59 protein-coding genes and 3 tRNA genes (2 of these 62 running past the window's edge) are annotated in these 56,921 nt (G+C 39.2%); 35 read left to right on the top strand and 27 right to left on the bottom strand.

Going from position 1 to position 56,921, the window contains the following annotated elements:
* Together hflK and hflC are read left to right on the top strand one after the other, a co-directional pair.
* Positions 1–102, top strand: partial view of an FtsH protease activity modulator HflK gene (gene hflK, locus L4F93_RS02080; protein WP_250350897.1) — the 3' portion only. It extends 1,119 nt beyond the left edge of the window; 102 of the gene's 1,221 nt are visible here — the last part of the coding sequence; its start codon lies beyond the left edge, outside the window; the stop codon is at positions 100–102.
* On the top strand, positions 102–989 hold the full coding sequence (hflC, locus tag L4F93_RS02075; RefSeq protein WP_250350896.1) for a protease modulator HflC: 888 nt from the start codon (positions 102–104) through the stop codon (positions 987–989). The genes hflK and hflC overlap by 1 nt, the downstream gene beginning before the upstream one ends.
* A gap of 62 nt (positions 990–1,051) precedes the next feature.
* Here the strand turns inward: hflC and yjgA are convergent, their stop codons facing one another.
* Positions 1,052–1,585, bottom strand: coding sequence for a ribosome biogenesis factor YjgA (gene yjgA, locus L4F93_RS02070; protein WP_250350895.1), 534 nt, complete (start codon positions 1,583–1,585; stop codon positions 1,052–1,054).
* A 119-nt stretch (positions 1,586–1,704) separates the two neighbouring features.
* On the opposite strand from yjgA, the gene pmbA reads away from it, so the two are divergent.
* Together pmbA and hpt are read left to right on the top strand one after the other, a co-directional pair.
* A complete protein-coding gene (gene pmbA / locus L4F93_RS02065; protein ID WP_250350894.1) occupies positions 1,705–3,054 on the top strand; it encodes a metalloprotease PmbA in 1,350 nt (449 codons plus the stop codon).
* Positions 3,055–3,297: 243 nt separating this feature from the next.
* Positions 3,298–3,840: a hypoxanthine phosphoribosyltransferase gene (gene hpt, locus L4F93_RS02060; RefSeq protein WP_250350893.1), complete on the top strand. Its 543-nt coding sequence runs from the start codon at positions 3,298–3,300 to the stop codon at positions 3,838–3,840.
* Positions 3,841–3,903: 63 nt separating this feature from the next.
* Here the strand turns inward: hpt and L4F93_RS02055 are convergent, their stop codons facing one another.
* Positions 3,904–4,209, bottom strand: a complete 306-nt coding sequence (locus tag L4F93_RS02055; protein WP_250351602.1) for a DUF5339 domain-containing protein — start codon at positions 4,207–4,209, stop codon at positions 3,904–3,906.
* Between the two features lie 427 nt (positions 4,210–4,636).
* Between L4F93_RS02055 and L4F93_RS02050 the strand changes: the two genes are divergently transcribed.
* The 18 genes from L4F93_RS02050 to recC all read left to right on the top strand — a co-directional run bounded on the left by L4F93_RS02050 (position 4,637) and on the right by recC (position 18,944).
* Entirely contained in the window at positions 4,637–6,202 is a 1,566-nt protein-coding gene (locus tag L4F93_RS02050; RefSeq protein ID WP_250350892.1) for a cytochrome ubiquinol oxidase subunit I, read from the top strand.
* Between the two features lie 14 nt (positions 6,203–6,216).
* Positions 6,217–7,353 carry a cytochrome d ubiquinol oxidase subunit II gene (gene cydB / locus L4F93_RS02045; protein ID WP_250350891.1) on the top strand — a complete coding sequence of 379 codons (1,137 nt, stop codon included), beginning with the start codon at positions 6,217–6,219 and terminating at the stop codon, positions 7,351–7,353.
* Between the two features lie 11 nt (positions 7,354–7,364).
* Positions 7,365–7,463: a cytochrome bd oxidase small subunit, CydX/CbdX family gene (locus L4F93_RS02040; protein WP_103853713.1), complete on the top strand. Its 99-nt coding sequence runs from the start codon at positions 7,365–7,367 to the stop codon at positions 7,461–7,463.
* A 4-nt stretch (positions 7,464–7,467) separates the two neighbouring features.
* Positions 7,468–7,770, top strand: a complete 303-nt coding sequence (ybgE, locus tag L4F93_RS02035) for a cyd operon protein YbgE (RefSeq protein ID WP_250350890.1) — start codon at positions 7,468–7,470, stop codon at positions 7,768–7,770.
* A 169-nt stretch (positions 7,771–7,939) separates the two neighbouring features.
* Positions 7,940–8,338, top strand: a complete 399-nt coding sequence (gene ybgC / locus L4F93_RS02030; RefSeq protein ID WP_250350889.1) for a tol-pal system-associated acyl-CoA thioesterase — start codon at positions 7,940–7,942, stop codon at positions 8,336–8,338.
* Between the two features lie 44 nt (positions 8,339–8,382).
* Positions 8,383–9,066: a protein TolQ gene (tolQ, locus tag L4F93_RS02025; RefSeq protein WP_250350888.1), complete on the top strand. Its 684-nt coding sequence runs from the start codon at positions 8,383–8,385 to the stop codon at positions 9,064–9,066.
* A 49-nt stretch (positions 9,067–9,115) separates the two neighbouring features.
* Positions 9,116–9,538, top strand: a complete 423-nt coding sequence (gene tolR / locus L4F93_RS02020) for a colicin uptake protein TolR (protein ID WP_250351601.1) — start codon at positions 9,116–9,118, stop codon at positions 9,536–9,538.
* A 16-nt stretch (positions 9,539–9,554) separates the two neighbouring features.
* On the top strand, positions 9,555–10,769 hold the full coding sequence (gene tolA / locus L4F93_RS02015; RefSeq protein ID WP_250350887.1) for a cell envelope integrity protein TolA: 1,215 nt from the start codon (positions 9,555–9,557) through the stop codon (positions 10,767–10,769).
* A gap of 39 nt (positions 10,770–10,808) precedes the next feature.
* Positions 10,809–12,116: a Tol-Pal system beta propeller repeat protein TolB gene (tolB, locus tag L4F93_RS02010; RefSeq protein WP_250350886.1), complete on the top strand. Its 1,308-nt coding sequence runs from the start codon at positions 10,809–10,811 to the stop codon at positions 12,114–12,116.
* 10 nt (positions 12,117–12,126) lie between these two features.
* Entirely contained in the window at positions 12,127–12,588 is a 462-nt protein-coding gene (gene pal / locus L4F93_RS02005) for a peptidoglycan-associated lipoprotein Pal (protein ID WP_250350885.1), read from the top strand.
* 181 nt (positions 12,589–12,769) lie between these two features.
* Positions 12,770–12,845, top strand: a tRNA-Lys gene (locus L4F93_RS02000).
* 28 nt (positions 12,846–12,873) lie between these two features.
* Positions 12,874–12,949 (top strand) — tRNA-Lys (locus L4F93_RS01995).
* 28 nt (positions 12,950–12,977) lie between these two features.
* Positions 12,978–13,053 (top strand) — tRNA-Lys (locus L4F93_RS01990).
* A 267-nt stretch (positions 13,054–13,320) separates the two neighbouring features.
* Positions 13,321–13,845 (top strand): prepilin-type N-terminal cleavage/methylation domain-containing protein, encoded by a 525-nt coding sequence (locus L4F93_RS01985; protein ID WP_250350884.1) that lies wholly within the window; start codon positions 13,321–13,323, stop codon positions 13,843–13,845.
* Positions 13,846–14,568 (top strand): PulJ/GspJ family protein, encoded by a 723-nt coding sequence (locus tag L4F93_RS01980; protein WP_250350883.1) that lies wholly within the window; start codon positions 13,846–13,848, stop codon positions 14,566–14,568.
* Complete coding sequence (locus L4F93_RS01975) at positions 14,565–15,242, top strand: DUF2572 family protein (RefSeq protein ID WP_250350882.1); 678 nt, start codon at positions 14,565–14,567, stop codon at positions 15,240–15,242. The genes L4F93_RS01980 and L4F93_RS01975 overlap by 4 nt, the downstream gene beginning before the upstream one ends.
* On the top strand, positions 15,223–15,528 hold the full coding sequence (locus L4F93_RS01970) for a DUF5374 domain-containing protein (protein ID WP_250350881.1): 306 nt from the start codon (positions 15,223–15,225) through the stop codon (positions 15,526–15,528). The genes L4F93_RS01975 and L4F93_RS01970 overlap by 20 nt, the downstream gene beginning before the upstream one ends.
* Before the next feature lie 11 nt (positions 15,529–15,539).
* Complete coding sequence (gene recC, locus L4F93_RS01965) at positions 15,540–18,944, top strand: exodeoxyribonuclease V subunit gamma (protein WP_250350880.1); 3,405 nt, start codon at positions 15,540–15,542, stop codon at positions 18,942–18,944.
* Between the two features lie 34 nt (positions 18,945–18,978).
* Here the strand turns inward: recC and L4F93_RS01960 are convergent, their stop codons facing one another.
* The 5 genes from L4F93_RS01960 to ulaG form a co-directional block, all read right to left on the bottom strand.
* Complete coding sequence (locus tag L4F93_RS01960) at positions 18,979–19,797, bottom strand: pyridoxal phosphatase (protein ID WP_250350879.1); 819 nt, start codon at positions 19,795–19,797, stop codon at positions 18,979–18,981.
* Between the two features lie 27 nt (positions 19,798–19,824).
* The gene (araD, locus tag L4F93_RS01955) at positions 19,825–20,520 is read right to left on the bottom strand and encodes an L-ribulose-5-phosphate 4-epimerase (RefSeq protein ID WP_250350878.1); all 696 of its coding nucleotides are present in this window, start codon (positions 20,518–20,520) and stop codon (positions 19,825–19,827) included.
* The gene (locus tag L4F93_RS01950) at positions 20,514–21,374 is read right to left on the bottom strand and encodes an L-ribulose-5-phosphate 3-epimerase (RefSeq protein WP_250350877.1); all 861 of its coding nucleotides are present in this window, start codon (positions 21,372–21,374) and stop codon (positions 20,514–20,516) included. The genes araD and L4F93_RS01950 overlap by 7 nt, the downstream gene beginning before the upstream one ends.
* A gap of 38 nt (positions 21,375–21,412) precedes the next feature.
* Positions 21,413–22,159 carry an HTH-type transcriptional regulator UlaR gene (gene ulaR, locus L4F93_RS01945; protein ID WP_250350876.1) on the bottom strand — a complete coding sequence of 249 codons (747 nt, stop codon included), beginning with the start codon at positions 22,157–22,159 and terminating at the stop codon, positions 21,413–21,415.
* A 253-nt stretch (positions 22,160–22,412) separates the two neighbouring features.
* Positions 22,413–23,504 carry an L-ascorbate 6-phosphate lactonase gene (gene ulaG / locus L4F93_RS01940; protein WP_250350875.1) on the bottom strand — a complete coding sequence of 364 codons (1,092 nt, stop codon included), beginning with the start codon at positions 23,502–23,504 and terminating at the stop codon, positions 22,413–22,415.
* A gap of 332 nt (positions 23,505–23,836) precedes the next feature.
* Between ulaG and L4F93_RS01935 the strand changes: the two genes are divergently transcribed.
* The 3 genes from L4F93_RS01935 to L4F93_RS01925 are packed head-to-tail and all read left to right on the top strand — an operon-like array spanning position 23,837 to position 26,846.
* Positions 23,837–25,615: a PTS ascorbate-specific subunit IIBC gene (locus L4F93_RS01935; protein WP_250350874.1), complete on the top strand. Its 1,779-nt coding sequence runs from the start codon at positions 23,837–23,839 to the stop codon at positions 25,613–25,615.
* Between the two features lie 57 nt (positions 25,616–25,672).
* Complete coding sequence (locus L4F93_RS01930; protein WP_250350873.1) at positions 25,673–26,146, top strand: PTS sugar transporter subunit IIA; 474 nt, start codon at positions 25,673–25,675, stop codon at positions 26,144–26,146.
* A 22-nt stretch (positions 26,147–26,168) separates the two neighbouring features.
* On the top strand, positions 26,169–26,846 hold the full coding sequence (locus L4F93_RS01925) for a 3-keto-L-gulonate-6-phosphate decarboxylase UlaD (protein WP_250350872.1): 678 nt from the start codon (positions 26,169–26,171) through the stop codon (positions 26,844–26,846).
* A 269-nt stretch (positions 26,847–27,115) separates the two neighbouring features.
* Here L4F93_RS01925 and hemB read toward each other — a convergent pair whose 3' ends face one another.
* From hemB to L4F93_RS01875, 10 genes are all read right to left on the bottom strand, one after another.
* Positions 27,116–28,138 carry a porphobilinogen synthase gene (gene hemB / locus L4F93_RS01920; protein WP_250350871.1) on the bottom strand — a complete coding sequence of 341 codons (1,023 nt, stop codon included), beginning with the start codon at positions 28,136–28,138 and terminating at the stop codon, positions 27,116–27,118.
* A 37-nt stretch (positions 28,139–28,175) separates the two neighbouring features.
* Positions 28,176–28,943 (bottom strand): twin-arginine translocase subunit TatC, encoded by a 768-nt coding sequence (gene tatC, locus L4F93_RS01915; protein WP_250350870.1) that lies wholly within the window; start codon positions 28,941–28,943, stop codon positions 28,176–28,178.
* A 9-nt stretch (positions 28,944–28,952) separates the two neighbouring features.
* Positions 28,953–29,492: a Sec-independent protein translocase protein TatB gene (gene tatB, locus L4F93_RS01910; protein ID WP_250350869.1), complete on the bottom strand. Its 540-nt coding sequence runs from the start codon at positions 29,490–29,492 to the stop codon at positions 28,953–28,955.
* A 3-nt stretch (positions 29,493–29,495) separates the two neighbouring features.
* Complete coding sequence (tatA, locus tag L4F93_RS01905; protein WP_250350868.1) at positions 29,496–29,723, bottom strand: Sec-independent protein translocase subunit TatA; 228 nt, start codon at positions 29,721–29,723, stop codon at positions 29,496–29,498.
* 130 nt (positions 29,724–29,853) lie between these two features.
* On the bottom strand, positions 29,854–31,491 hold the full coding sequence (ubiB, locus tag L4F93_RS01900) for a ubiquinone biosynthesis regulatory protein kinase UbiB (RefSeq protein ID WP_250350867.1): 1,638 nt from the start codon (positions 31,489–31,491) through the stop codon (positions 29,854–29,856).
* Positions 31,492–31,495: 4 nt separating this feature from the next.
* Entirely contained in the window at positions 31,496–32,125 is a 630-nt protein-coding gene (locus tag L4F93_RS01895) for a ubiquinone biosynthesis accessory factor UbiJ (RefSeq protein ID WP_250350866.1), read from the bottom strand.
* Between the two features lie 12 nt (positions 32,126–32,137).
* The gene (gene ubiE, locus L4F93_RS01890) at positions 32,138–32,971 is read right to left on the bottom strand and encodes a bifunctional demethylmenaquinone methyltransferase/2-methoxy-6-polyprenyl-1,4-benzoquinol methylase UbiE (protein ID WP_250350865.1); all 834 of its coding nucleotides are present in this window, start codon (positions 32,969–32,971) and stop codon (positions 32,138–32,140) included.
* A 135-nt stretch (positions 32,972–33,106) separates the two neighbouring features.
* On the bottom strand, positions 33,107–34,492 hold the full coding sequence (locus L4F93_RS01885; protein ID WP_250350864.1) for a DASS family sodium-coupled anion symporter: 1,386 nt from the start codon (positions 34,490–34,492) through the stop codon (positions 33,107–33,109).
* Positions 34,493–34,721: 229 nt separating this feature from the next.
* The gene (gene rraA / locus L4F93_RS01880; protein WP_250350863.1) at positions 34,722–35,222 is read right to left on the bottom strand and encodes a ribonuclease E activity regulator RraA; all 501 of its coding nucleotides are present in this window, start codon (positions 35,220–35,222) and stop codon (positions 34,722–34,724) included.
* 50 nt (positions 35,223–35,272) lie between these two features.
* On the bottom strand, positions 35,273–36,178 hold the full coding sequence (locus L4F93_RS01875) for a 1,4-dihydroxy-2-naphthoate polyprenyltransferase (protein WP_250351600.1): 906 nt from the start codon (positions 36,176–36,178) through the stop codon (positions 35,273–35,275).
* 102 nt (positions 36,179–36,280) lie between these two features.
* Between L4F93_RS01875 and tsaA the strand changes: the two genes are divergently transcribed.
* Positions 36,281–37,000: a tRNA (N6-threonylcarbamoyladenosine(37)-N6)-methyltransferase TrmO gene (tsaA, locus tag L4F93_RS01870; protein WP_250350862.1), complete on the top strand. Its 720-nt coding sequence runs from the start codon at positions 36,281–36,283 to the stop codon at positions 36,998–37,000.
* A 54-nt stretch (positions 37,001–37,054) separates the two neighbouring features.
* Here the strand turns inward: tsaA and L4F93_RS01865 are convergent, their stop codons facing one another.
* The gene (locus tag L4F93_RS01865) at positions 37,055–37,792 is read right to left on the bottom strand and encodes an MIP/aquaporin family protein (RefSeq protein ID WP_250350861.1); all 738 of its coding nucleotides are present in this window, start codon (positions 37,790–37,792) and stop codon (positions 37,055–37,057) included.
* Positions 37,793–38,191: 399 nt separating this feature from the next.
* Between L4F93_RS01865 and glpK the strand changes: the two genes are divergently transcribed.
* Positions 38,192–39,700, top strand: a complete 1,509-nt coding sequence (gene glpK / locus L4F93_RS01860) for a glycerol kinase GlpK (protein WP_250350860.1) — start codon at positions 38,192–38,194, stop codon at positions 39,698–39,700.
* Between the two features lie 164 nt (positions 39,701–39,864).
* Complete coding sequence (locus L4F93_RS01855; protein ID WP_250350859.1) at positions 39,865–42,336, top strand: autotransporter outer membrane beta-barrel domain-containing protein; 2,472 nt, start codon at positions 39,865–39,867, stop codon at positions 42,334–42,336.
* A 120-nt stretch (positions 42,337–42,456) separates the two neighbouring features.
* On the opposite strand, the gene L4F93_RS01850 is transcribed toward L4F93_RS01855, so the two are convergent.
* The 4 genes from L4F93_RS01850 to rpe form a co-directional block, all read right to left on the bottom strand.
* Positions 42,457–43,089: a hypothetical protein gene (locus L4F93_RS01850; RefSeq protein WP_250350858.1), complete on the bottom strand. Its 633-nt coding sequence runs from the start codon at positions 43,087–43,089 to the stop codon at positions 42,457–42,459.
* Positions 43,090–43,218: 129 nt separating this feature from the next.
* Entirely contained in the window at positions 43,219–44,220 is a 1,002-nt protein-coding gene (gene trpS / locus L4F93_RS01845) for a tryptophan--tRNA ligase (RefSeq protein WP_250350857.1), read from the bottom strand.
* Between the two features lie 23 nt (positions 44,221–44,243).
* Positions 44,244–44,918 (bottom strand): phosphoglycolate phosphatase, encoded by a 675-nt coding sequence (locus tag L4F93_RS01840; protein ID WP_250350856.1) that lies wholly within the window; start codon positions 44,916–44,918, stop codon positions 44,244–44,246.
* Positions 44,918–45,592 carry a ribulose-phosphate 3-epimerase gene (gene rpe / locus L4F93_RS01835; protein WP_250350855.1) on the bottom strand — a complete coding sequence of 225 codons (675 nt, stop codon included), beginning with the start codon at positions 45,590–45,592 and terminating at the stop codon, positions 44,918–44,920. The genes L4F93_RS01840 and rpe overlap by 1 nt, the downstream gene beginning before the upstream one ends.
* Positions 45,593–45,735: 143 nt before the next feature.
* Here rpe and L4F93_RS01830 point away from each other — a divergent pair, with 143 nt between their 5' ends.
* On the top strand, positions 45,736–46,347 hold the full coding sequence (locus L4F93_RS01830) for a LysE/ArgO family amino acid transporter (RefSeq protein WP_250350854.1): 612 nt from the start codon (positions 45,736–45,738) through the stop codon (positions 46,345–46,347).
* 53 nt (positions 46,348–46,400) lie between these two features.
* On the opposite strand, the gene L4F93_RS01825 is transcribed toward L4F93_RS01830, so the two are convergent.
* The 3 genes from L4F93_RS01825 to L4F93_RS01815 form a co-directional block, all read right to left on the bottom strand.
* Positions 46,401–46,790 (bottom strand): RidA family protein, encoded by a 390-nt coding sequence (locus L4F93_RS01825; RefSeq protein ID WP_250350853.1) that lies wholly within the window; start codon positions 46,788–46,790, stop codon positions 46,401–46,403.
* A 181-nt stretch (positions 46,791–46,971) separates the two neighbouring features.
* Positions 46,972–47,562 (bottom strand): aminotransferase class IV family protein, encoded by a 591-nt coding sequence (locus L4F93_RS01820; protein WP_250350852.1) that lies wholly within the window; start codon positions 47,560–47,562, stop codon positions 46,972–46,974.
* Positions 47,562–48,557 carry an aminodeoxychorismate synthase component I gene (locus tag L4F93_RS01815; RefSeq protein ID WP_250350851.1) on the bottom strand — a complete coding sequence of 332 codons (996 nt, stop codon included), beginning with the start codon at positions 48,555–48,557 and terminating at the stop codon, positions 47,562–47,564. Before L4F93_RS01815 ends, L4F93_RS01820 begins: the two co-directional genes overlap by 1 nt.
* A 56-nt stretch (positions 48,558–48,613) precedes the next feature.
* Here L4F93_RS01815 and L4F93_RS01810 point away from each other — a divergent pair, with 56 nt between their 5' ends.
* Both L4F93_RS01810 and L4F93_RS01805 read left to right on the top strand, forming a co-directional pair.
* On the top strand, positions 48,614–49,183 hold the full coding sequence (locus L4F93_RS01810) for an anthranilate synthase component II (protein ID WP_250350850.1): 570 nt from the start codon (positions 48,614–48,616) through the stop codon (positions 49,181–49,183).
* 119 nt (positions 49,184–49,302) lie between these two features.
* On the top strand, positions 49,303–49,782 hold the full coding sequence (locus L4F93_RS01805) for a Dps family protein (RefSeq protein ID WP_250350849.1): 480 nt from the start codon (positions 49,303–49,305) through the stop codon (positions 49,780–49,782).
* 108 nt (positions 49,783–49,890) lie between these two features.
* On the opposite strand, the gene adhE is transcribed toward L4F93_RS01805, so the two are convergent.
* Positions 49,891–52,515, bottom strand: a complete 2,625-nt coding sequence (adhE, locus tag L4F93_RS01800; protein WP_250350848.1) for a bifunctional acetaldehyde-CoA/alcohol dehydrogenase — start codon at positions 52,513–52,515, stop codon at positions 49,891–49,893.
* Between the two features lie 293 nt (positions 52,516–52,808).
* Here adhE and L4F93_RS01795 point away from each other — a divergent pair, with 293 nt between their 5' ends.
* Positions 52,809–53,543, top strand: coding sequence for a hypothetical protein (locus L4F93_RS01795; protein WP_250350847.1), 735 nt, complete (start codon positions 52,809–52,811; stop codon positions 53,541–53,543).
* A gap of 197 nt (positions 53,544–53,740) precedes the next feature.
* Entirely contained in the window at positions 53,741–54,460 is a 720-nt protein-coding gene (locus tag L4F93_RS01790) for a pirin family protein (RefSeq protein ID WP_250350846.1), read from the top strand.
* A 109-nt stretch (positions 54,461–54,569) separates the two neighbouring features.
* On the opposite strand, the gene ypfJ is transcribed toward L4F93_RS01790, so the two are convergent.
* Positions 54,570–55,403, bottom strand: a complete 834-nt coding sequence (gene ypfJ / locus L4F93_RS01785; RefSeq protein WP_250350845.1) for a KPN_02809 family neutral zinc metallopeptidase — start codon at positions 55,401–55,403, stop codon at positions 54,570–54,572.
* A gap of 190 nt (positions 55,404–55,593) precedes the next feature.
* On the opposite strand from ypfJ, the gene lysM reads away from it, so the two are divergent.
* Together lysM and tig are read left to right on the top strand one after the other, a co-directional pair.
* The gene (gene lysM, locus L4F93_RS01780; RefSeq protein ID WP_250350844.1) at positions 55,594–56,037 is read left to right on the top strand and encodes a peptidoglycan-binding protein LysM; all 444 of its coding nucleotides are present in this window, start codon (positions 55,594–55,596) and stop codon (positions 56,035–56,037) included.
* 197 nt (positions 56,038–56,234) lie between these two features.
* On the top strand, positions 56,235–56,921 hold the 5' portion of the coding sequence (gene tig, locus L4F93_RS01775; RefSeq protein ID WP_250350843.1) for a trigger factor. 612 nt of this gene lie beyond the right edge of the window; only the first 687 of its 1,299 coding nucleotides appear in the window; it begins with the start codon at positions 56,235–56,237; its stop codon lies beyond the right edge, outside the window.

The following is a 56,921-nucleotide window of genomic DNA, read 5'->3' as shown; positions in this document are numbered from 1 at the left end:
AGTGCGGTGAAAAATCAGGAAATTTATTCCGATACTCGCCGTTTTTCCAACAGTGAGAACGATCAACAATCATCTGAAAACCGCCAAGGGAGATTTAACTAATGCGTAAGATTTTAACCCCTGTTTTACTGGTATTGCTCGCGGTGATTTATTCTAGCCTTGTGATTGTTGATGAAGGCACGCGTGGTATTATGTTGCGTTTCGGCAAGGTTCATCGTGATTCAGACAATAAAGTGGTTGTCTATGAACCGGGTTTACATTTCAAAATCCCCTTTATTGATTCAATGAAAGTGTTAGATGCCCGCATTCGCACCCTTGATGGTGCGCCAGATCGCTTTGTTACCGTTGAGAAAAAAGATCTTTTAGTGGATTCTTATGTGAAATGGCGAATCAGTGATTTCGGCCGTTTCTTCACAGCAACAGGTGGCGGGGATTATACACAAGCCTCTAATTTACTACGCCGTAAAGTGAATGACCGTTTACGTTCTGAAGTGGGTTCACGCACCATTAAAGACATTGTATCAGGCACACGCGGCGAATTAATGGTTGGCGCACGCAAAGCCTTGAATACAGGGCAAGATAGCACCTCAGAATTAGGTATCGAAGTAGTAGATGTGCGGGTAAAACAAATCAATCTACCTGATGAAGTGTCTTCCTCAATTTACCAACGTATGCGTGCGGAGCGTGATGCAGTGGCTCGTGAGCATCGTTCACAAGGTAAAGAAAAAGCTGCCTTTATTCAGGCTGATGTAGATCGTAAAGTTACCGTTATTTTAGCCACAGCCAATAAAACAGCACAAGAATTACGAGGCAATGGCGATGCGACAGCCGCTAAATTATATGCTGATGCTTTCGCACAAGAACCTGAATTTTACAGCTTTGTGCGTAGTATGAAAGCCTACGAAAAAAGTTTTGCAGAATCAAACAATATGCTGATTCTCAAACCAGACAGCGACTTCTTCCGCTTTATGCAAGCGCCGAAGAAATAGGTAAGTAACATCCGAAACTAAAATGGCACATTAACGTGCCATTTTTATTGAGATATTCGAAATTATTCCTCAATCGCTAATTCTTTTAAGTATTGAAAGAGTTCACGATAGGCTTTTGGTGGTTTGTTTTGTGCTTTTTCTTTTTGGGCTGTACGGATTAAGTTACGCAAATGCTGGCGATCTGCATTAGGATAATCATTCAGTAAGTCGCCTAATACCTCATCCCCTTTGATGATAAGTTCATCACGCAATAATTCTAATTTGTGCAGTAAGGCTTGTTGATGGTTGTGCTTATTTTCTATTTTATCCAACGCTTCTTGAATAGCCGTGGTATCAATCTGGCGTAGCAGTTTGCCAATATATTGTAATTGGCGACGCTTGGCTTCTTTTTGTAAACGTTGGGCAAGTTCAATCGCATCAAGAATATTTTCTTCCAGTGGTATTTTTTCCAAGTTTGTTTTAGTCAGATTAACTAATTTTTCACCAAGCTGTTTTAACGCTTCTGCGTCGCGTTTTATTTCACTTTTACTTACCCAAATAATCTCTTCTTGTTCGTCATCTTCCCAATCAAATTGTTCTTTCTTACGTTTTGCCATAAGGGTTTCCTAAATCGAAATGCATTAAATAGCCGTTAGTGTAGCATAATTTTGTCTAAATTAGCGAGATAAGGGAAAATGGGATAAAATACGGCAAATTTTGATAAGAGGTTAAAAAAATGCAACAAAATTCCACCGCACTTTTAAAACAGCAAGAGCAAGAATTACGCGAGGCTGTAAGTTATGCCATTGATATTGCAACAAAAGCTGGGGCTAGTGCTGAAGTTGCTGTGACCAAAGTGAATGGGCTTTCTGTTTCCACGCGTTTGCAAGAAATTGAAAATGTGGAATTTAATAATGATGGCGCATTGGGCATTTCGGTTTATTTAGGACAACAAAAAGGCAATGCTTCCACTTCGGATTTAAGCCCTGTGGCAATAAAAAATGCCGTGGAGGCAGCACTTGCCATTGCGAAATATACCTCACCTGATGATTGTGCCGGTTTGGCTGATCGCGATTTAATGGCGTTTGAGGCACCAGATTTATCTCTTTATCATCCTGCTGAAATTGATGTGGATCAGGCGGCTGCGTTAGCGTTACAGGTGGAAAAAACGGCGTTAGATTATGATGAACGCATTGTAAATAGTGAAGGCGCTGCTTTTAATTCTCATACAGGTGTGCGAGTTTATGGTAATAGTTATGGAATGTTACAAAGCTATTTGTCTAGCCGTTATTCCCTTTCTTGTTCAATGATCGCCGTTAACAATGATCAGCTTGAGCGTGATTACGAATATACGGTTTCGCGTTACCCCGATAAATTAGAAAATCCCGCTTGGGTGGGTGAAAATGCGGCGAAAAAAGCCTTATCGCGCCTCAATCCGCAAAAAATTGCGACTCAAGAAGTGCCAGTGATCTTTCTAAATGATGTCGCCACAGGGCTGATTAGCCATTTAACGGCGGCGATTAGTGGTGGCAGTTTATATCGCAAAGCGAGCTTTTTGTTAGATGCTTTAGGAAAACCTATTTTGCCAGATTGGTTTCACATTAGTGAGCGCCCACATTTAATCGGTAAATTGGCCTCCTCTCCTTTTGATAGTGAGGGGGTGCGAACCCGAGATAGGGAAATCATTGAGCAAGGTATTTTGCAAACTTATTTATTAACCAGTTACAGTGGACGAAAACTTGGTATGCAAAGTACAGGACACGCTGGCGGTATTCATAATTGGCAAGTAACTCCGAATTTGCAAGGTGGTTTACCTGCACTCTTGAAAGAAATGGGAACAGGTTTACTTGTTACGGATTTAATGGGGCAAGGGGTAAATTTAGTCACGGGTGATTACTCTCGTGGCGCATCAGGTTTTTGGGTTGAAAAGGGGGAAATTCAGTATCCTGTGGCAGAAATTACTATTGCTGGCTTGCTCCCTGAAATGTTTAAGCAAATTATCGCAGTGGCAGATGATGTGGAACACCGCTCTAATATTCAAACAGGGTCGATTTTGTTAGAAAGAATGAAAGTATCAGGAAATTAATTTACAAATGAGAATTATTCCTATTGACATTGTTTTTTAGTTTGTTAAAATGCCTCTGTTTGTTAAGTATTGTTATTAAAAATGATCATTCATTTTTAAGATGCTCCAAACAAGTAGAGTAGAAAGTAAATTCGTTAGGGTATTTAAAAGGCTGAGACTTATATCTCGGCCTTTTTTTTGCTACAATTTAGCCGTTTTTAACTCGATCATTTGTGCCATTGGGGGCTTAAAGGTAAATTAATAATGAAAAAACACTATGTAGATGTGATGATTTCGGAACAAGATGTGCGTACTAGAATTGGTGAATTGGGGCGCGAGATTACTCAATATTACCATCAGCAACAAGTGGAAAAGTTGATTGTGGTTGGTTTGCTACGTGGCTCATTTATGTTTATGGCTGATTTGGTACGTGAAATTGATTTACCTGTGGAAGTAGAATTTATGACCACGACAAGCTATGGTAGTGGAATGACAACCAATCACGATGTGAAAATTAGCAAGGATCTTGATGGCGATATTCGTAACGAACAGGTTCTCGTTGTAGAAGATATTATTGATACCGGTTACACCCTGCAAAAAGTGCGTGAAATGCTAAAACTGCGTGATCCTGCGTCATTACGTATCTGTACGCTATTGGATAAACCTTCACGCCGTGAAGTGGAAGTGCCAGTAGATTGGGTGGGGTTCACTATTCCTGATGAGTTTGTTGTGGGCTATGGCATTGATTATGCACAACGTTATCGGAATTTGGGCTATATTGGCAAAGTGGTTTTGCAGGAAGAATAAACGGCTATCTGAGATAACATAAAAGGCTTGTTTTGTAACAAGCCTTTTTAATTATTAATGTTATTAAAGTGTATTTTGTTGTTTAGAGGCAAGTCTCGCTAGTGCCGCATCACAACTTTTCATTTGGGTTGCAAGTTCCATTTCAAGGATCTGCTTTTTACTTTGATTTAGTTTACTCTTAATTTTATTCAACTGAGTGTGTGTACCCGGTTGTTTTTCCGCTTCAGCAATGAGGTTTTCTGTTTCTTTGAAGAGTTTAGCGCATTGCTGAGGGAGGATATTTTTTTCTGTTTGTTGTGGCGCTGCTGAAATTGAAACGCTCATCAATGCGGTTACAGCCAGTGTTGCTACCAACATCATTCCCTTCATTATTTTCATTAAAACTCCCTTATTTTCAAATCTGTAAACATATAATAAAAAATGAGCTTTGCGAAAGTTAGCAAAATCTGGGAGTAAAGTCTAGTTATTCATCGTTTTTTATTCTATTTTGCGAGGCAACGCACAATTCTTGTTGTAAAAATGTTAAGAGAAACTATAATTTGAACCCTGTCAAAAAAACGCATACTTTCTATGGGTTTATTTTTGATGTAAATCTAAAAAATGTGATCGGTGTTACATTATTTGCTATTTTTTATCCACACTTTTAGTAGTAGAATACATACCGATCTTGAGTTATCTGGATAGTTAATGTTGAAGATAATTCAATTAATTGAGCTTAAGGGCAATCCTTTAAGAAATTGGGGTGGTTACAAAGTAATCATTAATGAAGAACTTGTAGCATTTACAAGGAGTTGAGATGTTAGACGTTGTTGAACTCTCTAGATTGCAGTTTGCTTTAACTGCGTTATATCACTTTTTGTTTGTGCCATTAACGTTAGGTTTATCTTTTGTTCTGGTAATAATGGAAACCTTATACGTGGCAACAGGCAAAGAAGTTTACAAAGATATGACAAAATTCTGGGGTAAGTTATTTGGTATTAACTTTGCTCTTGGGGTAACAACTGGTATTACAATGGAATTCCAGTTTGGGACTAACTGGTCATATTATTCCCACTATGTAGGCGACATTTTTGGTGCGCCATTGGCAATTGAAGCACTCTTAGCCTTCTTCTTAGAATCCACGTTTGTCGGATTATTTTTCTTTGGTTGGGATCGTTTATCAAAAGGTAAGCATTTACTTGCAACTTACTGTGTTGCCTTTGGGTCTAACCTCTCTGCAATGTGGATCTTAGTAGCAAATGGTTGGATGCAATCTCCTATTGGTTCAGAATTTAATTTTGAAACAATGCGAATGGAAATGACCAGCTTTATGGAACTTTGGTTGAACCCTGTTGCACAAAGTAAATTCTTACATACTTTATCAGCTGGCTATGTATCTGGTGCATTCTTTGTGTTAGCTATTAGTGCCTATTACATCTTAAAAGGTCGTGATATTGGCTTTGCGAAGCGTTCTTTCTCTGTCGCATCGGTATTCGGTATGATTGCCGTTGTGTCGGTGTTAATTATGGGTGATGAATCTGGTTATGAAATTGGTCAAAAACAACCAATGAAATTAGCTGCGATGGAAGGGGAATGGCATACTGAACCGGCTCCAGCAAGTTGGAATGCAATTGTTATTCCAAACCAAGCTGAAAAACGCAATGATTTTGCCTTACAAATTCCTTATGCTGCTGGAATTATCGTAACCCGCTCTTTTGATAAAACCTTTGCAGGGATCAATGACATCGTTGAGAAAAATGAACAACGTGTACGCCAAGGTATGATTGCTTATGATTTACTTGAGAAATTAAGAGCAGAGAAAAAGGCGACAGGCCAAGTTAATGAAGAAACCAAAGCACAATTCAATGCTGTACGTAATGATTTAGGCTATGGCTTATTGTTAAAACGTTATACAGATAAAGTGGTTGATGCGACAGAAGAACAAATCAAACAAGCTGTTGCAGATACAGTGCCAAAAGTTGGGCCAACGTTCTGGTCATTCCGTGTAATGATGGCATCAGGTGGTTTAATTCTCCTTCTAATGCTTGCTGCTGTCGTACAAAACGTACGTAAAACCGTTGGCCGTAGCCCATTATTGTTAAAAGCCATATTATGGGGACTTCCATTACCGTGGTTTGCAATTGAAAGTGGGTGGTTTTTAGCGGAATACGGTCGTCAGCCTTGGGCAGTTTATGATATGTTACCAGTTGGTGTAGCGGCCTCTAATTTGACTAAAGGCGATCTTTGGTTCTCAATTGGTTTAATTTGCGCACTTTACACAATCTTCTTAGTAGTAGAAATGTATTTAATGTTTAAATATGCTCGTCTTGGTCCGAGTGCATTAAAAACAGGTCGTTACTATTTTGAACAATCATCTAAATAAGCAGGAGCCTAACTATGATTGATTACGAATTTCTACGTTTTGCTTGGTGGGTTCTCGTTGGTGTATTACTGATTGGTTTCGTAGTAACCGATGGATTTGATATGGGCGTTTTAACCCTTCTTCCTTTTGCGGGTAAAAAAGAAGTGGAAAAACGTATTATGATCAACTCAATCGCTCCCCACTGGGACGGAAACCAAGTGTGGTTATTAACTGCTGGCGGCGCAATGTTTGCGGCTTGGCCAATTGTTTATGCAACCTCATTTTCTGGTTTCTTTATTGCAATGATTTTAGTATTAGCCGCATTATTCTTCCGCCCAGTTGGATTAGAATATCGTGCGAAAATTGATAATCCTGTATGGCGTAAGGCTTGGGATTGGGGCTTATTCATTGGTGGATTTGTGCCATCCGTTGTATTTGGTGTGGCTTTTGGTAACTTGTTGCAAGGCGTACCATTCTACTTCAATGATATGCAACAAATTTTCTACACTGGATCATTCTTTGAATTATTAAACCCATTTGCATTACTTTGTGGTTTAATCAGCTTGTCAATGCTTATTACCCAAGGTGGGGCGTGGTTACAATTAAAAACCACTTCTGAATTGCGTGAGCGTGCAAGAGTGATTACCCAAGTGGGTGCAATGGTAACCTTAATTACCTTTGTGTTAGCAGGGGTATGGTTGTACTTTAAAGATGGCTATGTGGTAACCAGTGTGATTGATCACAATGCCCCATCATCGCCATTGAATAAACAGGTTGCGGTTGAAGCAAGTGCTTGGTTTAAAAATTATTTTGATGCTCCAGTATTGTTCATCTTCCCTGCGCTAGCAGTAGGTGGCGCATTATTAAATGTATTGGCATCGAAAGCAAACCGTTGTGGATTTGCCTTCTTATTCTCATCATTAACTATGGCTGGTGTGATCTTAACTTGTGGTGTAGCAATGTTCCCATTTGTGATGCCATCAAGCTCTCACCCTGATATGAGCCTATTAATGTGGGATTCCACATCAAGCGAATTAACCTTAACCTTAATGTTTGGTCTTGCATTAGTGTTTGTGGTGATCTTATTGTCTTATACCATTTGGTCATATATCAAAATGTTTGGTCGTTTGGACAGTGATTTCATCGAAGACAACAAAAACTCATTATACTAAGGAGCGAAATTATGTTTTATGTTTTATGGGTAGTGGGTGTCTTGTTTGCCATAATGCTAAGTGCAGTGATCACAATTGGCATTGAAAAAACAGGTAAATTTGACGAGTAAGTCAATGATTAATAAAGCGTATCATTTAGTAAATAAGGGCTCTTGGCGAGCCCTTTCGTTGATCTTGGCTATCGCATTAACCCTCTGTTTTTTCTTTAATATTAATGCATTTGTCACACAATTAAGAACGACAGCACCTATTTGGGTAATATTTATTTTGTGGGCAACGGTTATTTTATGGATTCACGGCATTGGGTTTGAAATTCGGGCGACCATTTGGAAACTTTTATTTTTTCCTTATATTGGTTATATCGTCGGAATTGTTGCTTTAATCTACAATTTCCTTTTGCCAGCTTTCTCTCATTAATTAAAGTGCGGTGTTTTTTTGCCAAGTTTTTTATACCAACAAATAAAGTAAAAATCTTTTTAATTTGCACCGCACTTTATTTCTTGCTAATCCTGATTAAGCTCTCTACAATACGCGCAATTTTCTGTATTAAAAAAGAACGATTAAACAAACTCAGGTTTGACCATATATGCAAAGATTTTCTTTACCCGTACGCGTTTATTATGAAGATACCGATGCTGGTGGTGTTGTTTATCACGCTCGCTATCTGCATTTTTTTGAGCGAGCCAGAACCGATTATCTACGTGCATTAGGGTTTTCTCAACAGACATTGCTTGAGGAACATAATTTAGCCTTTGTTGTCAAAACAATGCAGATTGATTATCGTCTTGCTGCAAAGCTAGATGATTTATTAACAGTAGAAACAGAAGTAAGCGCGATTAAAGGCGCAACAATTTTGTTTTTGCAGCAAATAAAACGCAATGATGTGCTGATTTGCAGCGCTGAAGTCAAAGTAGCGTGTGTAGATCTCACAAAAATGAAACCCGCTGCGATTCCTCAGGAAATTAAAGCAGCATTTAAAGTGTAAATAGGCACTCACCTATTTTTATTCTCTTTCTTGGAGCGAGATAAATGACCAGTGAATTGAACTTTTTGGAACTCTTTTTAAAAGCCAGTATTGTGGTTCAAATTGTAATTGTAATATTGATTGCATTTTCTATTATGTCTTGGGCAATCATTATTCAACGTAGCCGTATATTGACAAAAGCGTTAAAAGATTCAACAACCTTTGAAGATCGCTTTTGGTCTGGTGAAGAATTAAATAAATTATATGATGGATTATCTAATCGCCGCGATGGACTAACAGGCAGCGAACAAATTTTCTATGTAGGGTTTAAAGAGTTTTCTCGCTTAAAACAAGCGAATCCAGATGCGCCAGAAGCCATTATTCAAGGTAGCACCCGTGCAATGAATTTAGCAATGAACCGTGAAATTGAAGATGTGGAAACACGTGTTCCATTTTTGGCAACCGTCGCATCAATCAGTCCATATATCGGCTTATTTGGTACGGTTTGGGGAATTATGCACGCCTTTATGGCATTAAGTGGTGCAAAACAAGCGACCTTACAAATGGTCGCACCGGGCATCGCCGAAGCCTTGATTGCAACAGCAATTGGTTTATTTGCTGCTATTCCTGCGGTGATGGCGTATAACCGTTTAAGTTTACGCGTGAATAAACTTGAGCAAAATTATGGTAACTTTATTGATGAATTTACTACCATCTTGCATCGTCAAGTTTTTGGTCGTCATCAATAGTCTGTCGCACAAAGTGCGGTAATTTTTAGTAAAGTTTTTAGAGGCAATGATGTCTTATCGTCGTAAACGTCGTGATATAAAATCTGAAATCAATATAGTGCCATTTTTAGATGTGTTATTAGTACTGTTGCTTATTTTTATGGCAACGGCGCCGATTATTTCACAAAGTGTACAAGTGGAATTACCTGATGCGGTGGAAAGCCAATCCGTGTCTAATGAGGATAAAGTCCCCGTTATTTTAGAAGTCTCGGGTATTGGACAATATAGCCTTTCCATTGGTGGCGAACGCAGTGAAAATCTCACAGAAGAAATGGTTACCCAAATGGCTAAACAAGAATATGACAAAGACAGCAACACAATGTTCTTGGTTGGCGGAGCAAAAGATGTGCCTTATGAAGAAGTGATTAAAGCACTCAATTTACTGCATCTAGCAGGCATAAAATCTGTTGGATTAATGACAAACCCAATTTAAGGTAAGTAGGTCTATTGTGCGTAATAATCAACGAAATAACGGAATTGGTGCATTTGCCATTTCAATTATTCTGCACATTATTCTATTTGGCTTGTTAATTCTTGGCTCGCTTTATTACAAAATGGAAATAATGGGGGGCGGTGAAGGTGATGGCGATGTCATCAGTGCTGTTATGGTCGATACGGGATCTGCCGCACAGGAATGGGGACGTTTGCAACAACAGAAAAAAGGTCAGGTGGATAAACCCACTCAACCACAGCAAAAAGAGCCAAATCCACAAGAGCAAAAACAAGCACAACTAGAAGAACAAAAGCGTCAGCAAGAATTGGAACGCCAAAAGCAGCTTGAGAAACAGCGTGAGCAAGAGCGTCAAAGACAGCTTGAACTGAAAAAGCAGCAAGAACAGCTGGCTGAACAACAAAGACAACGCGAAGAACAAGCACGCATTGCATTAGAAAAGCAGAAGCAACTAGAAGCTAAAGCGAAACAAGAAGCGGAAGCAGCGAAGCTGAAGGCCGAAGCTGAAGCAAAACGTTTAGCGGCACAAGCCAAAAAAGCGGAAGAAGAAGCAAAAGCAAAAGCCGCTGAGCAAGTCAAAAAAGCGAAGGAACGAGCCGAAAAAGAGGCAAAGTTAAAAGCGGAAAAAGCGGCGGCTGAGGCTAAAGCAAAAGCAGATGCAGAGCAAAAAGCGAAAGCCGAAAAGGCAAAGGCTGATGCTGCGGCTAAAGCGAAAGCAGACGCTGATGCTAAAGCAAAAGCGGAGGCTAAGGCAAAAGCAGATAAAGCTAAAGCGGAAGCAAAAGCCAAAGCGGAAGCAGATAAACGTCGCGCACAACAATCTGCACTAGATGACTTCATCAATGGCGGTGATATTGGTGGCGGCAGTGCTAAAGTTGGTGGCAATGCCAATAAAAAAGGAAGTCAAGGTAATGGAGCGGGTTTAGGTGCTGGTGATGGCGGTAAGACAGGCGATCGCTATGCAGGCGTAATTAAGAAAGAAATTCAGCGCCGTTTCCTAAAAGATCCGAGTTTCGCCGGTAAAACCTGCCGTATTAAGATCCAGTTAGAGCGTGATGGGACTATTTCAAATTATCAACGGATTTCAGGTCCTGATGATATTTGTTCTGCAGCAATGAGTGCGGTGGCGAGAACCAAAAAAGTGCCGGCTGCACCATCAGATGCAATTTATAATAAATATAGAACGCCAATCATTGATTTTGATCTAAAATGATCGGCGACTAGGTCAATAATTAAACCTAAGGTGAATTAAATGAAAATGATTATTCGTATAACACAATTATTAACGATGTTATGGATATTATTAGCAAATACAGCACTTGCTGATGATGAAGTCCGAATCGTTATTGATGAAGGGGTGGATGGGGCGCGTCCTATCGCCGTCGTACCATTCAAATGGAATGGTGCTGGTTCAATGCCAACAGATGTAGCTGAAATTATTTCAGCAGATTTACGCAACAGTGGCAAATTCAATCCAATTCCAACATCAAGAATGCCACAACAACCCACTTCCGCCTCAGAGGTTACTCCTGATGCGTGGTCATCTTTAGGCATTGATGCCATTGTTGTTGGGCAAGTTACGCCAAATGGCAATGGATATAGCATTGCTTATCAACTTGTTGATACGATTGGCGCATCAGGTAATGCCGGGGCTGTATTAGCACAAAATCAATATGCTGTTCCAGCCAGTGCAATTCGTTTAGGCGCACATACTGTAAGCGATGAAGTCTTTGAAAAACTGACGGGTATTCGTGGTGCATTTAGAACTAAAATTGCTTATGTTGTACAAAAAAATGGCGGTTCTAAACCTTATCAAGTACGTGTTGCCGATTATGATGGACATAATCAATTTATTGTTACCCAAAGTTCACAGCCATTGATGTCGCCTGCTTGGTCACCCGATGGAAATAAGCTCGCTTATGTTTCTTTTGAAAACCGTAAATCTCAGCTTGTTGTGCAAGATTTACGTTCAGGCGCACGCCGTGTAGTGGCTTCATTTAAAGGACATAATGGCGCTCCTGCGTTTTCTCCTGATGGTTCAAGATTAGCCTTTGCTTCATCAAAAGATGGCGTTTTGAATATCTATGTGATGAATTTAGCCAGCGGTAGTGTTTCACAATTAACGAGTGGCTCAGGGAATAACACCGAACCTGCGTGGTCGCCTAATGGACAATCTATCATTTTTACCTCTGATAGAGCCGGTTCCCCACAAGTGTATCAAATGAGTGCAAATGGTGGCGGCGCGACCTTATTAAGCTCAGGAGGACGCACCTATAGTGGACAAATTTCTGCTGATGGCAGTACGTTAATTATGATTGCCGCAGATCATATTATGAAAAAAGATCTTGCGACAGGTGAAACCGAAATGTTAAGTTCTACTTTCTTAGATGAAAGTCCAAGCATCTCTCCAAACGGAATTATGATTATTTATAGCTCTACACAAGGGTTAGGAAAGGTGCTACAATTAGTTTCTGCTGATGGGCGTTTTAAAGCACGCCTACCGGGAAGTGATGGGCAAGTTAAATTTCCAGCTTGGTCCCCATATTTAACTAAAAACTAGGAGAAAGTTAATGAAAAACTTTGCAAAATTATTAGTTGTAGCTGGCTCAGTAGCTGTATTAGCAGCTTGTAGCTCTTCAAAAAATGAAAGTGCTGCAGAAACAACTGCCCAAACTTTTGGCGGTTACTCAGTTCAAGATTTACAACAACGTTATAACACCGTTTACTTCGCATTCGATAAATACAACATCGAAGGTGAATATCAACAAATCTTAGATGCTCACGCTGCATATTTAACAGCAACGCCAGCATCTAAAGTATTAGTTGAAGGTAATACTGACGAACGTGGTACACCAGAGTATAACATTGCATTAGGTCAACGTCGTGCTGACGCAGTAGCAAACTATTTATCTGCTAAAGGTGTTCAAGCAGGTCAAGTTTCAACTGTTTCTTACGGTGAAGAAAAACCAGCTGAGTTAGGCCACACTGAAGCAGCTTATGCGAAAAACCGTCGTGCGGTATTAGCATACTAATATTATTTATAATAAAAAAGCCAAGTCTTATGCTTGGCTTTTTTATTTTCTGCTATTCATTATAGCTCTTTTGTTTCGATTTGTTGGTTATTCGTTCAAACAAACAAAAATTTAAAAATTTTTATTGATTATTAAAATAAAAACAGTATTATAAGCCTCCGTTACGCAATGATACCTATTCGGGTCGTTAGCTCAGTCGGTAGAGCAGCGGACTTTTAATCCGTTGGTCGAAGGTTCGAATCCTTCACGACCCACCAATCAAACGTAACTGCCTAAATATATTTAGGGTCGTTAGCTCAGTCGGTAGAGCAGCGGACTTTTAATCCGTTGGTCGAAGGTTCGAATCCTTCACGACCCACCAATCAAATATAACTGTCTAAATATACTTAGGGTCGTTAGCTCAGTCGGTAGAGCAGCGGACTTTTAATCCGTTGGTCGAAGGTTCGAATCCTTCACGACCCACCAATCATTAATTTCCCTATTAAATTAAAAAATCATTTTTTGCTTTGTTATTTTTTATTGATTAGACCGTTTATCCTTCATTTTATTTTCTCATTATTTTTGCGATCTTGATTCCAAAAATTTGCTCATTCCCTATTAAAAAAGCACCGTGTTTGTTAGGCTCTGCCTAGTGCATTAAAAGCAATGTAACGAAAACAATTCTTACAAAGAAATATTGTTGAAAAAATATAAGATAAACAAAGTGCGGTTGAAAAAATCAGCGTTTTTATTATGGATAAAATGAAAGGTTTCACCTTATTAGAATCGCTTATCGTGTTATTGATTTCTAGTTTGTTATTGCTTATGGCTTTACCTGTATGGCAACAGCACCAGGAGCAATGGCTGCTAGGCAAAGAACAACAACGCTTATATTTATTTTTGCGTACGATTCAACGGCGAGTAGAAAATTCTAATCAAGTATGGTTTTTAGTGGCAAATCGAGAGTTAGTAAGCCAGAAATGGTGCATTGTTGCACAAGTTAAAAGTAAAAAAATATGCAATTGTTTACAGCCGCACTTATGTGCAGAAGAGCTAATGGCGAATATTTATCAACCATTGTTTCCAACAAAAACAATGATTAGCAGTAAACATTATTTTCCACAAGAGATGGCAAGAATCAGCGGTATCCGTAATACGATTCAATCTGATTGTTTTTTATTGCAAGCTGGGCAGGTTAAAACCTTATTTTCTTTTTTTAATGTGGGTAGTCTGAAACTCAAACCAGCAAATTCACTCAGTGCTTGCGGAGAACCTTAGATGAAAGGCTATTTAAAAGGACAAAGTTTATTCGGTTTAATGTCAGCGTTGGGAATATCCAGCTTATTACTGATTGGCATAGTGAAATTTTATCAACATAGCCAATGGCAAATTCAGCAAATGAATGCGCGTCTGTTTTTACAAGCAGAGATAGAAAGAACGTTGCAGTTAATTAGCAAAGATTTACGCCGAACCGGATTTCGTGCCGCAGTTGAAAAACGTAAAGTGGATAATTTCGCCTTGTTTGAGCAAGATGAACGAGGCACAAGCTTAGTACTTAGCCAATCTGCAGGGGAAAAACCGAATAGCTGTGTGTTATTTTTCTATGATTTGGATAATTCAGGCTGTATTGGTTCCACTTATACCAAGGGGCTATGTCGTGAAAATGGCAAAAATCGGACAAAAGAAATTGAGCGTGAGTTATTCGGTTATCGTTTAAAACATAAAATGCTGGAAACACGTTTGACTTATAAAAATACCGTTAAGCAAAAATGTGCAAAAGAAGAGTGCCAAGGCTACCTGCAACAGCTCGCTTGTGAGAGAGGCGGTTGGGTAGATTTATTTGATAACCATAAAATAGCAATAACGGATTTTTCTTTACAATGGCTAAAAGAATCCGTATTGCTTACGGCATATTTAAAAGGGCAATTGACGCAACAACCGCATATTGAATATGAAAGCCAAGTAGTGATTCCCTTGCTTAATCAAGGCGGTACAGAATGAACGCGCAAAAAGGTATGGTTACCCTGACGTTATTATTACTGCTTAGCTCATTCTTGATGATTACAATGTGGTTTAACCAAGAGGAACTGCATTTTTATCGCGCAATGAACGCACAGCAAAAATTTTATGTACAAAATGATGCCGTACTGTTGCCAATCAGCAGACAAAATTTGGATCAAGAATGTGAAAAATTACCTTTAGATTATAGCCATTCTGTTTATCGTCTTGAATTTAAAAATACGCTGAAAAATCACCGCACTTCTGATTCTTCTTCCCATTTTGCTTGGTGTGAGCGAGTGAGCCTATTTCAAAGAATGCCAAGTCGCGGCATCAATGCGGGGGAATTTTCACATTATTTTGATCCTGCGATCACGCCGCTGTTTGCAAGGTTTTTATCGCAAGGGAATATTGGCAACTATCCACTCTACTGGTTTTCCGAGCAAGAAAAGCATTGGGAGATCAATGGCAATATTTATGCCGTCGTTGTCGCCGAAGGTGATTTAATCTTATCAGGTAAAGGGGAACTGCGCGGTGCGGTGATTACGCAAGGACAGTTATATCAAGGGGAGAATGTGAAATTGGTTTACAACAAGCAAACGCTGCAAGACGTGGTTCAGGCATATCGCTTTTGGCGCTTAGCAAAAAGGAGCTGGTATGATTTTGAGTCTTTATAGGCCGTTAAAATATCAAGGAATGAATTTGCTTGCTTTGCTGATGACTTTAACGCTATTTAGTGGTATTTTTCTGTCCATTAATCAATGGCTCGCTTATCAACGGCAAAGTGCGGTGAAAATTTATCAAGATTTACAAGCCATTTCTATTGCACATAATCAGCAACAACGTCTGTTTATGGGGCTGAGCTGTCAAACTCACATTGAGCAAAATCAGCTTATTTTTCATCTTAATTGTCACGAAAATAAGGTAACTGTGCGTTATCCCACAGGGGAAACCAATTTATAAAAGGAAATTCTGTGCTAACCGTTTATTATTCCAATTTGCTTGAAACACAAAAAGATATTCTGTTGCATTTAATCAAGACAATGCCATTGAATGATCCGCTACAATCGGAAATTATTTTAGTGCAAAGCCCGGGAATGGCGCAGTGGTTACAATGGCAAATTGCCGAAAAGCAAGGGATTTCAGCGAACTTGCAATTTCCTATGCCAGCCACCTTTATTTGGCAACTTTATCGCGATAATTTGTTTAATATTACACAGCAAAATCAATTTGCTAAAGAGCAGATTGTATGGCGTTTGATGCGATTGATCCCACAATATTTATCCCAACCTGCCTTTTCACCATTGCGTGATTATCTGAATACAGCACCTCAATCGGCACAACAAAAGTTATATCAATTAGCGGAAAAAGTCGCAGATTTATTTGATCAATATTTGGTGTATCGTCCAGATTGGATCAGTGCGTGGGAAAAAAAGGAAGACCGCACGATCGCTCAACAAATTGCTACGCAGAAAAGTACAGATAAACCCCAGTTGGTGACTCAAATTGCACAGCATATCGAATGGCAAGGCATTTTATGGCGTGCTTTAGTGGCGGAAATTCAACAGCAAAATGGCAATGAAGACGTCTGGCACCGAGCGCATTTACACCAACAATTTCTCCAGCTATTGCAACAGAAAATGCCTGTGAAACTGCCTAAACGCATTTTTGTTTTTGGGATCTCAGCGTTGCCAAAAGTGTACCTAGAAATTCTTAACGGCATTAGTGCATTTTGTGATGTGCATTTATTCTTCACTAATCCTTGTCGTGAGTATTGGGGAGATATTGTGGATAGCCAATATTGGCGAAAATTACAACAGCGATCTCGCATTGATCACCAAAGCCAACAGGTTAGCCCATTATTTTCTCATCAGCAAATTGCCCAGCTAGAACAAAAACAGCACGAATACACCGCCGAACAAGAATTGTTGCAAGTGGGAAACCCGTTACTTTCTTCTTGGGGAAAACAAGGGCGCGATTTTCTTTATTTGCTCACAGATTTGCAAAGTAACGAAATTAATGCTTATGTAGAATTGTCGAAAGAGGGATTGTTGCACCAAATTCAGCAACGCATTTTAACGCTTACCCCGACAGGTATTGCGCCACTGCATTTTGAACCACAAGATCTTTCTTTTTCAATTCACGCTTGTTATAGCGCAATGCGTGAGGTGGAGGCATTGCAAGATTATTTACTGCACTTATTTAATCAAGATCCAACGCTTACACCAAAAGATGTGGTCATAATGGTGGCGGATATTGATAAATATACGCCTTACATTCGTGCCGTCTTTGAGCAAGGGAAACCTCATCTTCCCTTTTCGATTTCAGATAATAAATTGTCGGAAAATGATGTCATTGTCTCCGCGTTTATCAAATTGCTAAACTTGAAAGAGAGCCTTTTTACTGCACAAGAAGTGTTGGATTTTCTCGATATTCCAAGTATTCGCGCACGTTTCCATATTGAATTGGAAGACTTGCCTTATATCCATCACTGGGTGGTGCATTCTGGTATTCGTTTTGGTTTGGAGAAATATCGGGATGGCGTACAAGAAAATTATAATGCGTGGAAAGCTGGGCTTGAACGAATGCTGTTGGGCTACGCAATGCGAGAAGAAAACGGCATTTGGCAAGACAGCCTTGGTTTTGATAATAGCTATGGTCTAAAAGGGCAATTGGCCGCCTATTTGGCAGAATTTATCGAGCAACTTTACCAATGGTATCGTACACTTTGTGGCGAGCATTCCGTTGAGCAATGGCAGCAAGCCTTATTCCAGCTTGTTGAAATGTTTTTCCAATTTGACGAAACGAGCCAAGAAACCCAATGGTATCTCAAAGATTGTATTGAAACTTTTGTGGAACCCTTAATCAATGTGCAATTTAATCAATTACTTAGTGCAGAAGTTGTCGCTGAGGTGATGAGCCACTATTTGCAAGAAAATCCACATAATTTACGTTTTTTAGCAGGAAAAATGAATTTCTGCACCTTATTGCCAATGCGCTCCATTCCATTTCGTGTAGTGTGTTTGCTTGGAATGAATGAAGGGGAATATCCACGGCAAACTACGCCAAATAGCTTTGATCTAATGCAATATCATCAACAAAAGGGGGATCGTTTCAAGCGGGATGATGATCGTTATCTTTTCCTTGAAGCATTGGTTTCCGCACAGGATTATTTCTATCTTAGCTATGTCGGGCATTCAATGATTGATGATGCACCAAAAGAACCTTCCGTGCTTGTTAATCAATTACTCGATTATGTGGCAGAAAACTTGCCTTTGCCTGAGGAGGATGCGTGTGCAGACCCAAATGAATATTGGCGTAAAAAATTGGTGATTCACCATCCAATGACTGCTTTTAGCGAGAAAAATTTCACTAAAAAGCACCGCACTTTTGCGCATAAATGGTTGCCATTAGTGAACAAAATCACATCGCAAGAGCAAGGTTTTATTCAGCCATTGAATAATGGGCATCTTGTGCAGAACGTTGAATTAAGCCAACTTATTGCTTTTGTTCAGCACCCGATAAAATTTTTCTTGGAACAGATTTTAGGTATTTATTTGAAAAATGAAGAAAACGCATTAAAGGATACAGAAAATTTTGATTTCGATAATTTGGAACGCTACACCATTAATCAGCAATTGCTGTATCTGAACGATGATGAGTTTAGCCAGTTTTTCCATAAGTTACAAATTAAAGGGGGAATGCCAAGAGGTGGTTTTGCCCAAGTGGAAGCACAACAACTTAGCCAAGCGATTCTTGGTCTGAAAAAAGACGTCGCAGCATATTTAAAGCAAGAAAGTCAAAGTGTGGTGGCAGAATTGGATTTCGCCTTGCCAACTCAAACCCTGCGTTTAACGGGAGTGATAAATCAGCTTTATCCCCTTGCTAACGGCACAATGGAACGCGTTACTTGGCGGGTAGGAGGGAAAATCCGTGATAAAGATCTGATTGAAAATTGGATCTATTATTTACTGCAATGTGCTACGCAAGAAAATGTAGCACCCTCTCATAGCTATGCTAAAAATGCGCAAGTGCGGTTTAAAATTTTGCCAAAAAGTACCGCACTTACCCAATTACAATGCTACCTTGAGGCTTATGTTCAAGCTCAGCAATCCCCTTGCTTAGTGCTAACGGAAAATCTGGAGAAATATTTTAATGCGCTAAATAATGAAAAAGGCAAAAATGATGCCGAAACAATTCAACAAAAGTGTTTTGCCATATTGCGTGAAAGTATTTATGGCAATGATTATCACAATGCGAAAGAAGATAAATACTGGCAACGGGTGCTAAGTGAGCAAGAATTAACACAACTGGATTTGACTGCAATGAGTCATACAATGCAAGATTGGTTTGAGTTAATGCTAGCAAGCTGTGAATAAAAGGAAACCGCTGAGGAGGATCAGCGGTTTTGTTTTAGTGTTTGAAATATTCGGCTAATACTTGTGCAATGCCCGGTTCATCATTACTTGTGGTAGTGAGCTTGGCTTGACGTTTTACTTCTTCTTCCGCATTCCCCATTGCCACTCCCAGTCCTACTGCGGTGAGCATACTGGTGTCATTGTGGTTATCGCCGAAAGCAATCACTTGCTGTGGTGCAATATTCCACTGCTTTAAGACCTCTAATAATCTTGCTCCTTTAGTATTACTAGCGTTGGCAATATCTACACGATCGACCCAAGACCATTCACAACTAAATTGTTCAATAGGCAACTCTGCCACGACTTGGTTCATAATTTCTTTATTTTGTGCGCTAATCACGCATTTCCAGATTGGTTTATCGTGATCGATTACGGTTTGAATGCTTTCTACTTTTCGTACCAAAGGACGTACACTCTCAGGACAACTTGCGACCCATTTAAGAAATTTTTCCATATGGGGATTTAGCTCGGCATAATTCATAGCATTGCGCGAATACATTAACAAATGACAATGATGTTTGGCAGCCGTATCATAAATTTGTTGTGCTTGCTGTTGTGAAAGCGGATTGGCCGCTAACACCTCATCATTTTGTACATCATAAACATAGGTACCATTGCAACAAATAATTGGCGTGGTTAAACCCAGTTCCATATAATATGGAATGACTGCCGTATGATGCCGCCCTGTTACCAGTAATATTTTAATGCCTTGCTGCTGCAGTTTTTTTATCGCGTCTTTATTTTGCGTTAAAATTTGACCTTGAGAATTTAATAATGTGCCATCGAGATCGAAGGCGACGAGTTTATAATCCATTTTTTTATCCTTTAGACATATAAATAACTACTGCCCATAATACGCATTTTTGCCGTGTTTACGCAAATAATGTTTATCCAATAACACGGGTTGCATTGAGGTTAAATTTGCATTTAACTGATGGCTGAATAAATTCATATAGCCAATTTCTTCTAACACAACCGCGTTATGCACCGCATTTTCCGCATCGCTTCCCCACGCAAAAGGTCCGTGTGAATGGACTAATACGGCTGGCACCTCTTTCGCATTAATCTTGCGTTGGCGGAAGGTTTCTACAATCACATTGCCGGTTTCAAGCTCGTAATTCCCGTTAATTTCTTCGTCAGTCATTTTTCGCGTACAAGGAATGCTGCCATAAAAATAATCCGCGTGGGTTGTGCCGGCGGCAATTAAATCTAATCCAGCTTGCGCCCAAATGGTGGCGTGCCGTGAGTGGGTATGCACAATCCCGCCAATGTCAGGAAATTGACGATACAGAGCAAGATGGGTTGGGGTATCTGAAGACGGTTTTTTATTTCCCCACACGCGTTCCCCTGTATGCATATCGACAATCACAATATCCTCTGCCGTCATCTTGTCATAGTCCACCCCTGATGGCTTAATGGCGAGCAGCCCTGAAGTGCGGTCTATTTCGCTGACATTTCCCCACGTAAAGGTGACCAAATGATGTTTTGGTAGGGCGAGATTGGCGTGTAACACTTTTTCGCGTAATTCGGCTAGCATTGGAATCCTCCTTGTTGCATTTGTTGTTCAATAAAACGGCGTGCGTTGATGATTTCTTCAATCGGTTCATCGGCTTTTTCTGTCCACATTTCAATGAGAAACGCCCCGCGATAATTTAGCTCGGCAAGGGTTTTAAAGCAGGTAACAAAATCTACGCAGCCTTTGCCAAAGGGGACATCGCGGAACTGTCCTTTGCAGGTTTCGGTAACTTTATAGGTGTCTTTCAAATGAATCGCGGAAATTTTTTCGATGCCTAATTGTAATTCTTCGACCACATTATCATTCCACGCAGAAAGATTGCCGAGGTCAGGATAGACAGTAAACCAAGGGGAGCGAATGAGGTTATCCCATTTTTTCCAGCGGGTAATGGAACTCATAAAGGGGGTATCCATAATTTCCATTGCAAGTGTGACTTGATTGCTTGCCGCTAACTCAACCGCCCATTCCATTCCTTGTTGAAAGCGTGCTAACGTACTTTCGTCTTGTTCTTCGTAATACACATCATAACCCGCTAATTGAATGGTGCGGATACCCACATCTACCGCCAACTGAATAGCTTTTTCCATAATCTCATAGGCTTTTTGGCGAAGCGTTTCGTCGTGACTGCCAAAAGGAAAGCGGCGATGGGCAGAAAGGCACATTGAGGGAATGGTGACGCCCGTATTGATAATGGCTTGCACCAGTTCAAGGCGTTGTGTCTTGCTCCAATCTAATCGGCTCAATCGTTCATCTGTTTCATCAATGGAGATTTCGACAAAATCAAAGCCACAGGCTTTGGTGATGGAAAGTCTATCTTGCCAGCTGATGTTTTTGGGTAGGGCTTTTTCATAAATGCCGAGTTTGTGTTTTCTCATTGTTTCGTCCTAAAAAAGTTACGTAATTTTTACCGCACTTATACTAGACGTACTTCAAGCCCTCTTGCGGTAAGTTGCTCAATGACTTGGGGATCGGCTTCTTTCCCTGTAATAAGGAGATCAATATTTTCTAATTGGGTAAATAGCATTCCTACTTGTTTACCTAATTTTGAACTGTCTAATAACACAACATATTTTTCTGCTTTAGAAGAAAGTTGCTGCTCCGAATGTGCGATAATCATATCTGTCTTAAAAAGCCCATCAACGGTAAATCCTCGCCCACTTGTAAACATAATATTTGCGGAATAATTTGTTTCATTTTGTTGATTAAGTGAGAGCGTGATGGCTTTTTCTTGATTATATTGTCCTCCCATAATGACAAGATCTGAATGATTTTGCTTAATAAGATCATTAACTAAAGGGATATAGTTGGTAATAATCTGTACTTTTCTGCCACACAAATAGCGTCCTAGCATTTGCATTGTTGAGCCACAAGTAATAATGACGCTTTCATTGTCTTTGCATAATCTTGCGGCTGCTTGAGCAATACGTTGTTTCTCGTCAAAATGATTGATACTGCTTTTTTCACTGGTTAAGTGAAAGGTGGTTAAGGCTTCCGCACCATTTCTAATTTTTCGTAATTTTCCTTGTTGATGTAATTTATTAATATCTCTGCGTGCAGTTGCCGGTGAAATATTTAATAAATCAATAATTTCTGCGGTAGAAAGCAGGTGATTTTCGGCTAGCCGTTCCAACAATAACTTATGGCGATAAGTTTCGTTCATTTTTCCCCCTAAAAAAGTACAACATTGTAAATTAAATTATTATACGCGCATTCGTAAATGATTTTAAATCATCTTAAATCAGATGTAATCATTTTGTGTGAGCGAATTTTTCTTTAATTTCTTTGTTATCATTTAATTACAGCAAGGGATCAAGCCGAAATAATTTACCAGCAATAACATTTTTTAGAATGATGAATATGCCCATAGGGAAATCAAGGCAAAAGAGGGATTTTCTCTTTCGCCTTGAGATTAATTAAAGCATTGCCTTGAATGGAATATTAGGTTCTTGTTCAAAGCAATCATCAAAACCACGTGGATGATGATATTCAATAAGATCTTTATCACGTGGGTAAATATATTTACCCCCAACTTCCCAGATGAATGGGTGAAACTTATATTGAAGCCGTTCTTTACGCATTTTCCATAAGGCAATAATTTCATCAGTACTTGCCATAAAATTTGTCCAAATATCGTGATGAACAGGAATGATGACTTTACAACGTAAACTTTCCGCCATTCTAAGAAGATCAATGGAGGTCATTTTATCCGCGATACCAACAGGGTTTTCACCATAATTATTCAATGCAACATCAATATCAAATTCTTTTCCGTGTTTTGCAAATTGAATTGAAAAGTGGGAATCTGCGCCGTGATAGATAGTTCCGCCGGGGGTTTTGAAAACATAATTGACCGCTTTACGTCCCATTTCTTCATCGCTTGGGCATAGCCCTTTGAGTTCTCCACCTTGCTCTTCTGCACCTTCCACTGGTAGGGTAACTAAACAGGTTCGATCAAAAGAATCTAATGCGTGGATTTCTACGTCTTTGATTTTAACGACATCACCCGGTTTTACGGTAATGAGGCGATCTTCAGGAACTCCCCATTTTTTCCATAATTCGGTACAGTGCCAAGGACCAACAAATTTTACGTGATCAAGTTTAGGATTATTGACAATGGCAGCGGCAACATTTACGTCGATATGGTCGCTATGGTAGTGAGAGGCTAAAATAAAATCTACTTCATTGATTGCAAACGGATCAATGACCATTGGTGCTGCACGTAAATTAGGTTGTAATTTACGAACGCCTGCCATATTAGCCATTTGGTGTCCACGTACCATATCTTTCACTTTTTTGGTGGATTTTCCACGGCTACACCAAAGATCCATACATAAATTTGCACCACCGGGGGTTTTTATCCATACGCCAACGCAACCTAGCCACCACATTGCAAAATTTCCTTCGGGTACAACTTCCTGTTCTATTTCTTCATTTAACCAAGTTCCCCACTCAGGGAAGGTAGAAAGGATCCAACTTTCTCGTGTTATTTCATTTACATTTGGCATTGTTTGCTCCTTACTTTTTTGTAATTAGTAGTCAAAATAAATCCTTTTTAATCATAATAAATCATTTTTATAAATGAAAGGATATTTTGTCTGTTTTGTGATCTATATCATATTTTGCTTTGATTTAAAGGGATTTTAGCTAGGCTCATTACTAAATGTAAATAGAGGTTTGATTATTTGGAAAGAATTTTAATTTGTGATCTCACTCACAAATAATCAAAAATAATCTTTTTATTTGATTGTTTTTGCGTATTATAGTGATGATTTTACTTTTGCTGTTTGAAAGTGAACATTATTATCAATGATAAATTCAATCTGAGGTAGTAAATATTATGGAAACAATTATGCACTATTTTGGGATCTTTAATACGCAGGTTTTATCTAAAGCTCCCTTTTTACTTGGGATTGTCGCCTGTTTAGGCTATATCTTACTGAAAAAAGACACGACAACGATTATTAAAGGAACAATTAAAACGATTGTTGGATTTATGATCGTTCAAGCGGGATCAGGTTTCTTAGTGACAAACTTTAAGCCTGTGATTGCAGGATTATCCAAATTTCACCATTTGACAGGCGCGGTGATTGATCCCTATACCAGTATGCAAGCCACCATTCAAACAATGGCAGACAATTATGGTTGGGTTGGCTACGCTGTTATTGGCGCATTATTTTTAAACATTTTATTAGTGGTGTTTAGGCGCTTTACGGGTATTCGGACAATTATGCTTACAGGGCATATTATGTTTCAGCAGGCGGGGTTAGTTGCCGTATTTTATATGATTATTGGTGCTTCAATGTGGGAAACGGTGATTTATACCTCCGTGCTAATGGCATTATATTGGGGAATTTCTTCTAATATTATGTATAAACCGACGCAAGCGGTGACAGGTGGCGCGGGCTTTTCTATTGGACATCAACAACAAATTGCTTCTTGGGTTGCAACAAAGTTAGCGCCCAAATTAGGCGATAAAAATGACAGTGTTGATAATATGAAATTACCAAAATGGTTGCATATTTTCCACGATAGTATTTCTGCAACTGCATTAGTAATGACCGTATTTTTCGGCATTATCTTGCTTTCTTTTGGATTAGATAATTTGCAAGCGATGGCAGGAAAAACCCATTGGTTTATGTATATTCTAGAAATGGGATTAAAATTTGCGGTTGCCATTCAAATTATTGTTACTGGCGTAAGAATGTTTGTTGCAGAGCTTTCTGAAGCATTCAAAGGTATTTCAGAGCGGCTAATTCCTAATTCCGTACTTGCCATTGACTGTGCGGCAATTTATGCCTTTTCTCCAAATGCGATGGTATTCGGTTTTATATGGGGGGCAATTGGGCAATTTGTCGCAGTTGGGTTATTACTTGGGTTCAATTCGCCAATCTTAATCATTCCGGGTTTTATTCCAATGTTTTTCTCTAATGCCACAATCGGCGTTTTTGCAAACCAATTTGGTGGCTGGAAAGCTGTGATGAAAATTTGTTTTGCAATGGGGATCATTGAAGTAATGGGATCGGCGTGGGTGATTCAGCTTCTGGCAACACAAGGCGCCGAATTTAATGGTTGGATGGGAATGGCTGACTGGGCATTATTTTTCCCACCAATTTTACAAGGGATTGTCAGTGTGCCGGGGTTCTTCTTCATTATTTTAGCACTTGCAATGGTTTATATGTTCTTTGCTTCCCGTAAATTACGTGCTGATGAAGCGGCAGCGGCTGCGGCAGGGAAAACATTAGAACAAATGGACGGCTATGGTAATGATGACAGCGTAGCACAAGATTTAGTTGCAGAAGTACAAGCAGAAAGCCCTATGGGCGAAAATCCAGTACGTATTTTGGCGGTATGTGGTTCAGGTCAAGGTTCATCAATGATGATGAAAATGAAAATTAAAGGCTATTTAGACAAACACGGGATTGCCAATATTATGGATTCTTGCGCGGTAACTGATTACAAAGGAAAATTAGATGGTGTAGATATCATTGTGTGTTCTAAGCACCTTGCCGATGAAATTCAGGGTGGTGAGCGAGTTTCAGTGCTTGGGGTACAAAATATGTTAAATCCAAATTCCTTCGGTGAAGAGTTAAAAGCGTTAATTAAGAAATATCAGTAATAGTCCTCTTACCGCACGCTATAATAAGTGCGGTAAGAATTTCGCGAGGTTTTTTATATGCTAAAACAATCATTAATTGAAAATAATTCAATCAAGTTACATCAAAAAGTAGAAAATTGGGAAGAGGCGATTAAACTTGGGACAGATATGCTTGTTGCATCAGGTGCAATAACGCCTCATTACTATGATTCTATTATCAATATGATCAAACAAATGGGACCTTATATTATTCTATCACCGGGGCTAGCTATGCCACACGCAAGACCCGAAGATGGCGTAAATCGCACCGCCTTTGCGTTAGTCACTTTAGATACCCCCGTGCAATTTGAAGGAGAAGAAGAACCTATTAAAGTATTAATTACGTTAGCAGGCAGTGATTCTAATCAGCATATGCAAGGGATTATGGAAATTACCCAAGTGTTAGAAGATGATGATCCAAATAGTGAAACGGGCGTTGATCTAGAAAAAATACTTCAATGCCAGAGTGCCGAAGACGTCTATCTTGTTATTGATCAAGCATTATCAAATTAACTGTTATAAGAAGGAAGAAATTATGTCAAAACCCTTACTACAAATCGCATTAGATTCTCTTTCATTAGAAAAAGCTGTTGCGGATGCTAAACAAGCGGAAGCTCTAGTGGATATTATTGAAATTGGTACCATTCTCGCTTGTGCTGAGGGAATGAAAGCCGTTAGTACATTACGAGCCTTACATCCTAATCACATTCTCGTTTGTGATCTTAAAACAACGGACGGCGGAGCTATTTTAGCAAAAATGTCTTTTGAAGCAGGGGCTGATTGGCTAACGGTTTCGGCTGCCGCTCATCCCGCAACCAAAGCTGCGTGTAAAAAAGTGGCGGATGAATTTAATCAGGCTCATCCAGATCTTAAAGTGAAAAAAGAAATTCAAATTGAGATTTATGGTAACTGGACACTTGAAGATGCCAAACAATGGGTTGAGCTTGGTGTGACTCAAGCGATTTATCACCGTTCTCGTGATGCAGAGTTAGCTGGCAAAGGTTGGACAGATGAAGACATTGAAAAAATGAAATCTCTTGAAGCACTGGGATTACAACTTTCTATTACAGGAGGAATTGTGCCAGAGGATATTCATTTATTTAAAGGGATCAAAAATGCAAAAGCTTTTATTGCTGGCAGAGCATTAGTGGGGGAAAAAGGTCAAGTTACCGCAAAAGCTATTCGTAATGAGATTGACAAATATTGGCCTTAATAAATTTCAAGAGGCTGTTTGGAGAGTTTCATTTTGGATTTTGTCTGGCTATAACAATGCGCGATATGTCCGTAATTAACCAGTTTAACTGGGTAAGAGGAAAATTTTCTCTATAATAATTGATATAGCTTGATAACTAAAATGACTCACTATGTTTTATGCGTACAATTAATGTCATTTAGCGATGCTAAGAAAGTACCCGCTCTAAATAAAAACTAAAAAGAGCGGGTATAGGTGTAAATTTGTACGCTTTTATTTACTTTGATACTTTATTTATTCTGATTTTCTAAATAAAACCATTCGGCTACTTGTTTAGCAAAGTAGGTAAGAATGCCGTCAGCACCTGCGCGTTTAAAACAAAGTAGGCTTTCCATAATACATTCTTTTTCTTTCAACCAACCATTTTGAATTGCTGCCATATGCATTGCATATTCGCCTGATACTTGGTAAGCAAAGGTGGGTACCCCAAAGTGTTGTTTAACACGGTAAACCATATCCAAATAAGGCATTCCGGGTTTTACCATAACCATATCTGCCCCTTCTTGAATATCTAGCGCCACTTCTTGTAGTCCTTCATCACTGTTGGCAGGATCAAGTTGGTAGGTTTTTTTATCGCCACCTTTGAGGTTACTTGATGAGCCTACCGCATCACGGAATGGACCGTAATAATTTGAGGCATATTTAGCGGAATACGCCATAATTTGTGTATTGATAAAACCTTTTTCTTCAAGTGCGGTGCGAATTTTGCCAATTCTTCCATCCATCATATCACTTGGTGCGACAATATCTGCGCCAGCTTCTGCGTGGGAGAAGGCTTGTTTCACTAGCACTTCAGTGGTGAGGTCGTTTAACACATAGCCATCATTATCGATAATGCCATCTTGTCCGTGTACCGTGTAAGGGTCAAGCGCGACATCCGTTAATACCCCTAATTCAGGATAAGTAGCTTTCAGGGCTTTTACTGCACGCTGTACTAAGCCATTCGGATTATAGGCTTCTTCTGCCATAAGTGATTTTTTACTTTGATCAATCACTGGAAATAAGGCGATAACCGGTACTCCATATTTCACTAATAATCCTGCTTCGATCAGTAATTGATCTAAAGTTAAACGCTCCACTTTTGGCATAGATGGCACAGGCTCACGATAATTTTCCCCCTCTATAATAAATACAGGATAAATGAGGTCATCTACGCTGAGTTTATTTTCTGCCATTAAGCGGCGACTAAAATCTTGTTTGCGCATACGGCGTAAACGGCGTGCTGGGAAACCAGTGAAAATTTGTGTGGTCATTGTATTCTCCAAAATTAAAGGGGCGTTTGCCCCTATGTTATTTAATTATTTCTTGTTCGTTTTCTTCATTTGGATTGTCAGCATTTTCTTTTGGACGATAAAAACGTGCAAAAAGTAATCCTACTTCAAATAATAAGCACATTGGAATCGCAAGTAAGGTTTGTGAAAAAATATCAGGGGGAGTCAGTAGCATACCAATAATAAATGCGGCGACAATAATATAAGGACGTTTTTTCTTTAGGTTTTCAATTGTTGTTACACCAGACCAGCAGAGTAAAATAATCGCAACAGGTACTTCAAAACAAACCCCAAAAGCTAAAAAAAGTGTCAGTACGAAATCTAAATAGCTACTAATGTCTGTGGCAATGGCAACGCCTTCTGGGGCGGTTTTGGTGAGAAAGCCAAACACTAAGGGAAACACCACATAATAAGCGAAGGCTACGCCTAAATAAAACAGCACGGTACTTGAAAATAAGAGTGGATAAATAAGGCGTTTTTCGTGTTGATAAAGTGCGGGGGCAATAAATGCCCAAATCTGATATAGCAAAAAGGGAACAGCAATAAATAATGCCACAACACCCGTTAATTTTAGTGGGGTAAAAAAAGGCGTTGCAATATTGGTTGCTATCATACTTGCCCCTGATGGCATCACGCTTAATAAGGGGGAGGCAACAAAATTGTAAATATCATTGGCAAAATAGACTAAGCCTAAGAAAATTACTGCGACAACAAGAACGCAACGTAATAAGCGATCGCGAAGTTCCAATAAATGACTGATCAGAGGTTGGGTTTCTTCAATACTCATAGAACGCCTTTATGCTTTTTCTGATTTAGATTCAGGTGAAGGGCTGACTTCTGCCAAGCTATCATCTTCAGGATAATAGGCACTGGTCAGTTCAAGCTGAGATTCATCTTGTTCGGCTAATTCTGCAATATCAGCAGGAGAAAGTTCACTTTCATTAGATAAGGTATCAGTTGCGTGTTTTTCATCAGAATTTTGCACCGCACTTTTTAGCTCTTGAACTTGTTGTTCAAAAGTTGTTTGTGTGCTTGCCGCTTTTTCCTCTAAATTTGCTTTAATTTTTTCCGCTGAGGCTTTGAGATCTTCCACAGTTTGGCTTAATTCAGGAGAAAGTTGTTTTAAATTGAGATGTTCAGCTTTTTTGATACTTTCTTGCAACTCTTGTAATTTCAGCTCTTGGCTTAACTCATTTTGTACATTTGCGGCAAGTCCACGGATCGTACTTACCCAGCCCATAACTGTACGAATGGCAATAGGGAGACGTTTAGGGCCTAGTACCACTAAGCCCACAATGGAAATTAACAGTAATTCAGAAAAACCAATATCAAACACGGATTATGCCTGTTCTTTGTCTTTTACAGTTTCTGTTTTTGCTTGTTGTGCGTCATCGGCAATTTTTTTCGGCTCTGCGGGTGTTTCATCGTCTTTCATTGCATTTTTAAAGCCTTTCACTGCCGTGCCTAAATCTGAACCCACGTTACGTAATTTTTTTGTACCGAAGAAAACTAATACAATTAACAAAACAATGAGTAATTGCCAAATGCTTACGCCACCTAAACCCATTTTTTACTCCTATAACTAATTTAATAAAATTGTGTGAAAATATAACTTTTTTATTCATCTTGAACAATAGACAATTTACATTATTTCACATTTTATTGATTTATCACCCAATTTTGCGTGCTAATTGAGGTTATGGCATTATCAAGGCAATGAGCCAAAATAGCCCGCCACCCGTCAATAACGCAATATTTGCCCATAAAGGTAAGGCAGAAAATTGCCATAATGTTCCGAAGAAAAGGACTGTCCCGATTATCACCGCTAATGCTTTTTTCTGCCAACGTTGTTGTTGCGCTAATTTTTTATTAATGGCATTCAGTTGTTGATGAATGTGGTTTTGTTGTTTTAGTGCATCCATTAAGGTGGCGGGAAACTGTGGTAAATGCTCAACAATATAAGGCAGTGTCGTTTTTAGGTTTTTCACCATTGCCTTCATTCCCATTTGTTCATCTAGCCAGTTTTGTAGAAACGGTTTTGCCGTATCCCATAAATCAAGTTGTGGATAAAGCTGTCGTCCTAAGCCTTCAATATACAGTAAGGTTTTTTGTAATAAGACGAGTTGAGGTTGCACTTGCATATTAAATTCGCGTGCGACATTAAATAAATTGAGCAAAACTTGAGCAAAGGAAATTTCCGATAGCGGTTTAGCAAAAATCGGTTCACACACTTCTTGGAACGCTTGTTCAAACGCATCAATATTCGTATCCTGTGGCGTCCAACCTGCATCAACGTGCATTTGCGCAACGCGACGATAATCACGATTAAAAAAGGCAACAAAACTTTCTGCCAAATAGCGTTTATCATTATCGTTTAAGCGTCCAACAATACCGCAATCAATGCCAATATATTGCGGATTTTCAGGATGCTGTGGATTAACAAAAATATTTCCCGGGTGCATATCGGCGTGGAAAAAACTATCACGGAATACTTGGGTAAAGAATACTTGTACGCCACGTTCTGCGAGTAATTTCATATTTGTGCCATTGGCTTTTAGTGTCTCTACATCAGAAACAGGAATACCGTAAATTCGCTCCATTGTGATGACATTGCGGCAGCAAAATTGTTGATACATTTCTGGAATATAGAGCATTGGGCTATCTGTAAAATTGGCTTTCAGTTTGATTGCATTAGCCATTTCAATACGCAAATCTAATTCATTGCGTAAGGTTTTTTCATATTCACGAATTACTTCCACCGCACGTAAACGATACCCTTCACTGGATAAACGGGGGATCCAGCTGGCTAATTTGTACATCCAGCTTAAATCAGCCTCAATTTGTGGCTGGATATTGGGGCGTAGCACTTTGAGTACCACTTCTTTGCCCGCAAGAGGCTGAGTGGCATTAAATCTTGCGGTATGAACTTGAGCGATAGAAGCCGAAGCAAGGGCGGTTTCGTCAAAATCTTCAAACCACGTTTCTAGTTTATCCCCAAAGGCTTGTTCAATTTGTTCTCGCGCTAATTTCCCGTCAAAAGGTTCAACTTGATCTTGCAATAAGGCTAATTCATCAGCAATATCAGGGGGGAATAAATCTCGTCTGGTTGAAAGCATTTGCCCAAGTTTGATCCACACAGGCCCAAGTTCTTGTAAAGCAAGACGTAAACGCAAGCCGAATGCCATCTCTTTATGCTGATTACGTAACCAAAATAAGGTTTTACGCCAACAACGCAAGGGACGAGTGTAGGCATTATGAGGCAGGGCGTCATCTATCCCATAAATTAAAAATGTACGGATAATTTTGTATAAGCGTTTGAAATCGTTAAAAGTCATTAGATTAATTTAATATTGTTTCAAGTTGTATGAGTTTCTGTTCTAAAAGTGCGGTGCGTTTTTCTAGCATTTTTACTTGCTGATTAAAATCATCAATGGCCAAACTGGGAGAGATAACTTCCCATTCTTCGGTTAGACGTTCACCCCAATATTGCTGGCTTTGCCGTAATTTTGTTGTTGCCATTTGCCCAAAATTGCGTAAAAAATTCACCGCACTTTGTGCCACCACATCACCCACAAAAGGCGAAAGTAATTCAGCTGGATCTTTTTCTAAAAATTCTAAGAGCGCGGTAAAATCCTGCAATACTTGTAAATCACCTTGCAATAAAATGGATTGATCATTGAGATAAGAAGATAATTGCTGTTTGTTTGGCATTTTCATTAGCATTTGGGCTTTCAAACTGACTGTACAATCAACTTCATCTTCATATTGGTTGAGGAGATCAATCCGTTGTGGTGAAAAAACAAAATAAATCGGAAAATCAATTTGTTGCAAATTGATTTTAAGGACTTTACCGTTAAGTTTACGCAAATAAATTTCGCTATGTGCCGTGCGTTTGAGTAAATAATTTAGTAAGGATTCTAACGCACCATTGAGCCACTGAGGCAGCATTAATTGTTGCAAGAAGTTCATTTTTTGACTCGCTTAAAATTTATAGCCTCGATGCAGGGCAACAATGCCTGCGCTGAGGTTGTAGTAATTCACTTGCTCAAAGCCGGCCTGTTCCATCATCGTTTTAAGATCCTCTTGTTTGGGGTGCATTCGGATTGATTCAGCTAAATAACGGTAACTATCGCCATCATTTACCACCACTTCACCGATTTTCGGTAAAATATTGAAAGAATAAAAATTATAGATTTTGCTTAGTGGATCTAAAATCGGTTTAGAAAATTCCAACACTAACAAGCGCCCACTGGGTTTTAATACGCGGAACATTGAACGTAATGCTTTGTCCTTATCTGTGACATTACGTAAGCCAAAACTAATAATTACGCAATCAAAGGTGTTATCGGCAAAGGGCAAGGTTTCTGCATTAGCTTGTACATAATTGATGTTGCCCACTACGCCAAGATTACGCAATTTTTCTCGTCCTACATTGAGCATTGAAGAATTAATATCTGCCAAAATGACTTGTCCACTTTCACCGACAAGGCGAGAAAATTTCGCGCTGAAATCCCCTGTTCCCCCTGCTAAATCTAGCACTTTTTGCCCTTTTCGCACGCCACTGCAATCAATCGTAAAGCGTTTCCAAACACGATGAATACCAAAAGAAAGCAAGTCATTCATTAAATCATATTTGCCAGCCACTGAGTGGAACACGTTGGCTACCAGCTTTTGTTTTTCTGCTTTTGCCACAGTTTGGAAACCAAAATGGGTGGTTTCTTGTTCGTTATCAGTCTGAATTTGTTGCGTGTCAGCTTGTGCAAAGTGCGGTGCATTTTCTGGCAATTTTTTGTGGGTATTGTTTTGGGAAGTCATAACCTTGTCCGAAAAATAAGATGAATGTCCCTTAGGATAACAAAAAATAGCGGATTTCTCCGCTATTTTTATTAGAAAATGCTTTTGTGAAGAAAACAAAGCTAAAAGCTGGCGTTTATCTTAAATAGCATCATTTTAGAACCATAACAAATAGGCTAATGTGCCAATAACAAATACGCTAATAAGATTGAGCAAGATACCCGCTCGGATCATTTCTCGTTGTTTCACTTCGCCTGTACCAAACACAATGGCATTTGGTGGTGTGGCAACTGGTAGCATAAAGGCACAAGATGCGCCTAAACCAATAATAAGGGCTAAGCCTAATTCTGGCATACCTAATGATTGTGCGATAGAGATAAAAATTGGCACTAATAGGGCCGCACTTGCCGTATTTGAGGTAAATTCTGTTAAGAAGATGATAAACGCAGCGACCAACAAGCCGATAAGATAGAAATGCCCTCCCTCGATTAAGAAAACAATGCCATCAGCTAAAATACGGCTTGCACCTGAATCGCGCAACACGGAACTGAGGGTTAAACCACCCCCGAACAGCATTAACACGCCCCAATCGGTGTTATTTTGTAACTGTTTCCAAGAGGCGACACCTGTGGCACAAATAATTACCGCAGCAAGCAGAGCAATGACGCTGTCAAAACTCACAATTTTTTTCTCTAAACCAAGTAATGATGAAAGTATAGGATTAATTTTGCTACTAAATACCCAACATAGCGCAATTAAGATGAAAATCACTAGCGTAATAATGCGTTTAGAATTAAATTCAATTTTTTCAAAATCTTGTTTGAAATGTAGATTGAGTTTTGGGCGGAATACCATATATAACGTACCAATCATAATTGGCATTAATAGGAGCATCACAGGAATACCGTAACTCAACCAATCTGAGAAGGTCAGTTTTAGTTGCGTTGCGACAATGTTATTTGGCGGGCTACCTACGAGTGTTCCCATACCACCGATACTGGCACTATACGCAATACCTAATAATACGAATACATAGGTGTTATGCTCACGTTCTTTATCCATTTGGCTTAAAATCCCCATTGCGAGAGGTAGCATCATTGCGGCTGTTGCGGTATTACTCATCCACATTGATAAAAATGCGGTAATAGTAAAGAGATAAAGCACTGCAACTAATAAGCGACCACCAGCCAATGCCATAATTTTATTGGCGATCATTCGATCAATATTTTGCTGATGAAGTGCGGTGGCTAATGCAAATCCACCAAAAAAGAGGAAAATATTTGGATCGGCAAAAGCAACTAAAGCCTGTTTGGTGGTGACCAAATCTAGCATAATAGCAAGTAAGGGAACTAAAAGCGCAGTAATTGTTACGTGTAAGGCTTCGGTTAGCCATAATACCGCAATAAACGCTAACATTGCCAAGCCTTTATTTGCTTTGGGATCAAAAGGAAGAAAATTTAATAAAACAAAGAAAAGCACCATATCGGCAATCAGAATAATGCTATTACGATGTGATGTAGTTTGGGTTGATGTTGTATTCATAGTTATTCCTCTTTATGTTCGTTATTGGCGCTAACTTTTTGGGGTTAGCCATAAAGACAAGCTAACGTTATCAAGTTGTTAATAAAAAGCAATAAAAAAATTGTGGTTTTGTGAAGCAGGTCAGAAAAATAGCTGAATAAACAGTAAAAAGTCGCAATCAAGCAAAAAGATGAAAAAAGCTAGAGTAGAAAAATAATGGCAAGAAAAACTTGCCATTATCTTAATCGAATTATTCTTCTTCGGAATCATCTAACGCTAAAGGTTCTTGCGAAAGGATAATGCCCGTTAAATCTGCATACACATAATCTTCAGGGTAAAATGTAACCCCACCAAAATTCACAGGAACATCAACCTCGCCTTGCGTATCATCACTTGCTCCCACAGGAATTGGGGCAAGGGCTTGAATACCGATATCTAAATTTTCTAACTGTTGAATTTGACGAACCGCACCGTAAACGATAATCCCTTCCCAGCCATTATCTACAGCAAGTTGAGCGAGTTCAGCATCAATCAAGGCTTGACGCACTGCACCGCCGCCGTCCACTAATAACACGCGACCTTCACCGTTTTCTTCCAAAATTTCGCCAATTAAGCCATTGCTTTCAAAGCATTTTACGGTGGTAATTTTGCCGTAAAAGGAAGTTAAGCCACCGAAGTTAGAAAAAATCGGTTCTACAACATCAACTTGATCTAAATAAATATCGCAGAGAGTAGAAGTATCAATACACATAAGTTCACCTGTTATACGCTGAAAATGATTGTTCTAGTATATGCCTATTGCTAGCCCACTAGCAAGCCGAAACTAAAAAGTAAGTTAGTTAAAAGGGCAAGCATTGACATTTGCCCAAGCATTGGGCGCAATAATAATGGGTCTTTACTGTGATAAACGAAGGCAGCGTGTTTTATTAGTAATGGATAGGCAATAAGGAAAATAAAACTCACTAATTGGTGGAAATTGGCTAAGGCAAAAAGCAGATAACAGATGGCACCTGTGGTTAATAAAAGGCAATGATAAATCCGCCCTTTTTTTGCACCTAATCGCACGGCTAAGGTATTTTTACCCGCCTTTTTGTCTTGTTCTATATCTCGTAAGTTATTGATATTCAAAACTGCGGTGGCAAATAATCCAGTTGCAAGTGCGGGTAAAAAAATCATCAAATTTAGTTGGTGAGTTTGCAAATAATAGGTTCCACATACCCCCAAAATCCCAAAAAATAATAACACGGAAATATCGCCTAATCCCATATAACCATAAGGCTTTGCACCTACGGTATAAGTAATCGCAGCAATAATGGCAAGACCACCTAAAAGGGAAAAGGCCAAGAGATCAGCATAACTTTGATAAGCTATGGCAATTAACAGAAAGCCGAAAAATAAACTGGCTAAAATGAGAGCAATTAACCCTTTTTTCAGTTGCTTTGCACTAATCACGCCGTGTTGAATACCACGCAATGGTCCGATACGCTCTGCGGTATCACTGCCTTTTTGGTGATCACCATAATCATTGGCAAAGTTAGAAAGAATTTGTAACAACAAGGTGGTAATCAAACATAATAGACTGATTTGCCAGCTAAATTTATGATCCCAGTAGGCAAGCGCCGCCCCCATAACAATTGAAGCGGCAGCTAAAGGTAGGGTTTTCGGTCTTGCCGTTTCCACCCACATTTTAATGACTTGTTTATCCATATTTTTCACTATCTTTCTAAATTCTAATTTTGGCGTAAAATATTCCAAAGAATTGGCTATTGTACTCATTTATCTTCGCCATTTTAACTGTTTAAGGAAAATATGTCGCAACTTAATTTAACCCTTTCCCCTATCGGAATCATTCATAGCCCTTATAAAGAGAAATTTTCCGTGCCACGCCAACCTAATTTAGTGCAAGATGGTGTTGGCACAATCCGCTTACTACCGCCTTATAACCAACCTGAGGCAGTACGTGGTTTGGAACACTTTTCTCATTTATGGCTTATTTTCCAGTTTGATAAAGTCCCCGTAGGCAAATGGCAGCCTACTGTCCGTCCACCACGCCTTGGCGGTAATCAACGCATAGGCGTATTTGCTTCACGCGCGACACATCGCCCAAATCCACTTGGTTTATCTAAAGTTGAATTAATGGGGATAGAAATAAATAAGGGGCAAGTATTACTTCATCTAGGCGCGGTTGATTTAGTTGATGGCACACCAATTTTTGACATTAAACCTTATCTTGCCTATGCCGACAGTGAAACGAATGCAAAATCAAGCTTTGCCCAACACCCCCCAGAAGCAAAATTACAGGTTTTCTTCTCACCCAAAGCGCAAACGCAATTAATCAAGTGCGGTGCAAAATACCCAAATTTTCAGCGTTTCATTAGCGAAGTGCTACAACAAGATCCCCGTCCTGCTTATCACCAAGCGAGTACCTCTGAGCGAATTTATGGAATGCGATTGTATGATTTTAATATTCGTTGGCAGGTGAAAAATGGCGCGTGGGTGGAAGTGATTGATATTGAAAAATCAGAATAGGGCGAGCTACAAAAAAGCGTTCAAATATCAGCAATTTGAACGCTTTTTAAAATCTTACATTAATACGTTGTAAACTACCCCAGCTAACACTGCTCCTGTAATTGGACCTAATACAGGTACCCAGCTATATTGCCAATCTGCTGATGTGTTTAAGGTTTTACCTAATAATCCAAGGGTTAAGCGAGGCCCGAGATCACGTGCAGGGTTGATCGCATAACCTGTTGTACCACCTAAACTTAAACCAATTGCCCATACTAAAATAGCGACGGGTAATGCGCCGAGAGAGCCTAATCCGATAGGCGTTGTGGTGCCTTCTGGAAAATCAAGGCTTGCACCGGAGAGATAGAAAATCACAAATAATAAAACAAAGGTGCCAATTACTTCACTGATAAAATTACTAGCATAGTTGCGTATAGCCGGTTCTGTGCAGAAACACGCACGTTTTGCACCTTGATCTTCGGTTGCGGTGAAATGATCTTTATAGAACGTATAAACGAGTAATGCGCCGAACATTCCTCCTGCGATTTGTGCCACAATATAGCCGAAAATCATTGATGGATCGAAACTCCCAATAACTGCCAAGCCAAGGGTTACGGCAGGGTTAAGATGCGCACCACTGTAAGGCCCTGTTACAACGACTGCCACATAAACAGCAAAGGCCCAAGCTGTGGTAATGACAATCCATCCTGAACTTTGTCCTTTGGTTTTATTTAAGCATACATTAGCAACCACGCCATTACCCATTAAAATCAGTAATGCGGTACCAATAAATTCCGCCAGATAAGCATTCATAATGCACTCCTTTTCATCTTTTCGTTTGCTCTGTGATTTTCTTTCGTTTAGAACCAAAAAGGCATTTTTGAATATTATTGGTGCGTATTTCATTATTAATAGAAATGTGTTTAAAGCAATACTTTTTATAAGGATTTAGCGACTTTTTATCTAATTTGTTAGCTTGATCACATTTTTAATTTATTGATTAATATTGAAATATAAAAATAACTCATAAGAAGTAGAGGAAAAAATATTTTGTGAAACAGATCAAATTTTTACATATTGATTATTTTAAATTTGAGCGTTTTCGATTATTTTTTATTTTTAGTAATTCTTTCGTTTTAGCTCAAAAAAGGTTTCGGATAGTAAGATTGGTGCGACATTTTACTCATCTCATAAATAAAAGAGGACTGAATTATGGCAGAAAAAAAATACATCATCGCTTTAGATCAAGGTACAACAAGTTCCAGAGCGGTATTGCTCGATCATAATGCTAATGTGGTTGAAATTGCTCAACGTGAATTTACCCAAATTTATCCTCAAGCAGGCTGGGTAGAACATAATCCAATGGAAATTTGGGCAACACAAAGTTCAACGTTAAATGAAGTCGTTGCCAAAGCCGGGATTTCTTCTGATAGCATTGCTGCAATAGGGATTACAAACCAACGTGAAACAACCATTGTATGGGAAAAAGAGACGGGAAAACCCGTTTACAATGCGATTGTATGGCAATGCCGGCGTACCGCTGAGATTACGGATAAATTAAAACAAGAAGGCTATGAAGATTATATCCGCAAAACCACGGGGCTTGTTGTCGATCCTTATTTCTCAGGAACAAAAGTTAAGTGGATTTTGGATAATGTCGAAGGTGCAAGAGAAAAAGCTGAACGTGGCGAATTACTTTTTGGTACGGTAGATACTTGGCTTGTGTGGAAACTCACTCAAGGACGTGTTCACGTTACGGATTACACCAATGCTTCTCGCACAATGCTGTTTAACATTCATACCAAGCAATGGGATGACAAAATGCTCGACATTTTGGATATTCCAAAATCAATGCTCCCCGAAGTGCGTAATTCTTCAGAAATCTACGGGCAAACCAATATCGGCGGAAAAGGTGGCGTGCGTATTCCCGTGGCGGGTATTGCAGGCGACCAGCAAGCTGCGCTTTATGGACATCTTTGTGTTCACGCAGGGCAAGCCAAAAATACCTATGGTACTGGCTGCTTTATGTTAATGCACACGGGAGATAAAGCCGTTCAATCACAAAATGGCTTACTCACCACCATTGCTTGTAATGCCAAAGGTGAGCCAGAATATGCCTTAGAAGGCTCAATTTTTATGGGAGGCGCATCAATTCAATGGTTGCGTGATGAACTTAAAATTGTTCACGATAGCTTCGACACCGAATATTTCGCACAGAAAGTGCCAGATTGTAACGGTGTCTATGTGGTTCCTGCCTTTACAGGCTTGGGCGCACCTTACTGGGATCCTTATGCTCGTGGCGCAATTTTGGGCTTATCTCGTGGCGCAAATCGCAATCACATTGTTCGTGCAACACTTGAGTCTATCGCTTATCAAACTCGTGATGTATTGGAAGCAATGCAATTTGATTCAGGGGAAAAACTGAAATCCTTGCGAGTGGATGGCGGTGCCACAGCCAATAATTTCCTTATGCAATTCCAAGCCGATATTCTTAACACCCCTGTTGAACGTCCTGTCGTGAAAGAGGTTACTGCATTAGGTGCAGCATATCTTGCCGGACTTGCTACAGGATTTTGGAAAGATTTAGACGAGCTACGCGATAAAGCCGATGTGGAACGCACTTTCCTGCCTGATGACGATGAAGCTAAACGAGCAAAACGTTATAAAGGCTGGAAAAAAGCGGTCAAACGTGCCTTAGAATGGGAGAAAGAGGAAGATTAACATTAACATTTCTTCTTGGAAAAAGTGCGGTGGTTTTTCACCGCACTTTTTATATGGGATTTTTATAGATTGTTATTTTCTAGAGCTATATTTTTTGTGGTACGATACGAAGAGATATTTATCTAAACACGATTATTTTTTCATCATAAGCTAAGGATAATCCAATGCAAAGATTTTCACCAAAACTCACTTTAGGAGCGATATTAGTTGCCTGTTACTCTCAAGCGAATGCGATCGATTTAACTTGTTCTAATCAATATGGGTGTAATATTGATACGAATATAGGAAGTAACCAATATTTTATTTACGAGCCTTCATTTGAGATAAGTGTAGAGCGTAAATTATTATCATCAGGCAATTTCCCAACAGATACACAGGAAGCGGTTAATCTTACTGTTTTTGGAGGAAACTATAAAAACAGAGGCGTAACTACCAATCGAATAAGGGAAAATGGAAAAGAATTTGCAGGTGTATTATTTTCTATTGAGCCTAACGCATTACATAATCAGATTACCCTTAAAGACGGTGTTTCTGCGATTTTAGAGCGTTATGCTAACGAGTCCGGTGTTATTTTATCCTTATACAAGGGAGATCGCGGTGTCATTGAACAGGGAGTGACATTGACAATAGGTTCAAGTATTGAACAACTTAATGATACGCCTGAGGCATATGGTGGTACGGCAATTCATTTGCAGGAGGCTGAAAAGCTCATTGTTAATGGAGGAAAAATTCTATTAAATAGTTATGGTAGTGAAGGGATTAGTGCGAATAATTCTACGCTAAAAATAGATAATTTGGCTATTCTGATGAATGCAGCGCAAACAAATGCCATATCAAACTTCGGGGGAATAAATTTTGAAGGAAATAAGTTATCAATAACAGGAAATCAAGATGGACAGTTTGCGTTTGATCTTGCAAAAGAAGTTGAAAACCAAATTACTTTAAATTTAACTAATAGCCAAATATCTTTAAATAATAAAAGCAACGTTCTTAAGTTAGAAGGTCCAACAAGAGGAGATGAAGCTAAGCAATTAGTTTCTAAAATAACCTTTAAAGATAATACTATTTCAGCTGGTACTTTCTTTCATTATATTACTGAGAATGCAAGAAAAGATGTCATTGATCTTCAAATTAATGGCGGTGAAGTTAAAACAGAGCAATTAATTAATATTAATGATCAGCATATTATTGATATGACTAGAGAAGAAGAACCTGATGCGCCTGAAATTACCAACAATTTAGCTTTAAAAATCCAAGCCGATCAAGGCGCGAAATTGCAAGGTGTGAGTTATATTAACCCTAATTACGAACACGGTACGGTGGATTTAACTTTAAATGGTAATAGCCAGTGGAAATTTAAAGGTGATAGCACGCTAGATAATCTCAGTGTGAATAATTCGACAGTTGAGTTTGAGCCTGATTCCGCATTCCATACTTTAACAATTAATAAAGATTTATCTGGCAACGGTGAATTTATTTTAAATTCAGATTTAGCTTCTGAAAACGCTGATCAAATTATTGTGAAAGGCAGTGTAACAGGTAATCATCGTTTACAAGTGCGAAATTCTCGCAATGAACCCAAAAAAGAAAATGGCAAAGTTATTCTGGTTAAAACCAATTCAGGTGATGGGGAATTCAGTTTAAAAGATAAACCTTATGTTGATGCTGGAATTTATCGCTATGAATTAGCGAAAGATAATAATAATTGGGTATTGGCGCATAAAGGCAAATCAACCAATACTGAAGAACCGCAACCGCAACCGAGCGATGAGGGCGAAAGAACATTTAGTCAATATGCCAATAATGTGATTTCAATTCAACAAGCGGCAAGAGCTTATTTATATACTCAAGGGGAAATTGTTAGCAACCGTGTTAGTTTCTTACATAACACTGAGCGCCTAACAGGGTTCTGGGTACAAAATAGCAATAATTGGAGTGAAGTGGATTCTTATCAAACACTTTTAGCTAATACATCAGGCTTTAAACAGCGCAATCATTTGCTGACCGTAGGTTATGATGTGCATTTTGTCAATCAAGAGACTTCTTACTATGCAGGGCTTTATACGGGGCTTGGTCAAGGAAAAATTGATTTCAAGAAAGATTATGGCAGTGCGAAAATTAAAGGTAATCATATAGGTGTTTATGGAGGAATGCAGTGGCAAAATGGCTTATTCCTTGATACTGATTACAGCTACAACCGCTTACGCTTAAGTAGTGATGAAGTTGATAAACAAAGCTTCAATGCTCATAGCTTACGCCTTGGTACAGGTATTAAATTACCGATGTTTACTAATTGGAATGTTGTACCACAAGCGAGCATATCGGCAACCAAATTCAATGGCAACACAACTTACCGTAGCAAATTGGGCGCTCAATTTATGGGAAATTTTGCGCTTTCATCGGTTAGTCTAAAACCTTACGCGGGTGTTTATTGGCTAAATGATTTTGGTTCAAATGATATTGTGATCAGTCAGTCCAAAGCTAATATTCAATCATTTGGTAACCGCGCCCAACTTGAATTAGGCGCTGCATTGAAAACTGTATTTGGTTCTTTTGATGTTTCATTGAAAAATGAAATGGGGAGTCGCTATAGAGAGAATGTACAGCTCAATCTAGGGTATAGCTATCAATGGTAATTGGCTCAGAATAAAAGTGCGGTGGTTTTTTTATTAAATTTTTAAACCGCATATAAGAGAAAAGGCAGTGTATCAATCTTTAATTGAACGCTGCCTTTTTAGTATGAAATAAAATAAGCCTTATTTCACAAACTCACTAAATGTTAATTCATAATGGTCGCCATCTTTATCATAAGAAATATAACGAGGGAATTGTTCACCACGATATTTTTTTACCACAAAAGATTTTTCGCCAGTGCGGAATTGATAAGTGATTTCTGTTTGTGATTGATTTTGCATTTTTATTTGTCGTTCGCTTTGTTTTACGAAGACATTTTTCATCGGATATAATTTTTTGCCGTTAGTAATTTGGAAATTTTTCGGTAATTTGTCGTAATAGCTAAGCTGGAATGCTACCGTGAATAAATCAAAGGTTGGCATTTCAAGTGGCTCGCTTTTTAAACCATTTTTTACTTTACCATAAGCAATTTCATTGCCTTTGATAATCGTTTTTGCATAAGGTTTACCGTTACGTACATCTTGGTAATTAGTCATTTTGAAATCCGTTTTACTTTGCGTCCCAACGGATTTAAATTCAATGTTATACAGCGGAATATTGATCTTAGCATCAACGTGATATTGCGATCCGTTGGCGTTAAAATGCACATAGGCAGGCATTAAATAATTTGAGCTGTATTTGATATTGGTATCTAAATTTGCCCACGCATTAGGTAAAGCAAACAAGCTAAGCAAAAGCACTTTGAGTCGTTTCATTAAAATTCCTTTGAATATTTATTAAATGAAGTGTTTATTTAGATGACATTACACAATAATAGTTCATTGTAAAAGAAAGTGCGGTGAAAATTAGGCGAGTTTTTCGCCTAATTTAATGTTAAAAGTGGATTAACGCGCAACGAAGCCGATGGCTTTATAGACTGCGTCTAATGTGGCTTTCGCACGGGCTTGCGCTTTTTCCGCCCCTTCTGCGGCGATTTTATGTAATAAGGCTTCATCATTGCGGAAATGGTGATAGCGTTCTTGTAATTGTGTGAGCATTGCAGATACTTCATCAGCGACGGCAGTTTTTAAATGACCATACATTTTGCCTTCAAACTCTGCTTCTAATTCAGCAATACTTTTGCCTGTAATACCTGCCAAAATATCTAATAAGTTAGATACTCCGGCTTTATTTTTTACGTCATAGCGAATGACAGGTGGCTCATCAGAATCGGTAACCGCACGTTTGATTTTTTTCACCACTGATTTTGGATCTTCTAACAGTCCAATCACGTTATTGCGATTTTCGTCTGATTTAGACATTTTTTTCTCAGGCTCAAGTAGCGACATCACGCGTGCGCCCGCTTTTGGAATAAATACTTCTGGAATAGCAAAATGTTCACCATAAAGTGCGTTGAAACGTTGGGCAATATCACGGGTGATTTCTAAATGTTGCTTTTGATCTTCCCCTACTGGTACTTGGTTAGTTTGGTAAAGTAAAATATCTGCTGCCATTAAAACTGGATAGGTAAATAAGCCAACGTTGACATTTTCAGCGTGGCGTGCTGATTTATCTTTAAACTGCGTCATTCGTCCCATTTCGCCAAAGTAAGTATAGCAATTTAGCACCCACGCAAGTTGGGCGTGTTCTGGAACGTGCGATTGAATAAAAATGGTGCTTTTTTCAGGATCAATACCACAGGCTAAATATAATGCCAGCACATCAAGGGTTGCTGAATGTAATTTTTGTGGATCTTGACGCACGGTGATTGCGTGTTGATCCACGATACAAAATAAGCATTCATAATCTTCTTGCATTTTTACCCATTGGCGTAATGCGCCTAGGTAGTTACCGATAGTTAATTCACCAGAGGGCTGAACGCCACTAAATACGATAGGTTTGGTCATTGTTATATCCTTTTTGAATCACATTAAACAATTTGCAGAATTTGTGCGAAGTCGTCAAACACCCAATCAGGGTGGGCTTCTGCAATAGGAATATTATAATTGTAGCCGTAAGTTAATCCTACCACTGGGCAACCTGCAGAAGTGGCAGCGATAATGTCATTTTTTGAATCCCCTACAAATAATATTTGTTTTGGGTATAAGCCAAATTTACCGCATAAATAATAAAGGGGAGCAGGGTGCGGTTTTATTTGTGGTAAAGATTGTCCGCCCAAGGTTTCGCTAAATAAATGATCAATACCAAAGGCTTTTAGTACAGGAAGAACGTGCTGGGTTGGTTTATTTGTTACCACAGCTAAAATAAAGCCACGCTCTTTTAATGCGGTGAGTGTTTCTTTCACATTTGGGTATAAGCGGCTGAGATTACACAGGTTTTCACCATAATAAACATTAAAGCGAGTTTTTACTTGCTCAATTTCTACCGCACTTAATGTTTTGCCTGTTTGTGCTGCCGCCCATTCTAACGCTCGTGCAATTAATACGCCAGCACCATTGCCGATCCAAGTGAGTACCAATTCTTCCGGCGCTGAGGGTAAATTCACTTCGTTTAAAGCTGAATTGACTGAAAGGGCTAAATCGGGCAGGCTGTTCACTAACGTGCCGTCTAAATCGAAACCAATAAGTTTAAATTGTGATGTCATTATTTGCTTACCTTACTTAATTCTTGACGCATTTGGTCAATGATTTTTTGATAATCGGGTTGATCGAAAATAGCTGATCCTGCCACAAAGGTATCTGCGCCTGCGCGTGCAATTTCTGCAATGTTATTCACTTTCACACCGCCATCGACTTCCAAACGAATATCGAAACCGCTTTCATCAATGCGTTGGCGTGCTTGTTTTAATTTTTCAAGGGTAGAAGGAATAAAAGACTGACCGCCAAAACCGGGATTGACTGACATCAGTAAAATCATATCGACTTTATCCATAACATAGTCTAAATAGCTTAATGGCGTAGCGGGATTAAATACCAAGCCTGCTTTACAGCCATTATCACGGATAAGTTGTAACGATCGATCAATATGCTCTGTGGCTTCAGGGTGAAAGGTGATGTAATTTGCCCCAGCTTTAGCAAAATCAGGGATTAAACGATCTACCGGTTTCACCATTAAATGCACATCAATGGGCGCACTGATACCATAATCTCGCAAGGCTTTACACACTGCAGGGCCAAAGGTTAAATTCGGCACATAGTGGTTATCCATTACATCAAAATGAATTAAATCTGCACCGCACTTTAGTACGTTCTCGACATCTTCACCTAAGCGAGCGAGATCGGCAGATAAAATGGAAGGTGCAATTAAAAAAGATTTCATTTTATCCCTCTAGATAGGCTGAAAATAAGTGTCGATAGTGTACTACTTAATCGCATAAAGTTTAAGGAAATTTCCCCTTTCTGATTGATTATTTTCACATAAGGCTTTTATAATCGCCGTTTTAGATAAATGGAGAATAAGGAATGGAATTTTATCTGCAAGGCTTTTTAATGTGTTTTGGGCTTATCGCCACCATTGGCGCACAAAACACATTTTTACTGAAACAAGGATTGCTCAAACAGCACGTTTTAGTACTATGCACGCTCTTTTTTCTCTGTGATTGTTTACTTTTCTCTCTCGGGGTATTTGGCTTAGGGCATTTTATTAGCCAAGAAAAAATTGCCAGTGTGGCATTAGCTTTGGTGGGGGGATTATTTTTACTCGTTTATGGTGCGCGTGCTTTTCTTTCCGCCTATCGTAACAATACCGCCTTGGCATTAGAACAAGGAGCGGCTTTATCATTGAAAAAAACACTGATGATCGCCTTAGCGCTTACCTTTCTCAATCCTCACGTTTATTTGGATACCATTGTTATCGTAGGTGGTATTGCAGGAACATTAACCACGGAAGATAAAACCGCTTTTCTGCTTGGTACCATTTCCGCGTCTGGATTATGGTTTTTCAGTGTAGGTTATGGTGCAAGATTACTGATCCCTTTTTTCCAAAGACCGATTACTTGGCGTTTATTAGATTTCTCTACAGGGATCATTATGTGGTTTATTGCCTTTGGCTTAATTAACTATGCTTTAATGTAAACATAAGAAAACAGTAAAAAGGGCGATGATATTCGCCCTTATTTTTGCGATGATTATTTCCTTACGGCAATTGCTTCAATTTCTATGCCAACATCCTTTGGCAAACGTGCCACTTCCACACAAGAGCGAGCGGGGAAGTTTGGATGATTATTTTCCTTAAAGAAACCTTCATATTCCGCATTGACTGCCGCAAAATCATTCAAATCTTTAACGAAAACCGTTGTTTTTACAATATCTGCGACAGTTAAACCTGCCTGTTCAATAATGGCCTTAACATTTTCTAAAGATTGACGTGCTTGCGCCACAATATCCACCGGCACTTCACCTGTTACAGGATTAACTGGAATTTGCCCTGAAGTTAACACTAAATTGCCTAAATCCACCGCTTGTACATAAGGACCAATCGCAGCAGGCGCATTTTCTGTATGAATAATTTTTGTCATTTTATTTTCCTTTTAAGTGAAAAAGATGATTTTATTTTATGCAATCTTATGGAAAACTGAAAGGGAAATCTATTTATTTAACTTTCTCATAAAAAAGCACCGCACTTTACTTATTCAACGTAGGGGCGAACCTACGTGTTCGCCCATTTTGTTTTGCCATTTATGGTTTAATAAACCGTATTCAGAGATCGTCAAACGGATTTAACGCATTAATTAGTCGAATTTCTTCATATTTCGCTAAATCAGTGAGAAAAATTGACCGCTCTTTGATTTTATTTTGTTGTAGCAATTTTGTGCGTTGTGTGCCGATTAAAAGAGGGCTATCAGGGGTGAACCATTGCGCACCTTGGCGGAGTATAAGATTGCCAATGGTGCAATCAGTAATTTTACCTTGTTTAACAATAATAATTTCATCGCAATTGCCTTTTTGTTTCAGCAATTCGTTGAAAATAGTACGATCGCTATATTTCAAATGGTAGTCAATCTCATCACAAATCACGGGTTGAAAATGACGGTAGCCTTTGCGCTGATAAGGGAAACATTGAAGGCGATACTGCTCGGCATTGTAGTCAATACGACAGCGGACAATGGGACTATGAAGGTTTTTCCAAAGTGCGGTGTTTTTTTGCAGAATTTTTTCGAGGGAAAAAATTGTATAAGGTTGGTTGGAATAAAATTCGCTCACACTTTGTGTATAACGCTGTTGGTGTAAAGCCAAATTTTGCACTTGCCCGTTTTCAATGCACAGGGTTTCAAATAAGGGGAAATCCATTAGTTCGTTCCTTTTTGCGCTTTAAGTGGCACATAAATTTTCTCTAATAATTCTTGATATTCTTGTTCTGCGTTGCTTTGAATCGTAATCCCTCCACCACTATGGAAAGAGTATTGTCCGTTTTGCTGTGAAATAAAACGAATTGCAACCGCACTTTCAAGACTTTCGCCATTAAAAATGCCAAACACGCCCGTGTAATAACCCCGTTGCCCTAATTCTGCCTGTTGAATGGTGGCAACGGTTTTTTCTTTTGGCGCGCCACTGATCGAGCCTGCGGGTAAAAGCTGGCTGAGTATTGTACCAATGTGCGCCTGCCAGTTTGTGTTAAGATCTGCACGAATCTCTGAACTTGTCTGCCAAATTGCCCCACCTTCGGTAATAATCTTTTCTAAATATCGAAAACGCGTTACTTGCACATTTTGCCCTACCATAGCAAGGTCATTACGCATTAAATCCACAATGGTGTAATGTTCTCGCTGCTCCTTTTCAGAGTTGATTAATTGTTTCTCTGCATCGGGCAAATCCGCATTTATCGTGCCTTTCATTGGATAAGTGAAAATTTGGTTATGCGAAATTTTCACAAAAGGCTCAGGCGAAAAACAAACAAACTCTTTTTTAAACAAGAGTTTATATTTCGCCTGCGTGGCAGAAAACAACGTGTTGAGATTATAATTTATTGCAATCGGCGTGGCATAAGTGAGATTGAGTAAATAGGAATTTCCTTGTTGCAATGCCTGTTGAACCATTTCAAAACCTTGCTGATAAGTGGCAAAATCAATAGGAAATTTTTTTAATCTAAAAGGTTTATCTGGGCTTGATTGGGCTGCCATTGGCAAATTATTTTGGCTTGGAAACTCAAACCAAATACCTTGCTCGGCACATTCTGCAAGGGGGCAAATAATGGGGTGTTGCTGTTCAAAATCGATCAAAAAGAAAAAAGGAATATGTTGAGCGCCTAAGTGGTTAGCACGTTGCACAAAGTAATCAAATGGCATAGGAACAATAAATCAAGTAAGATAGCAGAATGTCATCATTGTAGTGAATCCATAAGATGAACACAAATTTATTAATTATCAATAATCAAGACTCTTTTACCTACAATTTGGTGGATTTAATTCGTCAGTTTGATGTGCCATTTTCCGTGCAAAATGTAGAGCATTTAAGCCTTGATGAAGTAGAAAATTTCAGCCACATTTTAATTTCTCCGGGTCCTGATGTTCCTCGTGCTTATCCACAACTGTTTGCAATGTTGGAACGCTATCAGCACAGTAAATCTATTCTAGGCGTTTGCCTTGGACATCAAACCTTATGTGAATTTTTTGGGGCAACGTTATATAATTTAGCGCAGGTGCGACACGGGCAGGCAAAGCAGATCAAAGTGCGGTCAAATTCTGGCTTGTTTTTAGGATTGCCGAGCCAATTTCAAATTGGGCTTTATCATTCGTGGGCGGTATCGAAGCAGAATTTTCCACCTGAATTAGACATTACCGCCACTTGCGAAGAAGGGATCATAATGGCAATGCAACATCGCCATTTACCAATTTTTGGCGTACAATTCCACCCCGAATCTTATATTTCAGCGCAAGGAAAAAGGTTAATTGAAAATTGGTTGAAAACTTGAGGCTATCAATAGATTGTTATTAAATAGTTTTAGGCTATTAAATCTATCATTTATATCCATTTTATTTGTAAGGTATTTATCGTTATCATCATAGGAAATCAAACAGAGGAGAACATACTATGGCAACAAATATCGGTTTAGACAAAGCCACTTCAGAAAAATTAGCGCAAGAACTTAATAACTTACTTGCTACTTACCAAGTCTTTTATATGAACGTGCGCGGTTACCACTGGAATATCAAAGGGGTTAATTTCTTTGAATTACACGCAAAATTTGAAGAAATTTATGATGATTTAGTGGTAAAAGTAGATGAAATTGCAGAGCGTATCCTTACTTTAGGCTACACCCCAAGCAATGCTTTCAGCGAATATTTAACAAAATCGTTAATTAAAGAACATACTGGTGTAAGTGTGGCGCAAGAATGCTTAAGCGGTACGTTATCTGGCTTTAAAACATTACTCAAACAACAACGTGAAATCTTGGCGTTAGCCGCTGATGCTGATGATGAAGGTACAGCTTCACAAATGAGTGATTACATTAAAGAGCAAGAAAAATTAGTTTGGATGTTTACTGCTGCTTGTGAAAGCTGTAACAGCTAATTTTCTAATAAAAAACTAACAAAAAACCACCGCTCTTTTAAAGTGCGGTGGTTTTTTCATTGATTTTGCTGATTAATACAGATTTACGTCAATCAGCGTTATAGTCGATTAATATTGACTTGGATCGTAACCGTAGTAGGCATTGGTTAAAATTACTTCCATATCTTCCACTAATGGCAAGCGTGGGTTAGCTGGCGAGCATTGATCTTCAAAGGCAAGCAATGCCACATCACGACGTGCATCGAGCCAAGTTTGTTCATCAATACCCTGTTCTTTGAAAGACATTTGAATGCCCACGCTGGCAGCTAAATCATAACAAGCTTGCGCGAAAGATTTCACGCCTTCTTCTGGCGTGGCACAAGGTAAGCCTAGCATACGTGCGATTTCTTGGTATTTCACATCGGCTTTATAATGATTATATTTCGGCCAAGTTGCCACTTTTTGCGGACGTGTACCGTTATAACGGATAACGTGCGGCATTAAAATGGCGTTGGTGCGTCCGTGAGGCGTATGGAAACGGCCACCAATTTTATGGGCGAGAGAGTGGTTCATTCCTAAGAACGCATTGGCGAATGCCATTCCAGCCATTGTTGAGGCGTTGTGCATTTTCTCTCTGGCTTCTGGATCTTTTTCTTTTACGGAACGTTCAAGATTTTCAAACACTAATTTAATCGCTTGCAACGCTAAGCCGTCTGTAAAATCGTTGGCTAGTACCGAAACATAGGCTTCCGTTGCGTGAGTTAGCACATCTAACCCTGTATCTGCGGCAACGTGAGCGGGTACGGTCATTACCAGCGCCGGATCGACAATAGCGACTGTTGGGGTAAGTGAATAGTCGGCGATTGGGTATTTTTTATCACCTTCGGTGATCACGGCAAATGGCGTAACTTCAGAACCTGTTCCTGAAGTGGTTGGGATACCGATAAAGCGTGCTTTGCGTCCTAATTGTGGGAATTTAAAGGCGCGTTTACGAATATCCATAAATTTTTGGACGAGATCACGGAAATCTACTTCAGGTTGTTCATAGAATAACCACATTACTTTTGCTGCATCCATTGATGAGCCACCACCTAAGGCAATAATGGTGTCTGGTTTGTAACTACGAATTAATTCAACCCCACGACGTACAGTTTCAATACTTGGATCTGGCTCAACGTCCGCGAATAATTGATAGGTAACGTGGTTGCCACGTGCAGTGATTTGTTTCGCAATTTTTTCTACAAAGCCTAAATCTACCATTGTGCGGTCGGTGATGATTACCACACGTTCCATACCTTTCATTGATTGTAGATATTGGATTGAATCCCGTTCAAAATAGATTTTTGAAGGTACTTTAAACCATTGCATATTATTTCTCCGTCTGCCCACTCGTTTAATATTTAATAAATTCACCGCACTTACGTTGTTACCTACGGAATTTTTACCGTAAGAACCACAACCTAAGGTTAACGATGGCAAGAAGGAGTTATACACATCACCAATCCCCCCAAAGGTAGAAGGTGAGTTCCAAATTACACGAATGGCTTTTACGCGTTCACCAAATTCTTTGGCAAGCTCAGTATCTTTTGTGTGAATGGCAGCGGAATGCCCTAATCCGTTAAATTCCACCATTTGCTCAGCTAATTTCACCCCTTCTTCACGAGAATGAGACTTAAGTAAAGCAAGTACAGGAGAAAGTTTTTCACGCGTGAGCGGTTCTTTTGGTCCAACTTCTTTACATTCAGCTAAAAGAATATTGGTTTTTTCTGGCACTTCAAAACCTGCTTGTTGAGCGATCCAATAGGCGGGTTTGCCCACCACATTGGCGTTTAATTTTGCCCCTGCACAGTTTGCACTGTTGGCTTTTGCGCCGAACATAAATTCTTCCAACATTGCTTTTTCTTTTTTATTGACAAGGTAAACGCCGTAAGATTTCATTTCTTTGATGAAGTCATCATAGATTTCAGCATCAACAATCGCCGCTTGTTCAGAGGCACAGATCATTCCATTATCAAAGGCTTTGGACATCACAATATCGTGTACGGCTTGTTGCAGGTCAGCACTTTTTTCTACATAAGCTGGCACATTCCCCGCCCCCACACCAAGGGCTGGTTTACCACAAGAATAAGCGGCTTCAACCATCGCATTCCCACCTGTTGCTAAAATAGTGGCAATACCGGGATGTTTCATTAGTGCTGATGTGCCTTCCATTGAGGGCGTTTCTATCCATTGCACACAATTTTTAGGCGCACCAGCCGCCACTGCCGCATCATAAACAATACGCGCAGCGTGAGCAGAAGATTGCTGTGCAGAAGGGTGGAAAGCAAAAATAATTGGGTTACGTGTTTTAAGGGCAATGAGGGCTTTAAAAATGGTGGTGGAAGTCGGATTTGTGGTTGGTGTTATCCCACATATCACGCCAACGGGATCAGCAATTTCAGTGATGCCCGTTACATCATCTTCACTAATCACCCCAACGGTTTTCAGATTTCGCATATTATTTACCACATACTCACAGGCAAATAAATTTTTCGTTGCTTTGTCTTCAAACACACCACGCCCTGTTTCTTCATAAGCGTGCATAGCAAGCACACCGTGCTGATCGAGCGCCGCTACCGAGGCTTTCGCCACAATGTAATCAACCTGTTCTTGGTTGAGCTGGAGGAATTCTTCTAAGGCAACTAAGCCTTTTTCCACCAAGGCGTTCACTTCTGCTTGAGCTGGGCTACTTGTGTTTTCAACCACGTTACTCATAATGATTTCTCCTAAAGTTTATAAATTGATAATTTTTTTCTGTGAAAAATTATACCTACTTGGAGGGATAAGTGCTTAAACAATTTTGCATTAAAGACGGAAACGCTGATCTAGATCAAATACTCAAAATACGCTTGTTTTACAATGATTTAACGCTATTTTAACAAATAAAAAATTGCCTTGTTTTTTATAGAGATCCAACCATTCGCAAAGCAAAGTGAAATTAATTTAAAAGATGAAAAAAATAGCTTAAAATTTTAACGCTTGATAATCATTCCTATTTGAGAGAGGTTATGAACGAACGTATTTCTTTTACTAAATTACTCAATTCTTCTATTTTATTCGGCTTTCTAGTATTAGTAGGCTGGTCTGTGGCTTATTGTTATAACTGGGGGTTAGCTTGGTATTATGGTTATCCTTGGGATATCGTTGAAGTGGGCAGAGCAGATATTGCACGCAGCTTATTTCACGTTCTCGGCGTGTCTGCTTTTATGCTTCTTACCTATATTTTAGGTATTAGACTATTGATTTTATTGAAAGATAAGCTCTCTTCATCCCCTTTTAATTTTGTTCGCACCTTATTAACCTGCTTTATTTTAACCTTTCCATTATTTTTGGAAATTACGGTGCTGATCAAAGTGTTTACGCTTTATAGCTTATTAATTTATGTCGCTGGATTGCTTGTAATCAGCCTTCTATTATGCCGTTTTTTCACGCGTTATAATATTTGTATGCTATGGCAATCTCTTGCGAAAAAACAACTCAATATCGTGCCGACCGCAGTGGTGATTTATTTTTACTTTGTGATTCTTGCCTGCCTTGTGGGCTATTTACGCCCTTTCAATAAAGATATGTATCACAAGTTAGAAATTAACGCCGAGCAGTATTTTATTCTGGCTAAAAATTGTAATAGTTTGATCTTAGGTAAAAGCTATGAAAAGGGTGGCAAGGATTTCTATTTAATGCCTTGCCATTATGGTAGCAAAGGTAGCATTTGCCATATTGTTGCAGGAATTGCAGAAAAATAGCCGATTTCGCTAAAAGAAAAGTGCGGTGGAAAATATTGCACTTTTTTTACTATTTTATGTGTAAAAGTGAATCTTTTCCTCTTATTATTTACCAATGAGAAAAGAAGTATTCACAGAATTGCGCTTTATCTTCTAATTCAGTGGCGTAAAATGCGTTTTATAACATAAGTGAATTAAACAGAATTAGGAGCTTCAATATGAATACTGTATTTCATTCAGCAAATAGCCGTGGTAATGCTAATCACGGTTGGTTAAAAAGCCGTCATACTTTTAGCTTTGCGAATTATTACGATCCTAATCGCATACATTTCGGCGCTTTACGTGTAATTAATGATGATTATGTTGAGGGGGGAATGGGGTTTGGCACGCATCCGCACGATAATATGGAAATCATTTCCATTCCATTAAACGGCGATTTAGCTCACAAAGATAGTATGGGTAACGGCGGTGTTATTCGCCAAGGTGATATTCAAGTGATGTCTGCGGGAACAGGCATTACACATAGCGAAATGAACCCAAATGCGGATATGCCAGTGCAATTTTTGCAAATTTGGGTATTTCCTAATCAACGTAATGTAGCACCTCGTTATCAGCAAATGCGTATTGTGGAAGGGGAAAGACGCAACGATTTCCAACAAATTCTTTCACCAAATGCGGATGATGAAGGCGTATGGATTCACCAAGATGCGTGGTTCTTTCTTGCAAAATTTGATCAGGGTACAAGCAAAATATATGACCTACATAAAGCAGGCAATGGTGTGTATGCTTTTGTACTAAAAGGTAATGCAACGATTGCTGGAAAACAGCTATCAAGCCGTGATGGTTTAGGTATTTGGGATACCGCAAGTTTTGATGTGGTGGCTGATTCTGATACAGAAATTTTATTAATGGAAGTACCAATGGTATTGCCACAATAAGGGCTTAAAAAATTGCTTATCCCAAAAGATAAGCAATTTTTTATAAAACATAAGTGCGGTGTAAAATGTTTAATTTTTCTACCGCACTTAATCTCTCTTTATTTGCCCATTAATTAAACGTGTTACATTGACTTGGCTGACCCGTTTGTAAACCGCGTTTAAACCACGTTAAACGCTGTGCTGAGGTGCCGTGGGTAAAGCTGTCTGGTACGGCATAGCCTTGTGAGCGTTTTTGTAAGCGATCGTCCCCTACTGCCTCAGCGGCACGGAAGGCTTTTTCTAAGTCACCTGCTTCAAATAATCCCGTTTTTGCTGCTTGATTAGCCCATACACCAGCAAAACAGTCTGCCTGTAATTCTAACTTAACGGAAAGCTGATTCGCTTGCGCTTGGCTAAGGCTTTGTTGCGCTCGATGTACTTTCGGCAAAATGCCAAGTAAGTTTTGGATATGATGTCCGACTTCGTGTGCGATGACATAGGCGAAAGCGGATTCTCCTTCCGCCCCGAGTTGATGTTTCATATCACGATAAAACGACAAATCCAAATAAACACGATGATCGTTAGGACAATAAAATGGTCCCATTGCAGATTGCCCTGTACCGCAAGCGGTGGACGTTGCACCGTTATACAGTACCATAATAGGTGGGACATAGCGCTGATTTTTTTGCGCGAAATAATTACTCCACACCGTTTCTGTATCCGCTAATACCACGCGAGAAAGGCTGTTTAGCTCTTGCTCTTCTTGGCTGTTCACTGTCATTTGGTGAGTTTGACTACCAAAATCAGGTGTACCAACAAGCCCTGATAAATCAACACCATAATAAGCACCAACCAGTAAAATAATAAAGCCGAGTACGCCCGTTTTTTTACCACCGCCGAAACTGCCCCTTGCACTTCTTCTGTCTTCCACATTAGAACTTTCTCTACGACCTTGCCAACGCATAATTTTTCCTTAATAACTAAAATTGGCGGCTATTTTAGTATAAAAGAAAGAAAAGCGCGGTGCTTTTTTTGCGAAGAATTTTCAATTAATGTAAAGATCAAGATTATTTATAGAAGGTATATAGACTTATGAAGGTGAATTGGGTAAGGTTAGCAGCCGAACTCAATGTTTTATAAATAAGGAGCAAAAAATGGGTTTATTTGATTTTGTTGGTGACATCGGTCGAAAACTTTTCTCAAAAGAAGAAGATGCCTCTGAAGCCGTGGAAAAACACATTGCAGAAGATAATCCGGGCGTGGAAAATCTTTCTGTCAAAGTCGAAGAGGGGGTGGCGAAAATTGAAGGCAATGCCACATCAGCGGAAGCATTGGAAAAAGCCATTTTAATGGCGGGCAACGTGGTAGGCATTAATTCGGTGAATGTCGAAGGGGTAGCGATTGAGAACGGTGAGCGTTTAGCTACTGATGAAGAGTTTTATGTGATCCAAAAAGGCGATACCCTTTGGAAAATTGCAGAAAAAACCTATGGGAATGGCGCAAAATACACCGCGATTGTTGAGGCAAACAAAGAAGTGATCAAAGATGCGGATAAGATCTTTCCGGGACAGAAAATTCGTTTACCAAAATCACTTTAATAACACTAACGCAAAAGCCTTATTTTGTAAGGCTTTTCTTTTTTTAGTGTAAAAAATAGCCAGTTGTGGTTTTTTATTTCTCAATATCTCGACGGGCGAGCGTTGTATCGCTATAATTTGATGTCTTTTTAACTTTTATTTACTAACGTGTTCGGTGTTAGTATTCGCCGAGTGCAAATTCATTTTGAGGTAACATAATGTCATTTAATATTGAAACAACTCAAGGTCTTGAGCGTCGTGTCGCTATCACCGTTCCTGCTGAAACCGTAGATCAAGCGGTGCGTGAAGAATTAAAACGCGTAGCAAAAAATGCACGCGTAGATGGTTTCCGTAAAGGTAAAGTTCCCCCACATATTATTGAAAAACGTTTTGGGGCATCTGTGCGTCAAGATGTATTAGGTGATTTATTACAGAAACACTTCTTCAATGTACTTGTTGATAGCAAAGTAAATCTTGCTGGTCGTCCAAGTTTCAACGTTGAACAGTTTGAAGCAGGTAAAGATCTTGTTTTCACAGCAACCTTTGAAGTGTATCCAGAAGTGGAGTTGAAAGGTTTAGATCAAATTAAAGTAGAAAAACCGGTTGTTGAAATCAGTGAAGCAGACATTGATAAAATGGTTGATGTGTTACGCAAACAGCAAGCAACCTGGGAAGAAACCCAAGAGCCAGCAAAAGCAGATGATCGTGTCACAATCGACTTTGTTGGTACCGTTGATGGTGAAGAATTTGAGGGCGGAAAAGCCACTGATTTCGTATTAGCAATGGGACAAGGTCGAATGATCCCAGGCTTTGAAGAAGGCATTATTGGTCATAAAGCGGGTGAGCAATTTGATATTGATGTTACCTTCCCAGAAGAATATCACGCTGAAAACTTAAAAGGTAAA

The sequence above is a fragment of the Avibacterium sp. 20-132 genome, from assembly GCF_023611925.1.
Lineage (GTDB): Bacteria > Pseudomonadota > Gammaproteobacteria > Enterobacterales > Pasteurellaceae > Avibacterium.
This window is presented reverse-complemented; position numbering and strand designations above follow the sequence as displayed.

Excerpts from the sequence above, each read along its gene's own strand:
- L4F93_RS01825 (WP_250350853.1), bottom strand. The coding sequence starts at position 46,790 with ATGACAAAAATTATTCATACAGAAAATGCGCCTGCTGCGATTGGTCCT.
- L4F93_RS01935 (WP_250350874.1), top strand. The coding sequence starts at position 23,837 with ATGGAAACAATTATGCACTATTTTGGGATCTTTAATACGCAGGTTTTA.
- ybgC (WP_250350889.1), top strand. The coding sequence starts at position 7,940 with ATGCAAAGATTTTCTTTACCCGTACGCGTTTATTATGAAGATACCGAT.
- L4F93_RS02040 (WP_103853713.1), top strand. The coding sequence starts at position 7,365 with ATGTTTTATGTTTTATGGGTAGTGGGTGTCTTGTTTGCCATAATGCTA.
- hflC (WP_250350896.1), top strand. The coding sequence starts at position 102 with ATGCGTAAGATTTTAACCCCTGTTTTACTGGTATTGCTCGCGGTGATT.
- L4F93_RS01885 (WP_250350864.1), bottom strand. The coding sequence starts at position 34,492 with ATGAATACAACATCAACCCAAACTACATCACATCGTAATAGCATTATT.
- trpS (WP_250350857.1), bottom strand. The coding sequence starts at position 44,220 with ATGACCAAACCTATCGTATTTAGTGGCGTTCAGCCCTCTGGTGAATTA.
- pal (WP_250350885.1), top strand. The coding sequence starts at position 12,127 with ATGAAAAACTTTGCAAAATTATTAGTTGTAGCTGGCTCAGTAGCTGTA.
- glpK (WP_250350860.1), top strand. The coding sequence starts at position 38,192 with ATGGCAGAAAAAAAATACATCATCGCTTTAGATCAAGGTACAACAAGT.
- L4F93_RS02050 (WP_250350892.1), top strand. The coding sequence starts at position 4,637 with ATGTTAGACGTTGTTGAACTCTCTAGATTGCAGTTTGCTTTAACTGCG.
- tolQ (WP_250350888.1), top strand. The coding sequence starts at position 8,383 with ATGACCAGTGAATTGAACTTTTTGGAACTCTTTTTAAAAGCCAGTATT.
- ybgE (WP_250350890.1), top strand. The coding sequence starts at position 7,468 with ATGATTAATAAAGCGTATCATTTAGTAAATAAGGGCTCTTGGCGAGCC.
- tatA (WP_250350868.1), bottom strand. The coding sequence starts at position 29,723 with ATGGGTTTAGGTGGCGTAAGCATTTGGCAATTACTCATTGTTTTGTTA.
- tolR (WP_250351601.1), top strand. The coding sequence starts at position 9,116 with ATGTCTTATCGTCGTAAACGTCGTGATATAAAATCTGAAATCAATATA.
- ulaR (WP_250350876.1), bottom strand. The coding sequence starts at position 22,159 with ATGAACGAAACTTATCGCCATAAGTTATTGTTGGAACGGCTAGCCGAA.
- L4F93_RS01950 (WP_250350877.1), bottom strand. The coding sequence starts at position 21,374 with ATGAGAAAACACAAACTCGGCATTTATGAAAAAGCCCTACCCAAAAAC.
- L4F93_RS01820 (WP_250350852.1), bottom strand. The coding sequence starts at position 47,562 with ATGGATTTCCCCTTATTTGAAACCCTGTGCATTGAAAACGGGCAAGTG.
- cydB (WP_250350891.1), top strand. The coding sequence starts at position 6,217 with ATGATTGATTACGAATTTCTACGTTTTGCTTGGTGGGTTCTCGTTGGT.
- L4F93_RS01840 (WP_250350856.1), bottom strand. The coding sequence starts at position 44,918 with ATGACATCACAATTTAAACTTATTGGTTTCGATTTAGACGGCACGTTA.
- L4F93_RS01875 (WP_250351600.1), bottom strand. The coding sequence starts at position 36,178 with ATGGATAAACAAGTCATTAAAATGTGGGTGGAAACGGCAAGACCGAAA.
- tolB (WP_250350886.1), top strand. The coding sequence starts at position 10,809 with ATGAAAATGATTATTCGTATAACACAATTATTAACGATGTTATGGATA.
- yjgA (WP_250350895.1), bottom strand. The coding sequence starts at position 1,585 with ATGGCAAAACGTAAGAAAGAACAATTTGATTGGGAAGATGACGAACAA.
- L4F93_RS01985 (WP_250350884.1), top strand. The coding sequence starts at position 13,321 with ATGGATAAAATGAAAGGTTTCACCTTATTAGAATCGCTTATCGTGTTA.
- L4F93_RS01960 (WP_250350879.1), bottom strand. The coding sequence starts at position 19,797 with ATGGATTATAAACTCGTCGCCTTCGATCTCGATGGCACATTATTAAAT.
- pmbA (WP_250350894.1), top strand. The coding sequence starts at position 1,705 with ATGCAACAAAATTCCACCGCACTTTTAAAACAGCAAGAGCAAGAATTA.
- L4F93_RS01970 (WP_250350881.1), top strand. The coding sequence starts at position 15,223 with ATGATTTTGAGTCTTTATAGGCCGTTAAAATATCAAGGAATGAATTTG.
- lysM (WP_250350844.1), top strand. The coding sequence starts at position 55,594 with ATGGGTTTATTTGATTTTGTTGGTGACATCGGTCGAAAACTTTTCTCA.
- L4F93_RS01815 (WP_250350851.1), bottom strand. The coding sequence starts at position 48,557 with ATGCCATTTGATTACTTTGTGCAACGTGCTAACCACTTAGGCGCTCAA.
- L4F93_RS01930 (WP_250350873.1), top strand. The coding sequence starts at position 25,673 with ATGCTAAAACAATCATTAATTGAAAATAATTCAATCAAGTTACATCAA.
- ypfJ (WP_250350845.1), bottom strand. The coding sequence starts at position 55,403 with ATGCGTTGGCAAGGTCGTAGAGAAAGTTCTAATGTGGAAGACAGAAGA.
- araD (WP_250350878.1), bottom strand. The coding sequence starts at position 20,520 with ATGCTAGCCGAATTACGCGAAAAAGTGTTACACGCCAATCTCGCCCTA.
- L4F93_RS01790 (WP_250350846.1), top strand. The coding sequence starts at position 53,741 with ATGAATACTGTATTTCATTCAGCAAATAGCCGTGGTAATGCTAATCAC.
- hpt (WP_250350893.1), top strand. The coding sequence starts at position 3,298 with ATGAAAAAACACTATGTAGATGTGATGATTTCGGAACAAGATGTGCGT.
- L4F93_RS01810 (WP_250350850.1), top strand. The coding sequence starts at position 48,614 with ATGAACACAAATTTATTAATTATCAATAATCAAGACTCTTTTACCTAC.
- ubiE (WP_250350865.1), bottom strand. The coding sequence starts at position 32,971 with ATGACTTCCCAAAACAATACCCACAAAAAATTGCCAGAAAATGCACCG.
- ulaG (WP_250350875.1), bottom strand. The coding sequence starts at position 23,504 with ATGCCAAATGTAAATGAAATAACACGAGAAAGTTGGATCCTTTCTACC.
- L4F93_RS01895 (WP_250350866.1), bottom strand. The coding sequence starts at position 32,125 with ATGAACTTCTTGCAACAATTAATGCTGCCTCAGTGGCTCAATGGTGCG.
- L4F93_RS01850 (WP_250350858.1), bottom strand. The coding sequence starts at position 43,089 with ATGAAACGACTCAAAGTGCTTTTGCTTAGCTTGTTTGCTTTACCTAAT.
- hemB (WP_250350871.1), bottom strand. The coding sequence starts at position 28,138 with ATGACCACACAAATTTTCACTGGTTTCCCAGCACGCCGTTTACGCCGT.
- L4F93_RS01830 (WP_250350854.1), top strand. The coding sequence starts at position 45,736 with ATGGAATTTTATCTGCAAGGCTTTTTAATGTGTTTTGGGCTTATCGCC.
- rpe (WP_250350855.1), bottom strand. The coding sequence starts at position 45,592 with ATGAAATCTTTTTTAATTGCACCTTCCATTTTATCTGCCGATCTCGCT.
- tsaA (WP_250350862.1), top strand. The coding sequence starts at position 36,281 with ATGTCGCAACTTAATTTAACCCTTTCCCCTATCGGAATCATTCATAGC.
- rraA (WP_250350863.1), bottom strand. The coding sequence starts at position 35,222 with ATGTGTATTGATACTTCTACTCTCTGCGATATTTATTTAGATCAAGTT.
- L4F93_RS01855 (WP_250350859.1), top strand. The coding sequence starts at position 39,865 with ATGCAAAGATTTTCACCAAAACTCACTTTAGGAGCGATATTAGTTGCC.
- L4F93_RS01975 (WP_250350882.1), top strand. The coding sequence starts at position 14,565 with ATGAACGCGCAAAAAGGTATGGTTACCCTGACGTTATTATTACTGCTT.
- ubiB (WP_250350867.1), bottom strand. The coding sequence starts at position 31,491 with ATGACTTTTAACGATTTCAAACGCTTATACAAAATTATCCGTACATTT.
- L4F93_RS01795 (WP_250350847.1), top strand. The coding sequence starts at position 52,809 with ATGAACGAACGTATTTCTTTTACTAAATTACTCAATTCTTCTATTTTA.
- adhE (WP_250350848.1), bottom strand. The coding sequence starts at position 52,515 with ATGAGTAACGTGGTTGAAAACACAAGTAGCCCAGCTCAAGCAGAAGTG.
- L4F93_RS01925 (WP_250350872.1), top strand. The coding sequence starts at position 26,169 with ATGTCAAAACCCTTACTACAAATCGCATTAGATTCTCTTTCATTAGAA.
- L4F93_RS01805 (WP_250350849.1), top strand. The coding sequence starts at position 49,303 with ATGGCAACAAATATCGGTTTAGACAAAGCCACTTCAGAAAAATTAGCG.
- L4F93_RS01980 (WP_250350883.1), top strand. The coding sequence starts at position 13,846 with ATGAAAGGCTATTTAAAAGGACAAAGTTTATTCGGTTTAATGTCAGCG.
- L4F93_RS01865 (WP_250350861.1), bottom strand. The coding sequence starts at position 37,792 with ATGAATGCTTATCTGGCGGAATTTATTGGTACCGCATTACTGATTTTA.
- tatC (WP_250350870.1), bottom strand. The coding sequence starts at position 28,943 with ATGAGTATTGAAGAAACCCAACCTCTGATCAGTCATTTATTGGAACTT.
- L4F93_RS02055 (WP_250351602.1), bottom strand. The coding sequence starts at position 4,209 with ATGAAGGGAATGATGTTGGTAGCAACACTGGCTGTAACCGCATTGATG.